Raw genomic sequence first — 57671 nt, 5'->3', positions numbered from 1 at the left:
ACTGCGTTGTGCCACCAGTGCCATACCGGTGATTTCCGGATGCCCGGACGCCAGCAGCTGATAGGGTGCCAGGGTAATATTCAGCGTCGCGAAAACGCCTGACTGCAGGCTGCCGGGATTTTTGATCCACAACGCCAGCGCCGGTTTATTGGGCTGCAACGGCGTGCCCGGCATCAGCTGCAGATCGATATCACGCGAAATATCACTCAGGGGCGCAATTACATTGAGCGGCAGATTAAAACTGCCGGTGGCCGAGGAGCAAAAAGCATTACCTTCTTTAACCAGCAGGATGGCACGAAGATTTCCGGCAAAGGCGGCGCGTGAGGTGAGTTCACGATTGATGGTATTGCAGGCAGTGTGGGTAAACGGAAGCAGGGGACTGAGAGTACTGTTAATCAGGCTGGAGAGCGTTTGCTGCAATGCCGTGCGGCTGTTCTCCAGCAGTTGCTGATGCTGTCGTTCGCGCTTCTGCCAGGTCTGGTGAAGCGAGAGTGCAGCAAATAACAGAAAGAATAAGCCGCCAGCCATCGCACTACTCCATGCGATACGGCGAGGATAGGTGGCATGGCGCCGTAGCGCCCCCGACAGTGGCATGAGGAGCTTCCCCTAATCAAATTATTATTATGTTATTGCGCACGACGGCTTCGGTTTAAGCGACCGAGAATATAACGAGACGGCGGGAAATGTCTTGCTATTAATCTGAATCAGAATGCTTTTGTCTTATATAACTGCTGGTAAAAATGATTAAAGGCGAAAAAAAACGCTGCATAAGCAGCGTTTCATGTTCTCTGGCTGAGAGAAGATCGAAAGTGGTTATCAGGTCGGGTTACGACTTAATACACGGCGTCCTTCACGGTAGCGCTTTTTCCAGTAATCATCATTCAGACTGGAGATCATCACGCCACTGCTGGTCGAGGCATGAACGAAGTTATCGTTGCCAAGATAGATGCCAACGTGACGGCCCGTAGAGCCTGCACGGAACATCACCAGATCGCCGGGACGCAGTTTACTGCGGGTAATCTCTTTACCGGTGTCCTGCTGCTGCGAGGTAGAACGCGGTAATTCTAAGCCAAACTGATCGCGGAAGGTGCGTTGTACAAAGGCGGAACAATCGATCCCGCGTTTGGTATCGCCACCGAGGCGATAGCGCACACCTTTCCAGACGGCGTATTGTTCCATGATGCGCGACTTAACGTCGACATTACGCACCATTTCTTCAAACTCATCCTGAGACGCCTGAAGTAAAAAACCATTGTGGTTGTTAACTTCATGATTCTCGTTATTCGCGTTTTGACTGCTATGGGTACTGCTACAAGCTGAGAGGAGTGTTGCCAGCGCCACTGCGGGCACGATCCGCAAGATATATCTCAGTATTGGTTGAGACTTGACCATTATTCGGGTTTTCCTTCGATTTCCTTACGACAAGATTGTCGCCAGCCAGATGACAAAACAGGGAGATTAATAAGCGAAACAGACTAAGACAAATCCTTAATTACTAAAATGTGTTAATGGACACATTTTAACGGTAAAAAATCCGAATTTTCTGCCGCTTTTGCCTCACTGCGACTGAGGTTAACTGATTACAGACGCCGTGGCGAGTGCTTTTAATCAATTTCATATAGGTTTTTTTGATGTGAAATCAAACCGTAACACACTGACTACTTTAGCTACAATTGTGGTCAAATGATGGTGAGAACAGGGAGTTAAAGGGGGGCTAATTCGGGGCATAGCCGCTATTTTTAGAGTTTTCTTTATTGACAGAGGATATTGGCGACTATTTAACCTGCCAGCTGGGTCATAACCTTTTCTTTTCGTGAATTTAATTAGCAGGCTAATAGTGATGGGGTGTTTTTTATAAGCGCGGGCGGTTCAAACCAGGGGTTTAAATCGCCCGCGCTTAACATTTACGTCACGGGCTTATATTTACCCGGCAATTTGCGATAAAACCAGTTAACCAATACGTCACTGGCTGGCGTTAATAGCCACCAGCTCAGACCCACTAATACCACCGACATTGAACCGACGGCAACATCGGTAAACCAGTGCGCACCGGCCATGATGCGTGGCAGTGAAAATATCACCACAATAGCCGTGGCAATTAAAAAGCGGCTGAAACCAAAATAACGCCAGATAAAGCAGGCGAAAATGATCAGCATCATACCGTGGTCGCCGGGGAAGCTATCTTTTGAAGCATCTTTAGCGGGAATACCGGTCAGTTCACTGACGCGATGCACGTTCTCGAAGAACAGTGTCGGACTGGAGTGTTTAACCGGCAATAAATGGCCCAGCTGATTGAGGACGACGGCGGTCAGCAGCATGGTGATGCCGATTGCCAGCATCCGGCGCTGCGCCTGTGGCGTTTTGCGCCGCCAGATCGACAGGTAAAGCAGACCCATCGCCAGCAATGACACCGCATCAAAACCACGGTAATTCGTGATAGCGACGATCAGCGCGAACAGCGGATGGGTCACCATCTGGCTATTGAAGCCAAAGAAAATAGATTTATCGACGCCGAACCAGAAGCCATGTTCCGGGGGCAGATACCATGACAGAAATAGCACCACGCCCAGTGCATTAAGCAGCAGGATAGTAATAAGGCGAGTTACGCGCATAGTTAAACTCATTATTATTAAAAATAACCGCCGACAATACCTCTGTCAGCGTAAACGGCACTTCAACAATGCCGATTGTAGTCGATTCCAGTCAGCCTGTTGAGAATGAATGATCTCAATGCGGCTATCGGATGGCGGTGAGGGGAGTGTTTCACTCTGCAGCTCATTTGCCTGGCGATTGATGCGCAGAGCGCCTTCTTTCGTGCGCATCACTCCTTTAACGCGATCTACCGGCGCCTGCCGAACCCATTCCAGCAGCGTGCCGCTGTCGAACAGCGTATCACCATCAAACAGCCAGCCGCAGGCGCTATAGCCCTGTCCGTGGTTCAGCGCCCGACGCCAGCGCGCCTCGCCATTCAGTCGCAACGCCGCCAGACCGCTGGTGGGACCCGACGAATGATGATGCTGCGGCACGGGAAGCTCGCGCGGCTGCCGGGGGGTATCCAGCAGAGAAAGGGGGATCTGACCAAATTCTGTCTCTATCAGAGGGCGCGCAGGCTGCATCTGCTGCTGCCAGCCAGCCAGGCGCTGACGATCCGCCTGATCCCAGCAGTCGCGCTTATTAGCGATAATAAGGTCGGCGGCAGCCAGCTGATCGCGGAAGTTTTCATTGGCAACGATACGAGGATTGGCCAGCTGACGCGCATCCAGCAGCGTCAGTGTGGCATTCAGTTGCAGCCACGACTGATAGACGGGCGCACTCAACATCTCCAGCACCTGACGAGGATGGCCCAGGCCGGTTGGCTCGATCAGCAGCCGATCGGGTTTACTCTTCAGCAGCATATTCAGCCCGACCTGCATCGGCAGGCCATTCACACAGCACAGGCAGCCGCCGGGGATCTCTTTCAGCGTGGCACCGCGATCGGCCAGCAGGGCGCCGTCGATCCCGATCTCGCCAAATTCATTAACCAGCACCGCCCAGTTTTCCCCGGACGGCCTGGCAGCCAGCAGATGGCAGAGCAGCGTGGTTTTGCCGCTGCCCAAAAAACCGGTAATCAGATTAACGCGTGTCATGGGAGTGACTCCTGCCGGGGAATAACGTGATAATGTAATAATATAACACTATCACGATCGGCAGCAGGCTTCTGATTTAGTCTGCACGGCCCATATAGCGGCGTTCAGCAATGTGGATGCGGATGCGGTCACCGTTGCTGAGGTATTCCGGTACCTGAATCGAGAGGCCTGTACTCATACCGGCGGGTTTGGTGCGAGCGCTGGCAGAAGCACCTTTAATGCCTGGTGAAGTATCCACGATCTCCATATCCACGGTTTGTGGCAGTTCCAGCGCCAGCACCTGACCTTCCATCGTCAGCACGTGAATGCCAGGGATACCGCCTTCAGGGATAAACAGCAGCTCTTCTTCAATCTGCTCCTGTTTAAAGGAGTAGGGGGTATAATCCTCATCATCCATAAAAATATATTCGTCACCATCTATATAAGAGAAGGTCACGCTGCGACGGCTGAGCGAAATTGCATCAATAATCTCGTCGCCTTTAAAGCGCTCTTCCACTTTTAAACCGGTGCGAACATCGGTAAAGCGCATTTTATACAGGGTGGCGGCACCGCGTGCGCTGGGGCTCTGGACATCAATATCTTTAACCAGCAGCAGTTTACCGTTGTGCGTGACGGCCATCCCTTTTTTGATTTCATTGGCTTTTGGCATTGCTGTTCTCGCTATCTTGAAAGTGAAGTGCGCGCAACGTTACTCGCGCCGATGAAAACTGGCAATATCACCGGCGTGAAATTTTGTCTCAGGCCGCGGCTTTCATGGCAATTGCCGCCCCGGACTGCTATTGTCGCCGCGACTTTCTCTGCCTGAGCACAGCATGCAATGCCGTAGCCAGGGCGGTGCCTGTGGTACAGCGCCCTCTATCTCTTCACCGATTTCTGGCATGGGTGACAGTGAACGATTTAAGCAGGAAGTTAAGAGCTGAAGGGTGTGGTGTCGCTCCCTCTGAGGTTCTGTTACTGTCTGTTGTATCCTGAAGGTCGCGTGTGAGGTGTTAATGCAGTGTCGTATTGATTGTGGAGCCTGCTGCATTGCGCCGTCAATCTCCAGCCCCATCCCCGGAATGCCGCAGGGTAAACCCGCGAATGTCCGATGCATTCAGTTATCGGATGAAAATTTGTGCATGATTTTCGGTTCAGCTTTAAGGCCGAAAGTATGCGGAAGTCTGCAACCTTCAGTTGATATGTGTCTTACAGACCGTACTTCAGCCATGACCTACCTGATTGAGCTTGAAGCCAGCACACGTGCCTGAGAACCCTCCCACCGCTTAGATTCAGCCCAGCGTCAGCGGTTAGCTGACCCACTCTTCCAGCTGCAATCCGGGTACCCTTTCAAACTCGCGTGTGTTATTGGTCACCAGAATAGCCCTGGCCGCAATGGCATGCCCGGCAATCGCGGTGTCGTTGGGACCAATGGGCGTTCCGGCAGCAGCCAGCGCCGCTTTAATTTCAGTGGTTGCATCTACCGCTGCGCGATCCCATGAAAGCACAGCATCAAGACGTGCGCAGAATGCATCCACCAATTGCAAACGTATCTGCTGTAAACCGAAGCGGATACCGCGCCATCAGGCGCTGACGCTGCTGAAGTTTTTCGGTCCACCCATTCTCACTTTACAGCAGCAGCGTCAGCCTGTTCGCCCGCTAATCACCTAAACCTGCCCGAAATGTGCGTAACGTCAAAAATCTGCTACGCCGTTTGCGCATTTTCTTGCCTGGCGAAAGCGGCTGTACCACAATCCCTGAAACGTTTCAGCGGTGACTGCGCCATCTGTTTTCCTCAGCATGGCGTAAAATCTTTCCCACTAGCTGAAACGATTCAATCTCAGCAAGCGAGGAGAATTATGTTCCAGCTCGAATTGCAGGCCATCCATACCGGAGCCAGCGCCCAGAATAAAGAAGAGGCCATTCGTCAGGTTGCTGCCGCGTTAACCGCGGCGGGCAATGTGACCGAAGGATACGTCAACGGCATGCTGGCGCGCGAACAGCAGACCTCAACCTTTCTTGGCAACGGCATCGCAATCCCTCATGGCACCACCGATACCCGCGATCTGGTGCTGAAAACCGGCGTTCAGGTTTTCCAGTTTCCGCAGGGCATTGCCTGGGGTGACGATCAGACAGCCTATGTTGCCATCGGGATTGCCGCTAAGTCGGATGAACATCTGGCGCTGCTGCGTCAGCTGACCCATGTGCTGAGCGATGACACCATTGCAGAACAGCTAAAAACCGCCTCTGCTGAAGATCTTCGTGCGTTGCTGATGGGCGAGAAACAAGCCGCTGAATTCAGCTTCGACACCTCATTAATCACGCTCAACGTGGCTGCCAGTGATCTGATCACCTTACAGGCGATGAACGCCGGTCGGCTGCAGTCCGCTGGTGTGGTGGATGCCAGTTACGTCGCAGACGTGGTTTCAACGCCTCCGCTGAATCTGGGTCAGGGCATCTGGCTCAGCGACAGCAGCCTCGGCAACCTGCGCAGCGGCGTGGCTATCAGCCGCGCTGAACATGCCTTCGACCATCAGGGCGAATCGGCTGCGATGTTAATCAGCGTTTCGGCGACCGATGAACGTCCGCTGGAAGTGCTGGGTTACCTCAGCGCATTGCTGCAGCAGGGCAAAGCGGATCGTCTGTTGAAAGCGGATGCTGCAGGCGTTTACGCACTGCTCACCAGCGAAGTCGATGAGCAGGCTGACGTGCTGACGGCTGAATTTACCATTCGCAACGAACACGGCCTGCACGCCCGTCCGGGCACGGCGCTGGTCAGCGTGATCAAGCAGTTCAACAGCGACATTACCGTGACCAATCTCGACGGCAGCGGCAAACCCGCTAATGGCCGTAGCCTGATGAAAGTGGTTGCGCTGGGCGTGAAGAAAGGCCATCGCCTGCGCTTCACCGCCAGCGGTGAAGATGCACAGCAGGCGCTGAACGCGATTGAAGAAGCGATCACCAGTGGTCTGGGTGAGGGGGCATCATGAGCAGACGCGTCGCCACCATTACGCTGAACCCGGCGTATGACCTGGTGGGTTATACCCCTGAAATTGAACGTGGCGAAGTTAACCTGGTGAAAACCACCGGGCTGCATGCTGCGGGCAAGGGCATCAACGTAGCCAAAGTACTTAAGGATCTGGGTATCGATGTCACCGTCGGTGGCTTCATGGGGAAAGAGAATCAGGACGGTTTCCAGCAGTTGTTCAGTGAGCTGGGCATAGCCAACCGTTTCCATGTCGTGCCTGGCCGTACCCGTATCAACGTTAAACTCACTGAACAGACCGGTGACGTCACCGATCTGAATTTCTCCGGTTTTCAGGTGACGGCGCAGGACTGGGATCGTTTTACTACCGATTCTCTGACCTGGCTGGGCCAGTTCGATATGGTCTGCGTCAGCGGTAGCCTGCCTGAGGGCGTCGACCACGATGCCTTTACCCGCTGGATGACCGAACTTCGCACCCACTGCCCATGCATCATCTTTGACAGCAGCCGCGAGGCGCTGGTGGCAGGACTGAAGGCGGCACCGTGGCTGGTTAAACCTAACCGACGTGAGCTGGAAATCTGGGCCGGTCGCAAACTGCCAACCCTGCAGGATGTGATTGGCGCTGCGCACGAACTGCGCGAGCAGGGCATCGCCCATGTGGTGATTTCGCTGGGCGCAGAAGGTGCTCTGTGGGTCAACGCTTCTGGCGAATGGATCGCTAAACCGCCGGTGTGCGAAGTGGTCAGCACCGTGGGTGCAGGCGACTCAATGGTTGGTGGCCTGATTTATGGCCTGCTGATGCGCGAATCCAGCGAACACACGCTGCGTCTTGCGACTGCCGTGGCGGCGATGGCCGTCAGCCAGAGCAATGTTGGCGTTTCCGATCGTACTCAGTTGGCCGCAATGATGGCGCGCGTCGACTTACAACCCGTTAACTGACAGCAGGAGAGCGATAATGAAAACGCTGCTGATTAAAGACCCTACACTGGGACTGGCTTCCGCATATATGGCACAACAGCGTCTGGCGGCTGCCGCCGCTGCGGCAGGCCTGACCCTGACTGATAATCCTGCCGACGCTGAGCTGGCGATTGTGCTGGGCAAAAACGTGCCGGACGATGCGGCGCTGAACGGCAAAGCGGTCTGGCTGGGCGATATCCAGCTGGCAGTACGTGAGCCAGAAACCTTCCTGAACCGCGCGAAAGCAGAAGCGAAAACCTGGCAGGCACCGGCTGCGGTAGCAACGCCTGCAGCAGGCGCACCTGCTGCACCGGCTCAGGCTGGCGCGCAGAAACGCGTCGTCGCGGTGACCGCCTGTCCGACCGGCGTGGCGCACACCTTTATGGCTGCCGAGGCCATTCAGGCTGAAGCGACCCGTCGCGGCTGGTGGGTGAAAGTTGAAACCCGTGGTTCAGTGGGTGCCGGTAACGCGATCACTCCGGAAGAAGTCGCTGCCGCCGATCTGGTGATCGTCGCAGCTGATATCGAAGTCGACCTGGCGAAATTTGCCGGTAAGCCGATGTACCGTACCTCAACCGGTCTGGCGCTGAAGAAAACCGCGCAGGAGCTGGATAAAGCGGTAGCAGAAGCGAAGCCGTATAAAGCGGCGGCTGGCGGACAGAGCACTTCCAGTGAAGAAGAGAAGAAAGGCGGAGCAGGGGCTTATCGTCACCTGCTGACCGGTGTTTCTTACATGCTGCCGATGGTGGTCGCAGGTGGTCTGAGCATCGCGCTGTCGTTTGCCTTTGGTATCACGGCGTTTAAAGAGCAGGGCACGCTGGCTGCGGCGCTGATGCAAATTGGTGGTGGCAGCGCCTTTGCCCTGATGGTGCCGGTGCTGGCGGGCTTTATCGCCTTCTCCATCGCTGATCGTCCGGGTCTGACGCCGGGTCTGATTGGCGGTATGATCGCCACCAGTATTAACGCAGGTTTCTTAGGCGGAATTATCGCGGGCTTTATTGCCGGTTATGCGGCGAAGCTGATCAGCGGCAAAGTTAAACTGCCGCAGAGTATGGAAGCGCTGAAACCGATACTGATTATTCCCCTGTTCGCCAGTCTGATCACCGGTCTGCTGATGATCTACGTAGTGGGTAAACCGGTTGCTGGCATCATGAACGGCCTGACGCACTGGCTGGCCAACATGGGAACGGCGAATGCGGTCCTGCTGGGTGCCATTCTGGGCGGCATGATGTGTACCGATATGGGCGGTCCGGTAAACAAAGTGGCTTACGCGTTTGGCGTCGGGTTACTGAGTTCGCAGACCTATGCGCCAATGGCAGCCATTATGGCAGCCGGTATGGTGCCACCGCTGGCGATGGGGCTGGCGACGCTGGTTGCCCGTCGTAAATTCAATAAAGGTCAGCAGGAAGGTGGTAAAGCGGCACTGGTTCTGGGTCTCTGCTTTATCTCTGAAGGCGCGATTCCGTTTGCCGCCCGTGACCCGATGCGCGTTCTGCCTTGCTGTATCGTTGGCGGTGCAACCACCGGCGCGATCTCCATGGCAATTGGCGCAAAACTGATGGCACCGCACGGTGGACTGTTCGTACTGCTGATCCCTGGCGCGATTACCCCGGTTATCGGCTATCTGATGGCGATTATCATCGGCACCGCGATTGCGGGTCTGAGCTATGCGGTACTGAAACGTCCGGAAGAGCAGCTGGTGAAAGCCTGATTTGCAGAAGTGCATAATCTGCTGAAGTGAAAATAACAGGGAGCCGGATGGCTCCCTGTTTGCTTTTACAGACGGTTCCCGAAGTCAAAGCGACGGGAGCATACGCCTGGAGTAAAGCATCGCGGGCCATGGACAAAAAGCCGGGAGCGTTTTTGAACAACGCAAAGCGTTGGCCCGGCTGCGGGCGCACCTCAGGGATGAGGTGCGTAATCGCCCGCGCTGCGCCTGCCAGGGATGGCGTTTTTTTGCGTCTTTACGGAAGGCGTATGCTCCCTGAGCCAGCGTTCTCTCTAAACGAAAAGGGAGCATGCCAGCCAGTTAAGCGACAGGTGATAACGCAGTCTGGTGCCGCTCAGGGGCTGGCGGTCCTCGCGCCGCTGCGCGGTTCCTTCACTTCATTCGCCTGCCTGACGGACCGCCGGGGATGGCACATCCTGTGCCGCCCCGCCTTTCGCCCGCGTCCTGCGGGCTCTCCTGGCAGACTCATTCTGTTCAGCGCTGCGGATTGCCTGCTCCTGATCGCCACCGTCCTGCTCTGAAGCTTCTGGTGCGTACTGTTAAAAAGGGCACGAGAGTGGAGGCCTGAGCGCCTCTGCTGCTGAAAGGGCTATCCGCAGCGCTGAGGCGTGACGGTGGGCCAGAAGTCCACGCCGGGAAGCGTGGACAGGTCGGGGCCGGCCAGGGAGGGCCGATCCCCGAACGGTTCGTCGGCACGACGTCAAAGCCGAAGGTACCGCGTGAGCGGCGCGAGGACGGCCCGGCAGCAGCAGAGGTGCACTGGCCCGCACTGCGGCTCGCTCGTCCAGAAAAAAGGCTGCCACGTCTGACCGTGACAGCCTTAACAAATCTAATCTTAACTGACCAGCATTAAGCCAGCTGGCTCCCTTTTACTATCCCTGCTGTTCGGCTTTCAGCCAGGCAATCTCATCTTTCCAGATATCGGGATTAATGGTTTCCAGAATCAACGGGATGCCATCAAACCGCGGATCTTTCATCAGCCAGCTAAACGCTGTTTTGCCGATATTGCCTTCACCCAGGCTGTGATGGCGGTCAACGCGACTGTCGAAGGCGCTTTTAGCATCGTTAAGGTGCATGCCGCGCAGATAGTTAAAGCCGACAATGCGCTCAAATTCGGCGAAGGTTGCTTCGCAATCCGCTTCGGTACGCAGATCATAGCCACCAGCAAACGCATGGCAGGTATCAATACAGACACCGACACGCGACTTATCTTCAACATGCTCAATAATGGTGGCGAGATGCTCGAAGCGGAAACCCAGATTACTGCCCTGACCGGCGGTATTCTCAATGACGGCGGTGACGTTCTGGCTCTGGTCGAGAGCGATGTTGATCGACTCCGCAATCCGCTTCAGACAGGCCTCCTCATCAATCTGATGCAGATGGCTGCCCGGATGGAAGTTCAGCAAAGTCAGGCCGAGCTGGTCGGCACGTCGCAGCTCATCAATAAAAGCGGCGCGGGATTTCTCCAGCGCCTCTTCAACCGGATGACCCAGGTTTATCAGGAAACTGTCGTGCGGCAGGATTTGCTGCGGACCGAATTTGTACGTCTCGCAGGCGGCGCGAAAAGCATCAATCACCTCAGTCGAGAGCGGGGCGGCCTTCCACTGACGTTGATTTTTAGTAAAGAGCGCGAAGGCGGTGGCTTCTATTTCATGGGCGCGGATCACTGCCTGATCCACGCCACCTGCCGCACTCACGTGTGCGCCAATATATTTCATGCCTTTCTCCTGGGGCTGTGCACGGATGAGACGGCATGATACCCGATGCCGCTAGCCCATGAAATGTTGCACCAGCAGATTGATTGCACCGCCGCCCGCGATTAACCAGACAAACACCAGCGCACCCAGCAGCAGCGGTTTAACGCCTGCCTCACGCAATGCCCCGAAACGGGTGGTCAATCCCAGCGCCGCCATCGCCATCGCCAGCAGCAGACCCGCCAGCTGATTCAGCGTCGCCACCACCATGGCAGGCAGCAGCTGCAGCGAGTTAAACAGTGCAACACCGATAAACAGCAGGGCGAACCAGGGAAATGTCACAGCCTGACGCGCGTTGCTTCCTTGACGTTTGCCGCGTATCACGGCGCTCAGGCAGAGCAAAAAGGGAGCCAGCATCATTACCCGCAGCATTTTGGCAATGACCGCGCTGTTCTCGGCTTCCGGGCTGATGCTGTGTCCGGCGGCCACCACCTGCGCCACTTCATGGATGGTTGAGCCGGTAAAAACCCCGAACTGCGCCGCACTCAGTCCCGGGAACAGCTCATGCGCCAGCGGCCACAGCAGCGGATAGATAAAGATCGCCAGCGTGCCGAACAGCACCACGGTCGCGATAGCCACCGCAACTTTCGACGGCGCGGCTTTCACTACCGGCTCGGTCGCCAGTACAGCCGCAGCACCGCAGATACTGCTGCCCGCACCAATCAGCCAGACGGTATCGCGATCCAGCTTCAGCAGCCGCATGCCCAGCAGGCAGGTTATCAGGAAGGTACTGGTCAGGGTCAGCGCATCAATCAGGATGCCGCTGAAACCGACGTCAGCAATTTGTTGTAAAGTGATGCGAAAGCCAAACAGGATGATCCCCAGCCGCAGCAGTTTCTGCTTAGCCAGCAGCACGCCGTTGTCGCAGCGTGACGCCAGCGGCGAATAGATGCTGTTACCGACCAGGATGCCCAGCATAATCGCCAGAGTCAGTGAACCCAGCCCCAGGGCGGCAATCATCGGCTGCTGCGCCAGCCAGCTGGCTGCCCCGGCAATCACGGCGGTCAGCAGCAGACCCGGGATCCAGAGCGGAACGGGATGATGCGGTTTAGCGATGCTCAGTTCAGTCATGGTGGTCACTCCTCCTGGTTGAGACCCGATCATGACGGCGACTGGCTTAAAAGTGAAATTGATAATATATTTATAATTAACCAGAATAAACGATAAGGCAGCAATCATGATAGTTTCGCGTCTGCGCCGCTGGGCGACGCTGATCAAAAGAGATGTGTTTGTGCTGGGGTTTGCCTTCCGCGATCCCCGCACACCCTGGTGGAACAAGCTGGGGATGCTGGGGCTGGTCGCCTATGGCATCAGCCCGATCGATATCATTCCTGATGTGATCCCCTTTGTCGGTCTGCTGGATGACGCGGTGATTATCCCGACGGGCGTCATGGTGCTGCTGCGTTTACTGCCGCGAGAGGTGCGCATCAGCAGCAGCGAGCGGGCGCAGTCTCAACGTTCGCGTGGCAAAAAGATTGCAGGCTGGCTGGTGGCGATAGGGCTGATCTGGCTGGCATTAATCATTTACCTGGTCAGGCAGTCACTGAGTTAAGAGGCAACGATGCACATTACGCTGCGGCAAATTGAAGTTTTCACCGAAGTGCTTAAGAGCGGTTCCACCACTCAGGCTTCGCAACTGCTGGCGCTGTCGCAGTCGGCGGTGAGTGCAGCGCTGGCCGATCTGGAGAGTCAGCTCGGCGTGCAACTGTTTGACCGCGTCGGCAAACGGCTGGTGCTGAATGAGCATGGACGGCTGCTCTATCCCCGTGCAGTAGGGCTGCTGGAGCAGGCGGGCGAAATCGAGCAGCTGTTTAAAGAGGATAACGGCGCGATCCGCATTTTTGCCAGTAGCACCATAGGGAACTATCTGCTGCCAGGCATGATGGCCGCTTATCGTCGCGATTTTCCCCGCCTGCCGCTGGAGCTGATTGTCGGCAACAGTCAGGATGTGATTCAGGCGGTTTCCGATTTCCGCGTCGATGTCGGATTGATTGAAGGGCCGTGCCATATGACCGAGCTGGTCAGTGAACCCTGGCTCGAAGATGAGCTGGTGGTGTTTGCCGCGCCAGATGCGGCGATTCTGCAACAGCCGGTGACGCTGCAAACCCTGGCTGACGCCCCGTGGATCCTGCGCGAACGCGGCTCCGGCACCCGTGAAATTGTCGATTATCTGCTGCTGTCGCATCTGCCGAGTTTTCAGCTGGGCATGGAGCTGGGCAATTCCGAGGCGATTAAACATGCGGTGCGGCACGGCATGGGCATCAGCTGTCTTTCGCGCCGGGTGATTGCCGATCTGCTGGAGGCGGGCACGCTGGTTGAACTGACGATTCCGCTGCCGCGTCTTATCCGCACGCTCTATCGCATCCACCACCGGCAGAAGCATATTTCCAAAGCACTGACGCGGTTTTTTTCCTATTGTCGCGAGTAATTACTAATAATTCCGGCGCGATCATGAAGTTAACTAATAACAGGTTGGCATTCGCTATACAGAGGCGATCTGGCTGCTACAATCGCGCCTCATTTTTACCCAGCGTAGCGTTAACACATGCATAATGACTCAAATACAACACAACAACCTGCATTACGACGTGCGTTAAAAGCCCGTCACCTGACGATGATCGCCATCGGCGGCTCCATTGGTACCGGCCTGTTTGTCGCCTCCGGTGCCACCATCGCTCAGGCTGGCCCCGGCGGAGCACTGCTCTCCTATATCCTCATCGGCCTGATGGTCTACTTCCTGATGACCAGCCTCGGCGAACTGGCTGCGTTCATGCCGGTATCGGGTTCCTTCGCCACCTACGGCGCAAAATATGTCGAAGAGGGCTTTGGTTTCGCACTCGGCTGGAACTACTGGTACAACTGGGCGGTGACCATCGCGGTTGACCTGGTGGCGTCCCAGCTGGTGATGAACTACTGGTTCCCCGACACGCCTGGCTGGATCTGGAGCGCGCTGTTCCTGGGGCTGATGTTCCTGCTCAACTACATTTCGGTCAAAGGCTTTGGCGAGGCGGAATACTGGTTCTCGCTGATTAAAGTGGCCACCGTGATTATCTTTATCATCGTTGGCGTGCTGATGATCACCGGCATTATGCGCGGTGCTGAACATGCGGGCTGGCAGAACTGGCAGGTGGGCGACGCGCCGTTTGCGGGCGGCTTTGCGGCCATGATCGGGGTGGCGATGATTGTGGGATTCTCCTTCCAGGGCACCGAGCTGATCGGTATCGCGGCGGGCGAATCTGAAGATCCGGCGAAGAATATTCCGCGCGCTGTGCGGCAGATTTTCTGGCGTATCCTGCTGTTCTATGTGTTCGCTATCCTGATTATCAGCCTGATCCTGCCATACACCGATCCGCAGTTGCTGCACAATGATATCGACGATATCAGCGTCAGCCCGTTCACCCTGGTGTTCCAGAATGCCGGTCTGCTCTCTGCCGCCGCCGTCATGAATGCGGTGATCCTGACGGCTGTGCTGTCAGCGGGTAACTCCGGGATGTATGCGTCAACGCGTATGCTTTACAACCTTGCCAGCGAAGGTAAAGCGCCACGGATTTTCGCGAAGCTCTCTAAAGGCGGCGTGCCGCGTAATGCCCTGTGGGCCACCACCGTGGTGGCCGGACTGTGCTTCCTGACCTCAAAATTTGGTAATCAGGAAGTCTATCTGTGGCTGCTTAATACCTCAGGCATGACCGGGTTTATCGCCTGGCTGGGTATTGCCATCAGTCACTATCGCTTTCGTCGGGGCTATGTCGCCCAGGGACGTGACCTGAACGATCTGCCTTACCGTTCCGGCTTCTTCCCGCTGGGTCCGATTTTCGCCTTTGTGCTCTGCCTGATCATCACGCTGGGTCAGAACTACCAGGCATTCCTCAACGACAGCATCGACTGGTACGGCGTGGCGGCAACCTACATCGGCATTCCGCTGTTCCTGATTATCTGGTTCGGCTACAAGCTGACGCGCGGCAGCCGTTTCGTTAAGTACAGCGAAATGGAGTTTCCGGTTCACAAAGATTAACTCTGCGTCATCGCCCGCACAAAACCCGCCAGGGATGGCGGGTTATGCGTCTTTGCGAAAGGCGCAGGCTCCCTGAGCCATTCTCCTGCCTGCAACACCGTTTTTTACTGTTTTTTCACGTCTCGCTTATGTTCTCGAATTGATAATTATTATCACCTGCACTATTGTGGCTGCGTTTTCTGACGTGATAGCCACACAGGGTTCAAACATGACTACCGAAACTTCGCTGCTGGCGGGGGAAGAGACGCTTCACCACACCATGCAGAACTATCATCAGGTGCTGCGCCGCCGCTTAATCTGGATTGGCGTGCTGCTGCTGGCGATACTCGCCTCGCTGATCCTCGACTTCACGCTGGGTCCGGCGGGACTCTCACTTGAAACGCTGTGGAATACGCTGCTCAGCCCCGAGAGCGTCGATGCCGGCACGCGCGTCATTGTCTGGGACATTCGTCTGCCCTATGCGCTGATGGCGCTGGTGGTGGGGCTGTCGCTGGGTCTGGCGGGCGCAGAAATGCAGACCATCCTGAATAACCCGCTGGCCAGTCCGTTTACCCTCGGTGTCTCATCGGCGGCGGCGTTTGGTGCCGCGCTGGCGATCATCCTCGGCGTGGGTATTCCCGGCATTCCCGATCAGTGGTTAATTTCTGCCAACGCCTTTGTCTTTGCTCTGTTTGCCGCGCTGATGCTGGATGCCGTGACCCGCTGGACTCAGGTCTCTTCGGCGGGCGTGGTGCTGTTCGGTATCGCGCTGGTCTTCACCTTTAACGCCCTGGTATCCATGATGCAGTTCATCGCCAGCGAAGATACCCTGCAGGGCCTGGTGTTCTGGACCATGGGTAGCCTGGCGCGCGCCTCCTGGGAGAAGCTGGGCGTGCTGAGCGTGGCGCTGGCCATTCTGGTACCGTTTTCAATGATGAGCAGCTGGAAGCTGACGGCGCTGCGTCTGGGCGAAGACCGCGCGGTAAGCTTTGGCATTGATGTGCGTCGTCTGCGCCTGACTACCTTACTGCGCATCAGTATCCTCTCTGCCCTGGCGGTCGCGTTTGTCGGCCCGATCGGTTTCATTGGGCTGGTCGCTCCTCATATCGCCCGCATGATGTTTGGTGAAGATCACCGTTTCTATCTGCCCGCCAGTGCGCTGGTCGGCGCGCTGGTGCTGTCGCTGGCGTCGGTCGCCTCGAAAAACCTGCTCCCTGGTGTAATCATCCCGGTTGGCATTGTCACCTCACTGATTGGCGTGCCGTTCTTCCTGAGTATTATTCTGCGTCATCGGGGGACGGTATGATGGAACAGGGTCTGACGTTACGCGGCTTCAGTGCCGGGTACCCAAAAAATAAAGTCATTGATAATCTTAATATCGCGCCGCTGCCGCGCGGCGAGATCACCGTGCTGTTGGGGCCGAATGGCTGTGGTAAATCGACGCTGCTGCGTGCACTGGCCGGTCTGAATAAAGGCCAGGGCGAGATGTGGCTCAACGGTGAGGATCTCATGACCCAGCCGTTTGCCCGGCGTGCGAAGAACGTGGTCTATCTGCCGCAGTCGCTGCCTGCGGGCGTGCATCTGCATGTGCTGGAGTCGATCATCGTGGCGCAGCGTGCCTCCGGTGGTCTGCACAGCGCCAGCAGCGAAGCGGAAATCATGCATCTGCTGGAGCAGCTGGGCATTGCCCATCTGGCGATGCGATATCTCGATCAGCTCTCCGGCGGACAGAAGCAGCTGGTCGGGCTGGCGCAGTCACTGATCCGTCGCCCTAAGCTGCTGCTGCTGGATGAACCGCTGAGCGCACTGGATCTCAACTACCAGTTTCACGTAATGGACCTGGTGCGGCGCGAAACCGCCCAGCGTAACATCGTGACGGTGGTAGTGGTGCATGACATCAATATTGCACTGCGTCATGCGCAACATGCGCTGATGCTGAAGCAGGGCGCGCTGGTGGCGGAAGGGCAGCCGGATAAGGTGATCACGCCTGCCACTCTGGCAAAGGTGTATGGCGTCGATGGTCGTATCGAACACTGCTCGCGTGGTATCCCGCAGGTGATGATCGACGGACTGACCGGCCCGGCACTGGTCTGATATTGAGGAGGCGTCCGGTAGGGCGCTGAGCATCACTGTTCTGAGAAAGGAATTTTTACAGGGCAGGCTGGCAGGACACTGGCTCTGTGACAGAGCGTTAGCCAGCAGAGCAGGCATAAAAGTTCAGGGCCGCGAATGCGGCCCTGATTGTTTACGCCAGCAGATGCTGCGCATGGAAGCGCAGATGATCTTCCACAAAGCTGGCTATAAAGAAGTAGCTATGGTCATAACCCGGCTGAATGCGCAGCGTCAGCGGGAAACCCACCTCATTCGCGACGTCTTCTAACCGCTCCGGTTGCAGCTGATCGGCCAGGAACTGATCGCTGTCGCCCTGATCGATCAGCATCGGCAGCCGATGCGACACCTCCGCCATCAGCTGGCAGCTGTCATATTCCCGCCACGTTGCACGATCGTCGCCCAGATAGGCCTGAAACGCTTTCTGGCCCCAGGGTACCTGCATCGGATTCACAATCGGAGCAAAAGCGGAAGCCGAGGCAAAGCGGTTACCCAGACGCAGCGCCAGCATCAGCGCGCCGTGTCCGCCCATGGAGTGACCCATAATCGACTGACGTTCACTGACCTTGAAGTTATCCGCAATCAGGGCGGGTAACTCGCTGCTCAGATAATCGAACATGCGGAAATGGCTGGCCCAGGGCTGTTGGGTGGCATTGAGATAAAATCCCGCGCCCTGACCCAGATCGTATCCTTCATCATTCGCAACCCCTTCGCCGCGCGGGCTGGTGTCCGGCATAATCAGCACCAGACCCAGTTCCGCTGCAACCCGCTGTGCGCCGGCTTTGCTGGTGAAGTTCTCATCGTTGCAGGTCAGCCCGGCCAGAAACCAGACCACCGGCGGCGGCGCATCACCGTGCGGGCCAGGCAGATAGATGCTGAAGGTCATCGGGCAGTTCAGCAGCAAAGACTGATGACGCCAGCGCTGCTGCCAGCCGCCAAAAATACGGTGTTCTTCCAGTAGCTCCAGAGTGGATGCCATAACGCCTCCTGATTACTTGTTAAAATGCACGACCGAGCGAATCGATTTTCCTTCGTGCATCAAATCAAAGGCGTCGTTGATCTCTTCCAGCGGCATGGTGTGAGTGATGAAGTCGTTGAGCGCAAATTTACCGTCGAGGTAATCCTGCACAATACCAGGCAGCTGCGAACGGCCTTTTACGCCGCCAAACGCAGAACCACGCCAGACGCGACCGGTGACCAGCTGGAAGGGACGGGTGGAGATCTCTTCACCGGCACCGGCGACGCCGATAATCACGGACTCGCCCCAGCCTTTGTGACAGCACTCCAGCGCGGAACGCATCACGTTGACGTTACCAATACATTCAAATGAGAAATCCACGCCGCCGTCGGTCAGCTCGACAATCACATCCTGAATCGGCTTGTCGTAATCTTTCGGGTTGATCAGATCGGTTGCACCCAGTTTGCGTGCCAGATCGAATTTGCTGGTGTTAAGGTCGATGGCAATGATGCGGCCCGCTTTCGCCATCTTCGCGCCGATGACCGCAGAGAGGCCAATGCCGCCGAGACCGAAAATCGCCACGGTATCGCCTTCTTTCACTTTGGCGGTGTTCATCACCGCGCCCATGCCAGTGGTCACGCCACAGCCCAGCAGACAAACCTCTTCCAGCGGGGCTTCTTTACTGATTTTCGCCAGCGAGATCTCCGGGATTACCGTGTACTCAGAGAAGGTTGAGGTGCCCATATAGTGGAAAATGGGTTTGCCATCTTTAAAGAAACGGGTGGTGCCATCCGGCATCAGGCCTTTGCCCTGAGTGGTACGGATCGCCTGGCAGAGGTTAGTTTTGCCTGAAAGACAATATTTACATTTGCCACACTCCGGCGTGTAGAGCGGAATGACGTGGTCACCCACTTCAACGCTGGTCACGCCTTCGCCTACGGCTTCGACGATACCGCCGCCTTCATGGCCAAGAATCGCCGGGAAAACGCCTTCCGGGTCGGTGCCGGACAGGGTGTAGGCGTCGGTATGACAGACGCCGGTCGCGACGATACGCACCAGTACTTCACCTTTCTGCGGTGGCATTAAATCAACTTCTTCGATTTTCAGCGGTTCGCCAGCAGCCCAGGCAACAGCGGCACGGGTTTTGATCATATTCATGCAATCCCTCTTCCAGTCAGATTGTGACGCGCAGTGGCGCCGGGTGGTCGTGATGATTCAAAGCCTGGTGGGTCAGGCTCTTAAACATAGCGTGGAACGCTTATTCCGCCGCCTGTAATGGGTAAATCAGCTCATCGTTGAGCGGACGATCGTCAAATTGTTCAATAATCAGGTACTTCAGTGCTTCAACATTCGGCGTAAAGGCGTCGCGTCGCCACATCAGCCAGGTGGCGGTGTCGCGATAAGCGGGAGGTAACGTATGCTCCTGCACCCGTGACCGATCCGCCATCTGCTTCAGCACCGAGGCCGGGATCATCGCTACGCCCGCACCGCCTGCCACGCAGGCCAGCATGGCGTGATAGGACTGAATCTCCATCACACTGTTGGGTGCAGTCTGGCTGTCCCGATACCAGCTCTCCAGCTTCACCCGGTAAGAGCAGCTGTTGCGAAAGGCAAACAGGGTATCGTCCTGCACGTCGCGCGCGGTGGCGATTGGCGCATGATCGAGGCCGGTGATCAGTATCATCTCTTCGCGAAAGGCGATGCAGCCATTGAGATCGTCATGGGAGACCGGGCCATCCACCAGCGCGGCCGCCAGGGTGCCTTCACGCACCCGATCGATGATTTCGCCCGAGGTGCCGGTAATCAGCGACAGCGCCACTTTGGGGAAGCGCTGGTGATAGGCGGCGAGCAGGCCGGGCAGACGCGTCGCCGCGGTGCTCTCCATTGAGCCCAGCGCAAAGTTGCCCGCCGGTTCACCGGTGCGGGTCATGCTCATCGCTTCTTCACTTAATGCCAGGATACGCTGCGCATAATTCAGAAAATTATGGCCCATTGGTGACAGGCGAATGCGCTGTTTCTCACGAATAAAGAGATCCACACCTAATTCTTCTTCCAGCTGGCGCAGCCGCGTGGTGAGATTAGAGGGGACGCGATGCAGCTGTTCTGCTGCGCGCGCCAGTGAACCCGTTTCGGCGACGGAACAGAACATACGCAGCTGAACTAAATCCATATCTTCTCTTCCTGTAAGCAAGTTGGTTAAAATTATTCACTTTCCGTGAGTTTAATCATCCTGCATGCTGTTAGCAAGTCAGAAGAGATCTCAGGGCAGAACAACAGGAGTTCAGCAATGGCGTTACGCGTCGCGCTCAGCGCGTTTTTAACCTTATTTGTCGCGATGGGCATTGGCCGGTTTGCCTTTACGCCCCAGGTGCCGTTGATGATTCAGGCACACCAGCTGACACTCACCAGTGCCAGCCTGGTCGCGGCACTTAACTATCTTGGCTATCTGTGTGGCTCATTTGATGCCATGCGCGCACACCGGCGGGTTGAGCTGCGATTGCAGGCGGGCGTATGGGGCGCGGTGATCCTGACCCTGCTCTCAGCATTCGCCAGCGGACCGTGGCTGCACGGCGCAATCCGCTTTCTGATTGGCTGGGCCAGCGGCTGGGCGATGGTGCTGGTGGCGGCCTGGAGCAATGAACAGCTGCATCGCCATGGTCGGGCAGGGCTGTCGGCGGCCGTTTTTGCCGGGCCAGGCTGCGGCATTTTTGTCAGCGGTCTGCTGGGGGTAGCGCTGCACACATTGCAGGTTTCTGCCGGTCTGGCCTGGGCCGCTTACGGTGCGCTGGCGCTGCTGCTGATTGCGCTGATTACCCGTAATCTGCCGCGTCGGGGCGAACTGCATCGCCCGGATCAGGCACCCGAGCCGCTGGTGCTGGATCGCAACCTTAAACGGCTGGTACTGAGTTACAGTCTGGCGGGCTTTGGCTACATTCTGCCCGCCACCTTTTTGTCGCAGATGGCCGCCACGCGGTTTCCGGACGGCATCTTCGCGCAGTTTGTCTGGCCGATTTTTGGCGGCGCGGCGATGATCGGCATCCTGCTGGGGATCCTGACGCGGCGCTGGGGGCACAGCCACGTCCGCCTGGCACTGGTGCTGTGGGCGCAGGCGCTGGGCGTATTTGCCGCGGCGCTGCTGCCAGGCTTTAGCGGTCTGCTGGCCGGTGCGCTGCTGGTTGGGGGCGGTTTCCTCAGCGTGGTGCAGCTGTCGCTGCTCTGCGCCCGTGAGCTGGCACCCAATCATCTGCGCTACATGGCTGGCCTGCTGACCACCGGCTATGCTATCGGGCAGCTGGTCGGCCCGCTGCTCTCTTTTCTCTCCACAGCCCTGTTACATCGGCTGGAGCCTGCCCTGTGGGTTGCCGGGGGTAGCCTGGTCTGGGCCGGCCTGCTGGTCTGGCGGCGAACCGGGTGAAAAGCTTTCATCACCAATCTGATTGATTGCTGGATTCCCCGCAAAGAAAGTTTCACAATACGCGCCTGATTACAGGGCCCGCTGGCAAAAGCTGGCGGGCGCAACACCAGCCGGAGAAGAGTAAGATGAGCACCCTAAGTCAGGAAGCTGCCCTGGTTCACGAAGCGCTGCTGGCGCGTGGACTGGAAACGCCGTTACGTGCACCGACGCGCGATATAGATGACAACACACGTAAAAGTCTGATTGCCGGGCACATGACCGAGATTATGCAGCTGCTGAATCTGGATCTTGAAGATGACAGCCTGATGGAAACGCCGCATCGCATCGCCAAAATGTATGTGGATGAAGTCTTTTCCGGTCTCAACTACGCCAACTTCCCGAAAATCACCGTCATTGAGAATAAAATGAAGGTTGATGAGATGGTGACCGTGCGTGATATCACGCTGACCAGCACCTGTGAACACCACTTTGTGATCATCGATGGCAAAGCGACCGTCGCCTACATTCCCAAAGAAAAGGTGATTGGCCTGTCGAAAATCAACCGTATCGTGCAGTTCTTCGCCCAGCGCCCGCAGGTGCAGGAGCGTCTGACGCAGCAGGTTCTGGTCGCACTGCAGACGCTGCTGGGCACCAACAATGTGGCTGTTTCTATTGATGCGGTGCATTACTGTGTGAAAGCGCGTGGCGTAAAAGATGCCACCAGCGCCACCACGACGACCTCTCTGGGCGGCCTGTTCAAGTCCAGCCAGAATACCCGCCAGGAATTTTTGCGCGCGGTGCGCCATAGTTGAGTCTACGGCGGGCGCATAACGTTGCCCGCCTCAATGGTGCAGGTGCCGCATGCAACGCTATCACGCGCTGGATTTCATTCGTGGATGTGCCATTCTCGGCATTCTGCTGCTCAATATTGTCGGCTTCGGCCTGCCTTCTGCCGCCTACCTTAATCCGGCATGGCAGGGCAGCGTCAGCCTGTCCGATGTCTGGACATGGGCGATCTCTGACGCCTTTGCCCAGCTCAAATTCCTCACCCTGTTTGCGCTGCTGTTTGGCGCAGGTCTGCAAATGCAGCTGCCACGCGGCAGTCGCTGGTTGACTGCCCGGCTCTCACTGCTGGTGCTGATCGGTTTTCTGCACGGCATCTTTCTCTGGGAGGGCGATATCCTGCTGGACTACGGCATTATCGGACTGGTGGTCTGGCGGGTAGTGCGCGATGTCCCTTCCACCCGCAGCCTGATGAATACCGGCATTCTGCTCTATCTGGTGGGCTGTGGCGTTCTGCTGGTATTTGGGTCAATCTCCGATCCTGAACCGACCCGATCCTGGCTGCCAGGTGCTGCCGATCTGCAATATGAACAGTACTGGAAACTGACCGGCGGCTGGGAAGCGATACAGAACCGGCTGGATCATCTCTCGTCAGGACTGATGGCGCTGGCGGCGCAGTATGGCTGGCAGCTGGCGGGCCTGATGATGATCGGTGGCGCACTGCTGCGCAGTGGCTGGCTGATTGGCGAGTTTTCAGCGCAACATTACCGTCAGGCGGCGGCGCTGCTGCTGACGATGGGGTTGTTGATTGCGGTGGCCGGTGTGGCAGCGCAATGGCTGTTACATTGGGAATTCCGCTGGACCGCTTTTTATCTGCAAACCCCGCGCGATCTCGCCAGCCCGCTGATTAGCCTGGGCTATGCCGCGCTCTGTCTGGCTTACTGGCCGCAGATAGCGCGCTGGCGCATCAGCTATGCCATTCAGTGCGTGGGCCGCATGGCGCTGACCAACTATCTGCTGCAGTCGCTGATCTGCACCACGCTATTCTATCGCTTCGGCTTCTATATGCACTTTACCCGGCTGGAGCTGGTGCTGATGGTGCCTGCGGTCTGGCTTATCAATATCCTGTTTTCACTCATCTGGTTACATTTCTTCGCACAGGGTCCGCTGGAGTGGCTGTGGCGGCGGCTCACGCTGATCTCAGCCGGTAAATCGCGCATCACTGACAACGCCAGATAATGACCGCCATCACAAAGGTTACAGAATTGTATGTAACCGTTTTCATTGATGTGACGCAATTCACGCTGTACGCCTCCTGCCCCTGACAAAATAGCGCCGGTGTTCAACCCGGCGTGATGCCTTATTTTTCCTCTGTGGAACTGCTGCATGATAACAATTCGTGATGTTGCCCGTCAGGCTGGCGTGTCGGTGGCGACCGTGTCGCGCGTCCTCAATCAGAGCAGCGCCGTCACCTCTGACACCCGCGACGCCGTGTTACAGGCGGTGGAAGCGCTGGGCTATCGCCCCAACGCCAATGCGCAGGCGCTGGCGACGCAGGTCAGTGACACCATTGGCGTGGTGGTGATGGATGTTTCGGATCCCTTCTTCGGTGCACTGGTTAAAGCGGTGGATACCGTGGCGCAGCGCGTGCACAAACATGTGTTAATCAGCAACTCCTGGCATCAGGAAGAGAAAGAGCGTCATGCCATTGAAGTGCTGATTCGTCAGCGTTGCAGCGCCCTGGTGGTGCACGCGAAAACGCTGCCTGACGCTGAGCTGGCGGATTTTATGCGCCACGTTCCGGGCATGGTGGTGATTAACCGCATCGTGCCCGGATTTGAACACCGCAGTGTCAGTCTGGATAACGTCACGGGTGCATTGATGGCTTCACGAACCCTGCTACAGCAGGGGCATAGCCGGATTGGCTACCTTTGTTCAAGCCATCCCATCGAAGATGTGGCGCAGCGCCGTGAAGGGTGGATTCAGGCGATGGCAGAGCAGGGCATCCGGCCCCAGGAGAGCTGGATAGCCAGCGCAGAGCCCGATATGCAGGGCGGCGAAGCGGCGATGGTGGAGCTGCTGGGACGCAATCTCAACCTCAGTGCGGTGTTTGCCTATAACGACGGCATGGCGGCTGGTGCACTCACTGCGCTGAAAGACAACGGCATCCAGGTGCCACAGCATTTTTCTGTCATTGGCTTTGATGACATCCCCATTTCCCGTTACACCGATCCGCAGTTAACCACTGTGCGCTATCCCATTGTATCTATGGCAAAAATCGCCACTGAACTGGCGCTGCAGGGCGCAGCCGGACTGCTGGATGACACGGCAACGCACATCTTTATGCCAACGCTGGTGCGGCGTCATTCGGTGGCGCAGCGGCAAAATGTGGAGTCCGTCACTAATTCAGGCGATTCAGCCATGTAACCGTTTTCAATCTGTGATTACATTCACAGTTAATTAACATTGCTCTCACTATGATGGCAGCGTCTTACCGGACTGAAACATTATGTAACGCCAGTGTAACGGCATCAGTTGTGGTCTCAGTAGCCGGTTAAAGGGTTTATACCCTCTTCATGGAAGCATTCTGTCACAGGGAAGTCAGGTTTTAGACGGTGTTCAATGGCTTAACATCCTCATTACGTTAACCGACGCGCCGATCTGTTTTACCGATTGCTCTCCCGCCTGTATGGCGCGGTAGCGCTAAAAAGACCCTGCATAATAAAACCGGAGATACCATGAATAAGAAGGTTTTCACGCTTACAGCACTGGTTGCCAGCATGATGTTTGGTGCAACCGCTCACGCAGCTGACACCCGTATCGGCGTGACCATTTACAAATATGATGACAACTTCATGTCAATGGTGCGCAAAGACATCGAGAAAGAAGCGAAAGCGATCGGTGGCGTGCAGTTGCTGATGAATGATTCACAGAACGACCAGTCCAAACAGAACGATCAGATTGACGTGCTGATGGCAAAAGGCGTGAAAGCGCTGGCGATTAACCTGGTTGACCCGGCTGCGGCTGCGGTGGTAGTAGACAAAGCGCGTGCCAACGACGTGCCGGTGGTCTTCTTCAACAAAGAACCTAACGCCAAAGTGCTGGCCGGTTATGACAAAGCTTACTATGTCGGTACCGACTCTAAAGAGTCAGGCATCATTCAGGGTCAGCTGATTGAGAAACACTGGAAAGCCACACCCGCGTGGGATCTGAACAAAGATGGTCAGATTCAGTTCGTGCTGCTGAAAGGCGAGCCGGGCCATCCTGATGCAGAAGCCCGTACCAAATATGTGATCGATACCCTGAACAAAGATGGTCTGAAAACCCAGCAGTTAGCGATGGATACTGCAATGTGGGATACCGCGCAGGCCAAAGATAAGATGGATGCGTGGCTGTCAGGCCCGAATGCCAAAAAAATCGAAGTGGTGATTGCCAACAACGATGCGATGGCGATGGGTGCGGTTGAAGCGCTGAAAGCGCACAACATGACCTCAATCCCGGTCTTCGGCGTCGATGCACTGCCAGAAGCGCTGGCGCTGGTGAAATCCGGTGCGCTGGCCGGTACCGTGCTGAACGATGCGGAAAACCAGGCGAAAGCAACGCTGGATATTGCCAACAATCTGGCTAACGGCAAAGCTGCCACCGACGGAACAAACTTCAAGATGGTTGATAAGATCGTCCGCGTTCCTTACGTGCCGGTTGATAAAGAAAATCTGTCTCAGTTCGTGAAATAAGATCGATTACGGGCGCGACCGCTGTCGCGCCTTTTTTATGTCACCACCGTTTTTTAGCCAGGTAAAATATGGCCAGTGATAATACGACCGCGCAGCGAGAATATCTGCTGGAAATGACGGATGTCTCAAAATCATTTCCCGGCGTTAAAGCGTTAGATAATGTGAATTTAAAAGTGCGGCCTCACTCTGTTCATGCATTAATGGGCGAGAACGGTGCCGGGAAATCCACCTTATTAAAATGCCTGTTTGGTATTTATAAAAAAGATACCGGCAGTATCCTGTTTCAGGGTAAAGAGATCGACTATAAAAGTTCCAAAGAGGCGCTGGAAAATGGCGTGTCGATGGTGCATCAGGAATTAAACCTGGTCCTGCAGCGTACCGTGATGGACAATATGTGGCTTGGGCGTTATCCGCGCAAAGGCTTCTTTGTCGATCAGGATAAAATGTACCGGGATACTAAAGCGATTTTTGACGAGCTGGATATCGATATCGATCCGCGCGACAAAGTTGCCAATCTTTCTGTATCGCAGATGCAGATGATTGAAATTGCCAAAGCGTTCTCCTACGACGCGAAAATTGTGATTATGGATGAGCCGACCTCCTCGTTAACCGAGAAAGAGGTTAATCACCTGTTCACGATTATTCGTAAGCTGAAAGATCGCGGCTGTGGCATTGTTTATATTTCGCACAAAATGGAAGAGATTTTCCAGCTGTGTGATGAGATCACTATCCTGCGTGATGGTCAGTGGATCACCTCTCAGCCGCTGGAAGGGCTGGATATGGATAAGATCATCTCCATGATGGTTGGCCGTTCACTGAACCAGCGTTTCCCTGACCGTACCAACGTGCCAGGCGAGACGATTCTTGAGGTGCGTCATCTGACGTCACTGCGTCAGCCATCGATTCGCGACATCTCATTTGATTTGCGTAAAGGGGAGATACTCGGCATTGCCGGGCTGGTGGGCGCCAAACGTACCGATATCGTCGAAACGCTTTTTGGCATTCGCGAAAAATCGGGCGGCACCATTAAACTGCATGGCAAACCGATTAATAATCACAGCGCCAATGAAGCCATTAACCACGGTTTTGCGCTGGTGACTGAAGAGCGTCGCTCAACCGGTATTTATGCTTTCCTCGACATTGGTTTTAACTCGCTTATTTCCAATATTAAAAAATATAAAAACAGTATGGGACTGCTGGATAATAAACGCATGAAGAGTGATACCCAATGGGTGATCGATTCTATGCGTGTAAAAACGCCAGGCCACCATACTCAGATTGGTTCGCTTTCGGGCGGTAACCAGCAAAAAGTGATTATTGGCCGCTGGTTATTGACCCAGCCTGAAATCCTGATGCTTGATGAACCCACTCGCGGTATTGATGTTGGTGCAAAATTCGAAATTTACCAGTTAATTGCTGAGCTGGCGAAAAGAGAAAAGGGCATCATTATTATCTCATCCGAAATGCCGGAGCTGTTAGGCATTACCGATCGTATTCTGGTAATGAGTAATGGTCTGGTAGCAGGCATAGTTGATACCAAAACGACCACGCAGAACGAAATATTGCGTTTAGCGTCATTACACCTTTAATGAAGCAAGGGCTGTTAACATGAAAGCGACTACAAAAAAGAATGCGCTAACCTGGTTAAAAGAGGGCGGCATTTATGTCGTGCTGCTGGTATTGCTGGCTATTATTATTTTCCAGGACCCCTCATTTTTAAGTTTAATGAACCTGAGTAATATTCTGACCCAATCTTCGGTGCGCATTATTATTGCACTGGGTGTGGCGGGTTTGATTGTGACGCAGGGTACTGACCTGTCAGCCGGACGTCAGGTCGGTCTGGCGGCGGTTGTCGCCGCGACGCTGCTGCAGGCGATGGATAACGCGAACAAGGTCTTCCCGACGCTGGATACGGTGCCGATTCCACTGGTTATTCTGACCGTGTGCATCATCGGCGGCGTGATTGGTCTGGTCAACGGTGTGATTATTGCTTACCTCAAGGTAACGCCATTTATCACCACGCTGGGCACCATGATCATCGTTTACGGTATCAACTCACTTTATTACGACTTTGTTGGCGCATCACCGATTGCCGGTTTTGATACAGGGTTCTCGAAATTTACCCAGGGCTTCTTACGCTTTGGTGATTTCAAGCTTTCGTTCATCACCTTCTACGCCGTGATTGCCATTATTTTCGTGTGGGTGCTGTGGAACAAAACCCGCTTCGGCAAGAACATTTTTGCTATCGGCGGTAACCCGGAAGCGGCGAAAGTCTCAGGCGTTAACGTCAACCTGAACCTGATCATGATTTATGCCCTGTCAGGTGTGTTCTACGCCTTCGGCGGGATGCTGGAAGCGGGTCGTATCGGTTCGGCCACCAACAACCTCGGCTTTATGTATGAGCTGGATGCGATTGCGGCCTGTGTGGTCGGCGGTGTCTCCTTCGCCGGTGGTGTGGGTAGCGTGGCGGGCGTAGTGACCGGTGTGTTGATCTTCACCGTCATCAACTATGGTCTGACCTATATCGGCGTCAACCCTTACTGGCAGTACATCATTAAAGGCGGCATCATCATCTTCGCCGTGGCGCTGGATTCCCTGAAATATTCACGTAAGAAGTAAGTCTTCTTCAGTGCTCACAAAGCGACCTTCGGGTCGCTTTTTTATTATGTGGAAGTGGTGGGTGTTGCTGTGAGATCGAGTATGCGAAGGGAACACGGTCAGATCGGAAAGACGCTAAGGCCAGTAAATGATCTGCCCGTGTCATTCCTCCGCAGAACGCTTTTTATAGCGGAGAGTGCTGGGGTCGTTGCTGTGAGATCGAGTATGCGTAGGGAACACGGTCAGATCGGAAAGTCGCAAAAGCCGTCATCCATGACATGCTCGGCCCACGCGATTACGCACCTCAGGGATGAGGTGCGTAATCGCCCACGCTGAGCCCGCCAGGTATAGAGGTCCTGCGTCTTTGCAGAAGGCGTATGCTCCCTGAGCCAGCATATTACCGTCAGCTCCCTGAACCCTGCACGTTACTGCCAGACTTCGGCACAGCAGTAACCAGCATAAAGAAGCCGCAGCGCGTGAGCTATTTCCGCAGCTTCTGTTCCAGCTCCAGCAGCTGCTCCGGCGTCACTGCCGGGTAACTCTGCGCATCTTCAGGGACATCGCGTACGGCGGGGATCGGCACCAGTGGGCCCAGGAAGCGGGGTTCGCGCTTTAGCAGGAAGAGATCCACCAGCGCGCCCAGCCGGGCACCTACCTCACGGAAGCGTACGCTAAGCATGTTCTTCGGTGAGGGCACCGCATAACACTGCGCCTGAATACCCAGTTGTAAGGCGATAAACAGGGCACGCTCACAATGGAAACGCTGCGTGATAATAATGAAGTCGTTGGTATCAAACACTTTGCGGGTGCGCACAATCGAATCCAGCGTGCGGAAACCGGCATAGTCCAGCACGATATCAGCCGGATCGACACCGGCTTTGATGAGATCGCGGCGCATCGTCATCGGCTCGTTATAGCTTTGCAGCGCGTTATCACCGCTTAACAGCAGATAATTGACCTTGCCGCTGTTATAGGCATTCAGCGCGCCCTGCATACGATAGAGGTAATACTGATTGATGACGCCGGTGCGATAATATTTCGCCGTACCCAGTACCACACCGACCTGACGATGTGGCAAAGAGGCGACATTTTCGTAGATAAAGGGCGCAGTTTTCCAGCTGATCCAGCGATCAAGGCCGAGCGCCGTTGCCATCATCAGTAAGATGATGAAAAGCAGACCAATGAAAACGCGTTTCAGCATGCGCCTGGAGACTCGATGTCAGAATAGTGAGATGGGACAAGGCTACTTGAGCTGTCACTGTGAAGCAAGTTACTGCCGGCTGGCTGTGCTTTTTTTGAACACTGCCGGATCGGATGCAATCCGGCAGTCTGAAGATTAAATCGAGGTACGACGATAATGACGGTACTGCGGCAGCCAGAAGTTGTTGGCGATAGCCTGTGACAACACATCTTCAGAGGTCACCACGGCGACACCCGCCAGCTGAGCAGCTTTACCGACTTCCATCGCAATGATTTTCGATACACCCTGGATATCTTTAATCTCAGGCAGCACCGGGCCTTCACCTTCATTCACCAGCGGAGAGCAGTCAGCGAGCGCGCGGCTGGCGGTCATCAGCATGGTATCAGTAACGCGGCTGGCACCCGAAGCAATCACACCCAGACCAATGCCCGGGAAGATGTAGGAGTTGTTGCACTGCGCAATCGGATAGGTTTTACCGTTCCAGCTCACTGGCGAGAACGGACTGCCGGTTGCGACCAGCGCGGCACCGTCAGTCCAGGCGATGATATCGGCTGGCGTCGCTTCCACGCGTGATGTCGGGTTCGACAGTGGCATCACAATAGGGCGCTTACAGTGCTTGTGCATCTCGCGGATGATCTCTTCGGTGAACAGGCCCGGCTGGCCAGAGACACCAATCAGAATATCGGGCCTGGCATTGCGCACCACGTCCAGCAGCGAGATGGAATCATTGGTAACATCCCACTGCTGCAGGTTTTCACTCTTCTGCACCAGCTTACTCTGGAAATCGAGCAGGTTAGGCAGCTTGTCAGTGAGCAGACCAAAGCGATCCACCATCATTACCCGGCCACGCGCTTCCTCGTCACTCAGACCTTCGGATTTCATCTGTGCGATGATCTGTTCAGCGATACCACAACCTGCGGAACCGGCGCCCAGGAACACCACTTTCTGCTCGCACAGGCGGCTGCCGGCGGCGCGGCTGGCGGCAATCAGCGTACCCACGGTTACGGCGGCAGTGCCCTGAATATCATCATTAAAGCAGCAGACTTCATCGCGATAGCGGTTCAGCAGCGGCATGGCATTCTTCTGGGCGAAATCTTCAAACTGCAACAGCACTTTCGGCCAGCGGCGTTTAACGGCCTGAATAAAATCGTTCACGAACGCATCATACTCTTCACCGGTGATGCGCGGATGACGCCAGCCCATATAGAGCGGATCGTTCAGCAACTGCTGGTTGTTGGTACCAACATCCAGCACCACCGGCAGGGTGTAAGCCGGACTGATGCCGCCACAGGCGGTATAGAGTGAAAGCTTACCAATCGGGATACCCATACCACCGATGCCCTGATCGCCGAGGCCCAGAATACGCTCGCCATCAGTCACCACGATCACCTTCACATTCTGCTTAGTGGCGTTTTGCAGCATATCTTCGATATGGTCGCGGTTAGGGTAGGAGATGAACACGCCACGCGCACGACGGTAGATTTCAGAGAAGTGTTCGCAGGCTGCGCCGACGGTCGGGGTGTAGATGATGGGCATCATCTCTTCGAGATGGTTATCCAGCAGGCGGTAGAACAGCGTTTCGTTGGTGTCCTGAATGTTACGCAGGTAGACATGCTTATCGTTATTGTTTTTGAAGTCCTGGAACTGACGCCAGGCACGCTGCGCCTGCTCTTCAATCGATTCCACTGCTTCTGGCAGCAGACCGTTGAGGTTGAATTCGTTACGTTCTTCGATACTAAAGGCGCTGCCTTTGTTCAGCAGGGGAAATTCCAGCAAAATCGGGCCAGCATAAGGGATATACAGCGGGCGTTTACTTTCGTAGTCGAGTTCCATGCGGTAATGCTCCGGTTGCAGTGTTGTCTGGCGTCACGCCGGAAAGGTAGCGCCAGTTTTCTTACCCGTTATAGCTCAGACTGCAGGCCTGGCAGCGGCAGGGTAACCGCTGCAGAAACATTCACGACCGTGCTGCCATCCTGCAACCTGAATTATTCAGAGTAATTTGTAATGACGTGAATTCTGGCGCCAGATCCTATGAAATTTCCCGCAGAAGTACAGCGTTTGTTCATAAAAGCTCACAAAACTGTGGCCTCTCTGACAGCGGGTTATGCTTTGTTCAGCGTCACCTGCAGCAGCTCACCGCAACCAAAGGTCTCTAGTGTCGCCTGTGTGGCGGCGAACTGGCTTAGCGTGGCATTTTCCACTTCGGCTAATACCGCTTTTTTTATCTGACGAACATCGCCACCCTGCATGTTCAGCAGGACCAGCGCCGCCTGAAGGGGCGGGAAACTCGGGTTAAAGGCGGCATTTTCCGCATAGCGCCCGGTGACAATCGAGCCGGTTGCGGTCAGCAGCGCAACACCGGCGTGTGACTGGCTGTAAGGCGCGTGGCTGGCATTGGCAGCGGCAACCGCGGCCTGCACCAGTTCATCGCCTTCGGCTACATAGCCGTGATCCACGCTGTCCATCAGAAAGGTCGTGATGTCCAGATCGCGCGGTCCAAAGGCATCCGGCAGATAATCGGCCAGGGTGCTGATCGCGCGTTGTGGCAGGCTGATGCGAATGTTCGTGCCGCTGTTCAGCTCGTTCATAAACTGACGGCAGTGACCGCACGGTGTGTAGTTAACGGTGATCGTCTCAAGCTGACTTTCGCCACGCAGCCACGCATGGGTAATGGCGCTCTGCTCGGCGTGAACCGTCTGCTGCATCGGCGTACCGGTAAATTCCATGTTGGCCCCGAAGTACCAGTTGCCGCTGACGCCACGGGCGATAGCCCCGACGTTAAAATGCGACACGGTAGCAACGGCACAGGCCGCCGCCAGGGGCAGCAGCGCCAGCGCCAGAGTATCGGCATCCATCTGTGTCTGTTGCTGCAGTGAGGCGACCTGGTCGGCGCTCAGCACCGCCTGAAAGCCAGGATCGTCCAGCAGCGGAGCGAGTGCGGTTTGCAGCGTTGACGGCAATGCCTCAAAGGCAGAGAGGAAACGGGATTGCATGTGAGCCTCATTAGATTCAGCAGGGCGATGTGCCAGTCACCGGTTTATATGTGATCCACATCGCTCTGACAATGTAACCTGTGTTGCATGTTTCAACTTTGCGAGATCTCTCGCAAACTTTCAGCCAAACCAGTGCAGCAGCAGCGGAAAAATAAACGGCGCCAGGAGTGAGGTGATGATGCCGCAGATCACCAGCGCCAGTGAGCTGAATGCCCCTTCCTGATAGTCGAGTTCAGCGGCGCGTGCTGTGCCGAGGGCGTGCGACGCGTTACCTATCGCCAGCCCGCGCGCTGCCTTAGATTTCACGCCAAGCAGATTCAGTACGGTATGTCCGAACACCGCACCCAGTACTCCGGCAATCAGCACGCAGATGGCGCTGATGGCGGGAATGCCGTGCAGTGAACCGGAGACGGCCATCGCAATGGGCGTGGTAACGGATTTAGGAATGATGGTAGCGGCGATTTCAGGCGTGGCACCCATCCACAGAGCAATAGCGGTGCCAGAGGTCATGGCGGTCACACTGCCGATAAAGCAGACGCCAATAATCGATTTCCAGCGGGCACGGATCTGATGCATCTGCTCATACAGCGGCAGTGCCAGCGCGACAACAGCCGGTTGCAGCAGCTGATTAAGAATCTGACTGCCCGCGAAATAGCGCGAATAGGGCAGCTGCAACAGCAGCAGAATCGGGATAATAATCGCCATCGCCACCAGCAGCGGATTGAGCAGCGAGATTTTCAGCCGTATCGCCAGTTTGCGTGCCAGAAAAAATGCCGCCAGCGTCAGTGGCAGTGACCACCATATTTCACTCATCGCCTGACTCCCCGGCCGGACGGCGACTATGAAGCTGGTGGGCGCTTACGCCGACAATAGAGAGAACCAGGAAAGTGCTGACGACGCAGGAGATCACGATAGGGCCAAACTGCGCGGTCAGAATATCGGTGTAGCTCATCACCCCGACGCTGATCGGCACAAACAGCAGCGCCATATAGCGAATCAGCAGATGGCAGCCCGGTTTAACCCAGCTGACCGGCAGGATCTGCGAGGCGAGCAGGGCAAACAGAATTAACATCCCAAGGATGCTGCCAGGCAGTTTGATGGGCAGCAGCGAGGCGATGCCGATTCCGGCGTATAAGCAGAGATAAATGATGATAAAGGCGCGAAGATAGCGCCCGCAGACAGACAGCACGGTGAGCATGGCAGGCTCCTGTTTTCACTGAGCTTCATCATACGCATTAACCGCTTAGCGTGCTAGCGATCACATTTATGCAGCGGTGTGGCCGTAGCAGATACAGATTTTCAGGGGCGGGAGTGGAATGGAAGCGGTGCACATTCAGAGCGAGGAGTGATAACCCTTCGCGCCCGTGATGAGGCACGAAGGGTTTGAGAACGACACTGCGCTAAGCGGTTAAAGCCGCAGAATGCAGAGTGTTACTTAACGGGCATTCCCGGTACAGCACCGCTGTCGACGGACAGCACAAACAGATCTTTGCCGCCAGGACCCGCTGACAGCACCATGCCTTCAGAAATACCAAAGCGCATTTTACGCGGCGCGAGGTTGGCCACGATAATGGTCATTTTACCGACCAGCACAGAGGGATCGGGATAGGCGGCGCGGATACCCGAGAAGATCTGACGCTTTTCACCGCCAATGTCGAGCTGCAGGCGCAGCAGCTTGTCCGAACCCTCAACCAGTTCCGCCTGCTCAATCAGCGCCACGCGCATATCAACTTTGGCGAAATCGTCGATGGTGATGGTGTCACCTACCGGCGAATCTGCCAGCGGGCCGCTTGCGGCCGGTGCACTGGCGGCCGCGGCATCCTCTTTCGAGGCCTCAATCAGTCCTTCAACCTTTGCCATCTCAATGCGGCTGTAAAGCGCTTTGAATGGCGCAACCTGGTGGTCCAGCAGCGGTTGCGCGATAGCATCCCAGCTCAGTTCGCAGTTCAGGAAGCCTTCTGCACGGGCGCTCAGTGACGGCAGCACCGGCTTCAGCCAGGTCATCAGAATGCGGAACAGGTTGATGCCCATTGAGCAGATCGCCTGCAGATCGGCATCACGGCCTTCCTGTTTCGCTACCACCCACGGAGCCTGCTCATCGACATAGCGGTTCGCCAGGTCGGCCAGCGCCATGATCTCACGAATAGCCCGGCTGTATTCACGACCGGCCCAGGCTTCACCAATCTTCTCTGACGCGTCCACAAAGGTCTGATAGAGCGCCGGATCGGCCAGCTCAGCCGCCAGTTTGCCGTCAAAGCGTTTAGTGATAAAGCCCGCGTTACGTGACGCCAGGTTAACCACTTTGTTGACGATGTCGGCGTTTACGCGCTGGACGAAATCTTCCAGATTCAGGTCGATATCGTCGATACGTGAAGAGAGTTTCGCCGCGTAGTAGTAACGCAGGCTGTCCGCATCAAGATGCTGCAGCCAGGTGCTGGCTTTAATAAAGGTGCCGCGCGACTTCGACATCTTGGCACCGTTGACGGTGACATAGCCGTGCACAAACAGGTTGTTCGGCTTGCGGAAGTTGCTGCCTTCCAGCATCGCTGGCCAGAACAGGCTGTGGAAGTAGACGATATCTTTACCGATGAAGTGATAGAGCTCGGTAGTAGAGTCTTTACGCCAGAATTCATCGAAGTCGATGTCGCCGCGCTTGTCGCACAGGTTCCTGAACGAGCCCATGTAGCCGATAGGCGCATCCAGCCAGACATAAAAATATTTGCCTGGCGCATCCGGAATTTCAAAGCCGAAGTAGGGCGCGTCGCGGGAGATATCCCACTGCTGCAGGCCCGATTCGAACCACTCCTGCATTTTGTTCGCCACCTGATCCTGCAGCGCACCCGAGCGGGTCCAGGCCTGCAGCATGGCGCTGAACGAGGGCAGATCAAAGAAGAAGTGTTCAGAGTCGCGCAGAACCGGCGTCGCGCCAGAGACCACCGATTTTGGCTCGATCAGCTCGGTCGGGCTGTAGGTCGCGCCACACACTTCGCAGTTATCGCCATACTGATCGGCAGATTTACATTTCGGGCAGGTGCCTTTTACAAAACGGTCCGGCAGGAACATCCCTTTTTCCGGATCGTAAAGCTGGGAGATGGTGCGGTTTTTAATAAAACCGTTCTCTTTCAGACGGCCATAAATCAGCGCAGAAAGCTCACGGTTTTCGTCGCCGTGGGTCGAGTGATAGTTGTCATAGCTGACGTTGAAACCGGCAAAGTCGGCTTCATGCTCGCTTTTCATTTCTGCAATCATCTGCTCCGGTGCAATCCCTAACTGCTGAGCTTTCAGCATGATAGGCGTACCGTGCGCATCATCGGCGCAGATGAAATAAACCTGATTGCCACGCATTCGCTGATAACGCACCCAAATGTCGGCCTGGATATGCTCGAGCATATGGCCGAGATGGATTGATCCGTTCGCGTAAGGCAGTGCGCACGTTACCAGAATTTTTTTAGCGACTTGAGTCATAGTTTGCGTAGCTTTCTGTTGATTGAAAAAACGGGCTTAGATGGTAACTGAAGGCTTCTCCTGCGTAAACACAAGGGATTCACCCCCTACGGTCACCGCAGATCCACGGGCATCTGATATCATTGACAATACATCGCTGAAACACAGCGTAAGCACAGCAGAAATAAGGAGTAGGGGATGACAGCACAATCCCGGGAACCGCAGACGCCAGAAGGCCTGCGCGCCATCGTAGCTGGCGTATTGAGAAGCTTTGAGCATCCGACCCTTAAGCAGAATCTCACCGCCCTGAAGGCGTTACATCACGTGGCACAGCTTGACGGTACGCTGCATGTGGAGCTGCTGATGCCGTTTGCCTGGGCCAGCGGGTTCGACGTCCTGAAAGAGCAGGTCAGCGCCGAACTGCTGCGTCAGACCGGCGCGGGTGCCATCGACTGGCGACTCAGCCATGATATTGCCACCCTGAAACGGGTGAAAAACCAGCCGGGCGTCAACGGCGTGAAAAATATTATTGCGGTCAGCTCTGGCAAAGGCGGCGTGGGTAAATCCAGCACCGCCGTGAACATGGCGCTGGCGCTGGCAGCAGAGGGGGCGCGGGTCGGCATTCTTGACGCCGACATTTATGGCCCGTCAGTGCCGAACATGCTTGGCACCCAGGATCAACGGCCTACCTCGCCGGATGGCACCCACATGGCGCCGATCATGGCGCACGGGCTGGCAACCAACTCTATTGGTTATCTGGTCACGGACGACAATGCCATGGTGTGGCGCGGGCCGATGGCCAGCAAAGCGCTGATGCAGCTGCTGAACGAGACGCTGTGGCCTGAGCTGGATTATCTGGTGCTGGATATGCCACCCGGTACCGGCGACATTCAGCTGACACTGGCGCAGAACGTACCGGTCACCGGCGCGCTGGTGGTGACTACGCCGCAGGATATCGCCCTGATTGATGCCCGCAAAGGGCTGGTGATGTTTGAAAAGGTTAATGTGCCGGTACTTGGTGTGGTGGAAAACATGAGCCTGCATGTCTGCAGTCAGTGTGGCTTCCATGAGCCGATTTTCGGCACCGGCGGCGCACAGAAACTGGTAGAGGATTACCAGACGCAGCTGCTGGCCCAGCTGCCGCTGCACATTGACCTGCGCGAAGATCTCGATGAAGGTCAGCCGACAGTGATTCGCCGGCCCGATAGCGAGTTTACCGCGCTTTATCGCCAGCTGGCCGGACGCGTTGCTGCCCAGCTTTACTGGCAGGGCGAAGTCATCCCCGGCGACATCGCCTTCCGCGCGCTCTAAGCACGACCCGACCCGCTGGCATATTGCGAAGCCAGCGGGTAGTGCATTAACACGTAACCACCATGTTCGCCTTCGCCTTGTGAAATCATCTTCCAGCCATGTTTCAGGTAAAAGGCCTGCGCCGCTTTATTCTTCTGCAGGCACTTCAGCGCGCCGGTTGAGGTAAAGCGCGCCTCTGCCGCCTTAAGCAAAGCGCTGCCCACACCGCGACCCTGCCAGTCAGGATCGACATAGAGGCTGTGCAGGAAGTTATCGTTCTCCAGCAGGCCGGCAAATCCGACCCGCTGTCCGTCAACTTCCGCGACCAGCACGGTTTCACCCAGGATTACCCCATCAAAATCTTCCAGCTGCCACTCGCTGCCGTCCAGCCAGCGCCAGTTATGCCGACGCGCCGCCAGAAACAGCGTACGCAGAAAAGGACGATCGGCTTCAGTAAACGGACGAATCTCCACAAGTCAGCTCCCTTTTAATCCGGTCTTACAAAACTAGCAGCGATTTGCGGAGAGGGGCGGAAAAGATAAAGCGGGTTAAATGTCACGTAAATCGCTGTACACTGCCTGCCGGGCCAGAGAGCATCAGGCTCTTAGCGTTTGATAGCTTTCGTTAATCAAATTGATAACGACTGCATATTAGATGTTGGCCCGGAAATTATGTAACCTGCATCACATATTTTAACGGAGGCCACCAGATGTCTATTATCAATACCAAAATCAAGCCGTTCAAAAACGCAGCATTCAAAAACGGCGAATTCATCGACGTAACCGAGAAAGACGTTGAAGGTAAATGGAGTGTGTTCTTCTTCTATCCAGCTGACTTCACCTTCGTCTGCCCGACCGAGCTGGGCGACGTGGCTGATCACTACGAAGAGTTCCAGAAACTGGGCGTAGATATCTACTCCGTTTCTACCGATACCCACTTTACCCACAAAGCCTGGCACGGTTCTTCTGACACCATCGCGAAAATCCAGTACACGATGATCGGTGACCCGACTGGCGCGCTGACCCGTAACTTCGAAATCATGCGTGAAGACGAAGGTCTGGCTGACCGCGGTACCTTTATCGTTGACCCGGAAGGCGTTATCCAGGCAATCGAAATCACTGCTGAAGGCATTGGCCGTGACGCCTCTGACCTGCTGCGCAAAGTGAAAGCGGCTCAGTACGTGGCTTCTCACCCAGGTGAAGTGTGCCCGGCTAAATGGAAAGAAGGTGATGCAACACTGGCTCCGTCTCTGGACCTGGTTGGCAAAATCTAATTCCGCTTCGGCCTTTCGACCATTCTCCAATCGGGTGCTGCGGCACCCGATTTTTTGACCAGGATATCACTATGCTCGACACAAATCTGAAAACCCAGCTCAAGGCTTACCTTGAGAAATTAACCAAACCTGTTGAGTTGATTGCCACGCTGGACGAAGGTGCAAAATCAACCGAGATCCGTGAACTGTTGGTTGATATCGCCGGTTTGTCTGACAAAGTCAGCTTCCGCGAAGAGAACGATCGTCAGGTGCGTAAGCCCTCATTTCTGATCACCAACCCAGGTTCGAACAGTGGCCCACGTTTTGCCGGTTCACCTCTGGGTCACGAATTTACCTCACTGGTGCTGGCACTGTTACAGACCGGTGGGCATCCGTCGAAAGAAGCACAAAGCCTGCTGGATCAGATTGCCGCGCTGGACAGCGACTTCCATTTCGAAACCTACTATTCACTCTCATGCCATAACTGCCCTGACGTCGTACAGGCGCTGAACCTGATGGCGGTGATTAACCCGCGCATCAGCCACACCGCTATCGACGGTGGCCTGTTCCAGAACGAGATTCAGGAACGTAACGTGATGGGCGTGCCAGCGGTTTACCTCAATGGTAAAGAGTTTGGTCAGGGTCGCATGAGCCTGGCGGAAATCGTCAGCAAAGTGGATACCAATGCCGACAAACGTGCAGCGGAAGAGCTGAACAAGCGTGACGCGTATGAAGTCCTGATTATCGGCAGCGGCCCGGCGGGCGCAGCGGCAGCCATCTACTCAGCACGTAAAGGTATCCGTACCGGCCTGCTGGGTGAGCGTTTTGGCGGCCAGGTGCTGGACACGGTCGATATCGAAAACTATATCTCCGTACCGAAAACCGAAGGGGCAAAACTGGCCGGTTCACTGCGCGCACACGTGGATGATTACAACGTGGACGTCATTGAAAGCCAGAGCGCCATCAAACTGATCCCGGCAGCGAAAGAGGGCGGAATGCACGCCATCGAAACCGCCTCCGGCGCAGTATTGAAATCACGCAGCATCATCCTGGCGACCGGCGCACGCTGGCGTAACATGGGCGTGCCGGGTGAAGAAGAGTATCGCACCAAAGGCGTAACTTACTGCCCACACTGCGATGGCCCGCTGTTTAAAGGCAAACGCACGGCGGTGATCGGCGGCGGTAACTCCGGCGTGGAAGCGGCCATTGACCTGGCCGGTATCGTTGAACACGTTACGCTGCTGGAGTTTGCCGGTGAGATGCGCGCCGATCAGGTGCTGCAGGATAAGCTGCGCAGCCTGAAGAACGTGGATGTGATCCTGAACGCGCAGACCACCGAAGTGAAAGGCGACGGCACCAAAGTCACCGGCCTGCACTATATCGACCGTACGACGCAGACCACTCATGAGCTGCCGCTCTCCGGTATCTTCGTTCAGATCGGTCTGCTGCCGAATACCCCATGGCTGGAAGGTGCGGTTGAGCGCAACAAAATGGGTGAGATCATCATCGATGGTAAATGTGAAACCAGCCTGAAAGGCGTGTTCGCCGCGGGCGACTGCACCACCGTACCGTACAAGCAGATCATCATCGCCAGCGGCGAAGGTGCTAAAGCCTCACTGAGCGCTTTTGACTATCTGATTCGTACCAAATCGGCTGAGTAACATTTAGTTAGCCAGACAATAGCCCTTCAGCACGCCTGCTGAGGGGCTTTTTTGTTAATAGCCCGCCAGCGTCATCAGCATCATCCAGATTGGCGTCGTCACCGCCGCAAACACGGTAGAAAAGAGCATGCTCGCCGCCGCCGGGCCGGTAATGACATTGAACTTCTGCGACATCAGATAGACGTTAACCCCGACTGCCATCGATCCCAGCAGCACCACCACTTTACTCTCCAGCGGCGGCAGATCGGTCAGCCACGCGATAGCCCATACCGTCATCGGTTGCAGCACCAGCTTCAGCAGGCAGATGGTATAGCTCTCTTTTAAGCCATCCCGCACCCGATAGTGTGCCAGGCTCATGCCCAGCGTCACCAGCGACAGAGGTGCGGCCAGTGAGGCCAGCATCTTTAGCGGTTCAGCGGCCAGCAGCGGCAAGGGACGTTGCAGAAAGCTCCAGGCTGTACCGCTGAGAATACCGATGATCAGCGGATTCTTCAGCACGCCGAGCAGGGTGCGCCAGAGTCCTTCCAGCGAGAAGCTGCCCTGTTTTGCCCACTCGACCGAAACGGTCAGTAAGGTCCAGAGGATCAGGCTGTTAAACACCAGCACCAGCGCCGCCGGGGGCAGGGCTTCTGGCCCCAGCAGTACCGTGGCCACTGGGATCCCCAGCATGACGTTGTTGGAAAAGATGCCGCCCAGCGCAAAAACCGACGCCGCTACGCCATCCAGATTAAACAGCCTTGTTGCCAGCAGTCGCCCCACGATAAACACCAGCAGGCAACTGCCGAAAAAGGCCAGCAACAGGCGCGCATCCACCGGCGGACTTTGCGAGAAGGTGCTCATTACCCGAAACAGCATGCAGGGCAGAGCAACGTTAAACACAAAGCGGTTCATCCCTTCACTGATGCTGGCGGGCCATTTCCCCAGGCGCGTCAGGCAGTACCCCAGCAGGATCAGGATAAACAGCGGGGCTGACAGGTAAATTTGATGGCTTAAGCTTTCAAACAGCAGTGGCATAGAGAGAGTCTGGTCAGACGATGATTAGTTACCAGACTAACAAATTGCTAACTAACTGTTAACCTGAACTGTGTCCGGAATGACCGTTGCCGGGACGTTAACCTAACCAGCGGCGCGCCTGCCGATCGCTGATGTCGCGATAATAGACACGGTGAATAATTTCGCCACAGCCTGTGCAACGGGCGGAGATATAGGTGGAGAGGTACTGTCTGCCATTGGGTGCCACGGCACCCTTGCGTTCAATATTAATATCCTGCCATCGATGGCGGTGTGGAATAAGCGCTAAAAATCGCATCATACATCCTGAATAGTATGAAGTTCCGCTTCAGGAGTTTTCTGACTCCATGAAATAAAGTGTTTTTTACGATGATGCTGCGAGCAGGTTAATTATTATGGGGTAACCAGAGTCACTGCAGGAAATATTACCCATCCGGGTAATAAGCGGGGCTACCTATAAAGAGGTATCTCGTTAACCCGCAGCATTAAGCCTTTTTTTGCACCCTCAGGCGTTGATCGGGATCATGTGAATTGTTTCAGCTCTGATTATTTCCCAGGCGGGAGTCGCTTGCTTTCGCTGCGCGGCTTGCCTATGCTGCAAGCCGTAATACGACTCGGGGTGCCGCTTTCCACACGGAAAGGGCTGAGAAAAACCCGCTGACCTGAACTGGATAATGCCAGCGTAGGGGTGTTAATACCTTCAAATTTCATATAGATAGCACTTATTCCATCTTGTATTTATTAGCCACTGGCACAAGATGAGGAACACCAATTGCTGTCTAAACGCATCCGCTACACGTTCAAACGCCATTCAATTTATTACGTCCAATTCTGCCTCCCTGCTGGGAAGATGTATCGACGTTCTCTTGAGACTGATAGCTACAGAGAAGCCAATGCATTGATGCTTGCTGAAGCATGGGAGAAATACAAAGCAGAACGTGGGATGAAATGGACTATAGCTATAGCCTCAGCTAATGAGCGTTACATTAAGCCATTGATAGCCCTAATTGGACCTCAGAGCGATGTAGAGAAGATAACAACACGTGACATACGTCAGGTTATGGAGGCTGTAGAAAACCTCCCTAAGCGCGTTATACAGCCCTATAGGTCTATGACAATTCAGCAGCTATTAGCCTGTGATAATGTGCCAGAGAAAGATGTGATAGGCTCTGAAGCTATACATAAACACCTGAAGATTTATAAATCCCTGTTCAAAACTTTCCTGACAGATGAGAAGGGGATATTAACCAAATCTCCTACGGACGGAATAACGGCCCCTCCATCAGCAAAACGCTTTGGAGCCTATACGCCTAATGAAATGCGCTCATTCGTTTCATACGCCATCAATGAGGCTGAGGGCTGGCTGAAATGGGTTGTCCTGCTGCTTGCTTATACAGGAGCCAGACGCAGTGAGATAGCAACGCTCACTAAAGGGCAGGTGTATTTTGATGATGATAGCAATCGACACCACTTGCTAATCAGGGATGGTAAGACAGACAACGCTACAAGGCAGATTCCCATTCATCAGCATCTGATTGATTTGGGATTTCTTCAGTTTGTTGAAGTAAGTAATGATGCGCTATTCCCTGAAGTGTCAGGAACCAACATGGCTAAGATTGGCAAGGAGCTAACCACCATCAGGGAGACGCTAGCTATCCCGTATCTGGACATACACAATCAAAGACGTATTGTGCATAGCTTCAGGCATAGCGTTGTAACTGCTGCTTCTGGATGGATGAATAACGTTGCTCATTTACAGCAGGTAGTTGGGCATGAGAAAACAGGAACGGGAATCACGAGAAGATACATGCACGACTTCCCGCTATCTGTTGTTTGTCATATCATTGATAATCTGAATTGGCTCTAAGCCATTACACGGCGCACACTCAGCATAGAAAGCAGGGGCAAAAATGGCTAGACGATTCTCCCAACGATATGGATATGTGAAAGTTGAAGACGTAATCCAAATTGAAAGCCTGAACAATGATTCGAGAATAGGTATCTGGAATTGCATTCATAGAAACTTAGGGTTAGGGGGAGTTACAATCGCAGCAGATACCCAGTATTGTCTGAGGGGAATATGGACTGACTACTTAAACCGGCCAATCGATGATATACCATCTTTGGTGAGAGGTAATATCTACTCTCCTTCTATGGCTGATATGCTAAAGAACTCAATATCCAATGATGATTGGTACAGCGTATTGGATGTAATTGAGTTTATAATTCAAAGTGTTAATGAGACAAATAAAAAAGCCCTTTTAAGGGATATGAATCAAACTTTTAGAAAATTTGGTGTTGCTTATACTATCATCAACTATCTTGTCACTCCCATATCAAGTGAGGTTGAAGTACAGAGCATACAAGAGGCCATTGCTAATAGTCCCGAATCTTCAGGTTTGCACTTTGAAAGGGCGCTTGAATTAATGGCTGATAGGGAGCAACCTGATTATCGAAATTCCATCAAAGAATCTATATCAGCTATTGAATCACTATGTAAAAAGATCACTGAGGATGATAAAGGTACGCTAGGAAAGTGTCTTACTTTAATTGAGAAGCAAGGGTATATCCACCCTGCAATGAAACAAGCCTTCACTCAGTTGTATGGTTACACTAGTGACCAGCCAGGAATACGCCATGCATTAGGCAATGATTCCCCTGAACCTAGCTTAGAGGATGCGCGATTTATGCTGATTGCTTGTAGCGCATTTAATAACTATCTACTTGCGAAGACAGGCTCATAACAATACATGTTGACGCTAGGCAATATCTCGCTTCAGCGTCAGCAGTAATAAACGTGCTTTAGCACAGAGGATGAGAAAACACCTATATCGATACCCGCTTCGCTCCTATGTATCGTGGGGTGTCCTATCAACCCCATCTAATATAACGCAGCAAAGCTGCGAGAATAGTCACTATGTTCATTCTCCATTCCCTCATTCACCAGCTATTCGCTGGCTCATTCAGGGTGACATACGTCACGGAGAATACGCCTTAATACAACCTGTCTCGCCGTAGGCGTTATAGAATGACAAACAATAGGATATACAGGGGGAATGATTTTCAGGAGGGAGGAATAACATAAATGGAATGTGTATGAAAGGAGAGGGGAGAGTAGGGTCAATGGCTTATTTTACTCTGACTAACAAATGCTATTATAGGGCACGCAGCAGAGCTGCAAAGGTCAACAGAAACGCACCAATCTCCCTCACAGCTGGGGCTGTTCGTTAGCTTGTACATTCCGGAGGGTAGTTGTTATTCACTGTTCCTGACTAACGCTCCGTTTCCCCCTGAGAAGCCTTTAAATACTATTGCGGTAATTAATTTAATACTTTGTGCACGGTAGTGCGTGAGATAGAAAGCTCCTTACTAATAGCCAACTTATTCATTCCCCCTCATATAGCTCACGTATACGTGTATGAAGAGCTTCATCAGGCTTAGGGCCAAAAACTACGCCTCTCTCCTTAGCAGCCTTCTTACCCTCATTGGTACGCTCTAATATACGCTTACGCTCAAACTCTCCCACAGCTGCAATCACTGTGTAGATAACACGTCCAATGTCAGAGTTAATATCTGTTTGCCCTAAGTCCATACACACTAAGCCTACTCCCTTAGCCTTCAGCTCATCAGCAATAGACAGAGCATCACGTGTATTACGTGCTAAGCGGTCTAGCTTCATCACAACAACAGTGTAGCCTTCCTGCACATCAGCAAGCAGGCGTACCAGCTCAGGCCTCTGAGCATTCTTACCAGAAATGTTCTCATGATACACACGCTCACAGCCCAGCTCTGTGAGAGCAGTTACCTGTATGCCTGTGTTCTGCTCCTGTGTACTAACACGTGCATACCCATATTTCATTTCGCTCACTCCAGCCTGTTATTAATGTGTATAGAGTGATTGAGTGTCCATAGTTTTACTCAGGATTTCACCTGTAACTTTATCAATGGCAAACATCATGCCATCTACTTTAATCCATTCAATTTTCATTATTATTGTTATCCTTGAAAGGGTAGTTTATTTCGGCGGTAGTTATTAAGGGCTAATAGCGAGGTAGTTATTAAAGGATTCTATACCCTCTTATCTATCTGCATACATGATACATATCATGGGCATTTCCTGCGGAGCCTGCCCATGCGGGGAATGTCAACAGAATGCCTACGGCGTTACGCTGAGAACTCATTCAGCTAGCAATAGGCTAGCCTCACTTCGTTCAGAAAGAATAAAGGCTGTTGCTGGGAGCGTGGCGAGCACGAGAGTGCGAGATAGCTTCAGGCGTTTCTTTTAGCCTGCCCGGCTAGGGCGTTAGGATGTTATTCATTTCTATTAGGATTAATAGATAATAATTAATAGTACCTATACTATGTATTACCGGGTGAACAGGTAAAAAGTAACGAATTTTCTTCATAAGGACAATAAAAAATAATGTCTCTATATAGTAATATCGAATTTTTAAGAAAAATACTGCAAACTATTTTAATTATCTCGCCTGAATCCTCTAACTTATTGATAGGTAAAGAAGGGAAAATTCAGGACAAACAGCTTCCTAACTATTCATTATAGCATTTAATTGTTAGCCACTGTTCAGCCAGTCTATGGCAACAGGTATGCGTGCCATTTAAACGCCCTGTAACGCATTAGGAGGAGAGGTAATATAAAGGGCAGGGGTATGTGTTATTTTAAGCGAGATACTGCCAGAATGCCTCTGAGAGCGTTAGAGGGTAAATGTCTTTTCTTCTTCTAATTTTACTACACTTAGTAGTTCACACACCATACAGATTCATCCTATGATGCCAGCTTACATTGTACACAAAAACAAGGGATCATCAATGTCAGCCTCCTCCGATAACTCTCCTGTCCTGCCTTCTTCAGAGGATTTTTACCTTAAATACGCTCTTTATGATAGCGTTGATATCCGCAACGTAAATAAAAACTTGTTTGAATTATTAATTTCAGCACCGGACACTATTGATTCATATTGCCATGGGTGTAAGTCACATAGCGTTTTTAGCAGAGAGTCTCGCAGAAGCAGTTCTATACTCGAGGGGTTCGACATTAGCTATGGCTATAAACAGCAACAGTTTTATTGCGCAAGGGAACAGAGTCACAAATTAGTATTTTTCTTGTATGTGTCAGAAGTAGATTTTACGCTTCAGAAAGTTGGTCAAAACCCAAGTGTAGCTGATTTGAATATGCATGATGTGAAAAAATACTCATCTGTGCTTAGCAGGCAATATTTTAATGAATTAAAGAAAGCTATTGGTCTTGCGGCTCATGGTGTAGGCGTAGGTTCATTTGTTTATCTGCGTAGAATTTTTGAAAGCCTGATTGAAGAGGCTAAAGCAGAAGCATTAAAAGATGATAGCTTTGATGAGCAAGCATTTAAAACGGCCAGGATGAATGACAAGATAAAAATGCTTAGCGGACATCTTCCCCCCTTCCTTGTTGAGAACCATCAGCTTTATGGAATCCTTAGCAAAGGGGTGCATGAGCTAAGCGAGCAAGAATGTTTAGACGCCTTCCCTGTGGTTAAAGTCGGCATTGAGTTAATTCTTGATGAGCACATTGTTGAGAAGCAACGCAGGGCTAAAATTGAAGCCAGTAGAAAAGCGCTAGCTGCATTGGCTATTAAGAAATAAATATTCTTGACTTTTAAACCTTAACAGCATTAACATTAACACAAGTGCGTTTAGCAAGTGTATGCGTAGGTTCGAGTCCTACCTCAATGCTTGCTCTTCTGGCCCTTCTCTTAATCTTAAACCTAATACGCTATATCAGCGTTTTGTTAAATGATTATGCTAATAAGGGGGTGCCTATGAATAAACTTTTGCGTCACATCGTGTTGTTTGTCGCTTTATTTTTTGAAACGTTGTGGGCTGGAATAGTGAGCGTTGCCGCTGGCGGAATCACAGGCGGAGTCCAGAATGTCTGGACACTAGCTAAGCGCATTTGATTATGGCTAATCCCTTAGCCTTCTCTTCATCATCCCATCAAATCAGCCACACTACTCGCCTTAATGTGGCTGTATCTGACTGATTAATTTCTGAAATTTTAACATTTCCCTCATGCTTATATATCACTCTATCTTTATCTTAAGTTAATCCTTAGTAGAGGGATGATATATAGCTGTTAATAGGTACTGATAACAAATCCTGAGGATGGTCACCGCCCCAGGTTGCAATCTTACTTGAACCATTAATTACCGAAGAGCTTAGCAAAGATAAATCTGATGATTTATAAATAGCTAATTTTATCTCGATTTTATCAGGCTTCATTGACCATTCAGTAGCCCTGTCTTCCCAATGTAGAATCTGAGGTACTACCAAGTATGTATAATCATTAGAGTTATTCTTTAGGCATTGAATATCTGAGCACTGCTGAGAAATGCTGACATTATCTGAATGCCGTGTAAACGCGGCCTGTATAGCACTGGCTGTTTCCTGCCCGGAACTACGATAAACTGTTGTGTCATAGAAGCCATCTTTAGGCATGGCAATGAGTACAGAACCTTTCCTATCTAAAAGTTCAGTAGTTTGCTTTACGTCAATTTGATTATATTTAGCAGAGCAGCCAGCTAACATAATAGCCGCTAACGACAGGGCAGTTCCTTTCATGATCTTCCCAAATAAGATTGTAATATTGCATTGCTCTAAGAGTTTTCCTAAGTATCCAATTTTTAAAGCATCAAAAGCAAGCAATTGATTGTTTTGAAATGGGTAGGTGAGTTCGATGCATGTCACAAACACTGTGATAAAATTGGCACAAAACTGTGACATTCCCTTTCGGCGTAATCAATGCGGTCAGGCATCAGGACACAGGCTTGTGCAAACAAGCCCCTTCCCGTAAGCTGCTAATAGATGGAGTAATATCTATATGACTCGGGGTGCCGCTTTCCACACGGAAAGGGCTGAGAAAAACCCGCTGACCTGAACTGGATAATGCCAGCGTAGGGAAGTCTGATGCCTGACCGCATTCGCCTTCTTGTTCGCCGGTTGGGAGCTACGATGACACATCAATCTCAACACCTTTCTGCCGCGCACTTCGCGCCCATTCTGCACGCTTTCCGGCGCCAGTCACCGCTGGTGCACTGTATGACCAATGACGTGGTCCAGAACTTCACCGCCAACGTGTTGCTGGCACTCCATGCCTCACCGGCGATGGTGATCGATGCCGCTGAGGCTGCCCAGTTCAGTAGCATGGCCGATGCACTGCTGATTAACGTGGGCACCTTAACCCGCGATCGCCAGCAGGCGATGCAGGCTGCCGTCACCGCGGCTAATCAGGCGGGCACGCCCTGGACACTCGATCCGGTTGCCGTCGGCGCGCTGACGCTGCGCAGTGACTTCTGCCAGCAGTTGTTAAACCAGCAACCGGCGGTGATTCGGGGGAATGCGTCAGAGATTCTGGCGCTGGCACAACAGGCCAGCGGCGGGCGCGGTGTCGACACGCTGCATCAGGCGGATGCAGCACTCGATGCGGCCCAACAGCTCGCGGAAACCTGGAGCACGCTGGTGGTCGTCACCGGTGAAGTGGACTACGCCACCGATGGTCAGCGACTCCTTGCTGTACACGGTGGAAGCCCCTTAATGACACAGGTAGTCGGGACCGGCTGCGCCCTCTCGGCAGTGGTGGCGGGTTTCAGCTCTCTGCCTGGCGATCGGCTGATGAATGTCGCGGCCGCCTGTCAGGTGATGGCGCTGGCGGGTGAAAAGGCGGCGGCGCAGGCTGCCGGACCCGGCAGCTTTGCCACGGCGTTTATTGATGCACTCTGGACGCTGGAGGGTAATCATGAAACGTATTAACGCTCTGACGATTGCGGGTACCGATCCCAGCGGCGGCGCAGGGATTCAGGCCGATCTCAAGACCTTCTCCGCTCTGGGAGCCTATGGCACCAGCGTCATCACCGCGCTGGTGGCACAGAACACCTGCGGCGTGCAGTCGGTTTATCGCATTACGCCTGACTTTGTGGCCGCCCAGCTCGATTCGGTGCTCAGTGATGTGCGCATCGACAGCGCAAAAATTGGCATGCTGTCAGAAACGGCTATCGTGGAGCAGGTTGCGGCCCGGCTGAGCAATGCGGCAATCCCGTTTATCGTGCTGGACACGGTCATGGTTGCGAAAAGTGGTGATGCGCTGCTCTCGCCAGACGCCGTAGCCAGTGTACGAGAGCTGTTATTGCCGCAGGTCTCGCTGATCACGCCTAATCTGCCGGAAGCGGCGGCGTTGCTGGATTGCGCCATTGCGGCAGATGAAGAGGAAATGCGCGAGCAGGGACGGGCATTGCTGGCACTGGGCTGTCAGGCCGTGCTGATGAAGGGCGGTCACCTTACGGCGGCGGAGAGCCCGGACTGGCTGATCACGCACTCAGCAGAGCAGCGATTCAGTACGCCGCGCGTGAATACCCGTCATACGCACGGCACCGGCTGTACGCTGTCGGCAGCCTTAGCCGCGTTGCGACCACGTCATGCTGACTGGGCAGAGACGATCGGGGAAGCCAAAAACTGGTTACAGCAGGCGCTGCTGCAGGCGGATTCGCTGGAGGTCGGGAAGGGTATCGGGCCGGTTCACCATTTTCATCAATGGTGGTAACGACGAAGGCCCGCATCGACCTGGTAATCAGGTGGTGCGGGCGGTTTCAGGTTCAGGGTGCTTCAAACCAGGCGCTGTTACGCTCGGCAATCGGGGTGATAGAGAAGATCATCTCCTGCAGATGACGACGCATTGCCGCTTCGGCTGCATCGGCGTCATGACGCTTCAGCGCCGCAAAAATCTCTTCATGCTGCTCAATCAGCTTGTCCGGTGGAGAGACTTCACTCAGCGTCAGAAACCGCACCCGGTCCATGGCCGCTTTGATGTTCTCCACCGTTTCCCAGGCCAGCTTACAGTCAATGCTTTCAGCAATCAGGCGATGAAACTCATCGTCCAGAGTGAGAAAAGCCTGGCTGTCATGCCGTTCAGCGGCCATGCGCTGCAGCTGCAGGTTATGCTCCAGCGCCATCAGGGCCGGATCATCAATCTCCAGTGCCGCACGGCGAACCACCGACACCTCGACTGCCTCCCGGATAAAACGGCCATCCGCCACCCGCTTAGCGGAGATTTTGCGCACGAAAGTGCCACGCTGCGGCAATACCTGTACCAGTCCGGCTTCGGCCAGCTTGATGAACGCTTCACGCACCGGCTGGCGTGAAACGTTGAAGCGCGCGGACACCTCTTTTTCCGAGAGCAGCGAGCCCGGCTGAATTGCGCAGGTGACGATATCTTTGCGCAGATACCGGTAAATCTGCTGATTTACCGGTTCGCTGGTAGTAATGGTATAGGCGATCGACATGCAGCAATATCCATATTACGGCTGGCAGGGGCCAGCGCGATGGGAAAGTGTCAGTCTAATCAGCGCGCTGCATCTGCGCCAGCGCTTTGTCACCAGGCTGTTATGCCTGGCTCATACACTGCTGCACCGTCGCCCGCGCGCCCTGAGTCGTCAGCTGCTGGTAATACGTCGTCAGTCGGGCCACCAGATCGGCGTTCTGCGCCAGATCGTCGCCAAAGATGTCGCGCAGACCCAATAGCGCACGGACACGCGCTTCGCCTTCTTCGCTACCGGCAACCGTCTCTGCCAGCGTGGCTTTCAGCGGATCGCGGATCTCAATCGGTTGACCCTGTTCATCGACGCCGCCGACATAGCGCATCCAGCCCGCCACGCCCAGCAGCAGCAGGTCGCAGCGGCTACCGCGCTGCAGATGCCAGCGCAGACTATCGAGCATGCGTTGTGGCAATTTTTGCGATCCGTCAGTGGCGATTTGATATGTGCGATGTTTAATGGCACGGTTTTCGTAACGGGCGATCAGCGAATCGGCATAGGCGTTGAGATCCACGCCCTGGGTACGCAGCGTCGGCGCCTGCTCATCAATCATCAGTGAACGGGCGGCGGCGCGGAAATGGGGATCGGCCACGCAGTCGCTGATGTATTCATAACCGGCCAGGAAGCCGAGATAGGCCAGAAAAGAGTGGCTGCCATTCAGCATGCGCAGTTTCATCTCTTCATAGGGCAGAACGTCACTGACCAGTTCTGCGCCCGCTTTTTCCCACGCCGGACGGCCATTGACGAAGTTATCTTCAATCACCCACTGAAAGAAGGGCTCCGCTTCAACCGCAACCGGGTCGTCGGAACCCAGACGCGCGCCTAGTGCCGCAAACGCTGCATCGGTCATGGCCGGAACGATACGATCCACCATGGTGGAGGGGAAGGTAATGTGTTGCTGAATATAGTCTGCCAGTGCCGGATCCTGATGCTGTGCCAGTTGCACAACAACGTTGCGGGTCACGTGACCGTTTTCCGGCATGTTGTCACAGGACATCACGCTAAAGGCGGGTAAGCCCTGATCCCGTCGGCGGCGAATCGCGGCCAGAATCAGACCGGGCAGCGAACGCGGCGAATGCGGATTCTGCAGGTCATGCACGATATCAGGGTGATCGGGATTTAAATTTCCACTGGCAGGCTGGTGGCAATAGCCTTTTTCGGTGACGGTCATGGAGACAATGGCCACCTCAGGCTGGCTCATGGCATTGATCACCGCCTCAATACCGTCACTTTTGCCGTGCAGTGCCTGAGTAATGACGCCAACCACCCGGGTATGCAATGAATCATCGGCCATCTCGGTGAGGGTATAAAGCAGCTGCTGCTCTCGCAGGGCCTCAATCAACGCGCCGCTGTTGAGGTTCACTTCACAATAACCCCAGTCGCTGCCCTGTTCAGCCAGCTTATCGCTGCAGAGCGCCTGATGGGCGCGGTGAAATGCACCAAAACCGATATGTACCATACGGGTTTTTAACTGGCTGCGGTCGTAAGCGGGGCGCTTGACCTCAGCGGGCAGGCGATCAATCTGTAACATAGTCCATCCTTATGGCACACGGGGCGCAAAGCGCCCCGAAATCATACATCTGTTAGCGAAACAACACTCAGACCGAAACCGGTTTATCCTGGGTTTTCGGACTGCGAATCACAAATAACACCAGGAAGGCACCCAGCGCGGCGACACAGCCCGCAAGGATAAAGGCGCTATCGAATTTACCGGTGTGATGAACAATAAACCCGGTGACGATGGGCCCGATGATGCCGGAGAGGCTACCCACCAGATGGATAAAGCCGCTAATGCTGCCGATACGGCTCTTGTGCACCACATCCTGAATAATCGCCCAGTAGATTGCGCCGGTGATATAGAGAAAGAAAATCGACACCGACATCATAATTACCGCAGGCACCACATCTTTTATCGTACCCGCCAGCGCCACACAAATTGCGGCGGCCAGCAGTGAGACCACCAGCACAATTTTACGGGACAACAACAGCTTGCCGGTGATGTTAAAGATCTTATCGGAGATCCAGCCACCCAGCGCCAGGCCAACGAAACCGACGATCCACGGGATCATAGTGGTGATGCTCATCGATTTGATATCCAGGCCGTGCGCCTGCACCAGGTAGGCCGGGAACCAGCTCAGGAAGAAGAACAGAATGTAGTTGTAGCAGAAGAAGGCAAAAGCGGTGACCAGGATAATCGGCTGGCGCAGGTAGTAGCCAAACGGATGTGACGTTTCCGACAGATCAACTTCATCATTCGGGTTCGTTGCTTTCAGGCGATCAATCAGCAGACGTTCCTCTTCGCTGACACGCTTGCTCTTCGCCGGATTGTCAGCGGCGAAGAAGAGCCAGAATGCCATCCACACCAGTCCGATACAGCAGACAATTACGAACGCCGGACGCCAGCCATAGGCGAGCGCCAGATAACCAATGATTGGGCCAGCGACCGCACCACCCAAAGGTGATCCGGCACTCAGTAAGCCCATGGCCGTCGCGGCCTGTTTTTTCGGGAACCAGCCGTTAATCGCTTTGTTGGCCGAGGAGCAGATCGGGCCTTCAGCCATGCCGAACAGCACACGCAGGATCAGCAGTGACCAGAAGCCGGTGGCCAGTGCGGTCATGCCGCAGAAAATGGACCAGGCTCCTACCGCCACGGCCAGCACGATTTTAGGGCCATAGCGGTCAGTGGCAAGGCCGCCAAGGAAGTTAAACAGGGCATAGCCAAAGAAAAAGCTGCCGAAGATCATGCCAAACTGCTCAGCATTGATCGCCAGATCTTTTTCCACCAGCGGCACCGTCAGCGACAGGGCGACACGATCGAGGTAGTTAATCATGTAAACCAGGAACAGCAGCAAAACGAGGGTCCAGCGCAGATTCTTGAACATACAAACTCCGTGATCTGTTTTATCTTTATAGTCATGCCGGCGGGTACGCACCGGCTGAGGAGACCTGGTGTTCAGCGGATAATTAACCCATCTGAAGTATGACTTTGCAGCAGGTGCGCGGATCTTTTTCAAACAGGGTCATCGCACGCTCAATCTCCTGCAGCGGGAAGTAGTGCGTGACCAGTTTCTCTGGCTGGATTAACCCTTTTTCCATCCATTCGATCACCTGGGGGAAACGATTGCTGTTAAGACGTGAGGTAAACAGCGACAGCTCCTTGCTGGTCAGGCTCTGCTGAGTAATGCTGCACGGCTCGCCGGAGAAACCCAGCAGGCCAATGCGCGCGGCCGGTGAGGCGAGGGCAGCTGCTTCAGCCAGAATGGTGGGATGGCAGGCCGCGTCGATAATCAGCGTAGGCTGCACGCCCTCAAGCTGTGCCGCCAGCGGGATTTCGCTGTTATCGAACAGTTGATCCGCACCGCTCTGCTCTGCAAGTGCCAGCCTTTCCGGCAGGCGATCCACCACCATCACCTTTTTAACCTTATAGACGCCCTTCAGCACCTGAATCGCAGTGAGCCCCATCGGACCGGCACCGTAAATCAGCGCCACATCGTCTGGCTGCGGTTTGAGAAACGCGGTGATATTGGCGGCGATAGTGAAAGGCTCAACCAGACTGGCGAGCCGATCGGGGATGCTGTCCGGCAGGGAAAAGGCATTTTTTGCCGGAGCCAGCGCAAACTCGCTGAAGCCGCCATCACGGTGCACGCCAATCACCTGCAGTGTGGTGCAGACATTGGGACGGCCTACCGAGCAGGGATAGCAGCTGCCGCAGCTCACCACCGGATCCACCGCCACGCGGTCGCCCAGCCGGGCCGGATCAACACCGTCACCCACCGCGTCAATGACGCCGAAAAATTCGTGACCAATTACCCGTGGATATTTCGCGAACGGGTTATGACCGTGCCAGATATGCACATCAGAGCCGCAGATACTGGCATAAGCCACTTTGACCCGGACTTCGCCCGCCGCAGGTTGTGGCAGCGGACGTTCAGCCACTACCAGTTCACCCGGCTGTTCAATAACAACGCTTTTCATCAGCTTCTCCTTACCAGTTCCACAGGGTGCCGTCTTCAAGACGGGCGACCGGGAGATAGGCAGGTTCATAGGGATATTTCGACGCCAGTTTCTCGTTGAATTCAATGCCGAGACCGGGTTTGTCGCCTGGATGCATATAGCCCTGGTCAAAGGTCCAGTTTGCATCAAACAGCTCCATCATCTGTTCAGAGAAGCCCATGTACTCCTGCACACCGAAGTTCGGCACCCAGAGGTCAAAGTGCAGTGCAGCTGCCATGCAGACAGGGGAGAGATCAGAAGGACCGTGCGAGCCGGTGCGCACCTGATAGAGCGAGGCAAAATCAGCGATACGCCGCATACCGGTAATGCCGCCCGCATGCGTAATGGTGGTGCGGATGTAGTCGATCAGCTGTTCTTCAATCAGCTGCTTACAATCCCAGATGCTGTTGAACACTTCACCCACGGCAATCGGCGTAACGGTATGCTGGCGGATCAGGCGGAAGCACTCCTGATTCTCAGCAGGCGTCGGATCTTCCATCCAGAACAGGCGATAATCTTCCACGCTCTTGCCAAAACGCGCCGCTTCAATCGGCGTCAGGCGATGATGCATGTCATGCAGCAAGTGCTCGTCGAAACCAAACTTGTCACGGATGGCGGCGAACAGTTTCGGGGTGAAATCGAGGTATTTCTCGGTTGACCAGAGCTGCTCTTCCGGCCAGTTGCCTTTGGTTGCAGGCTCATAGGCCAGACCTTTACCTTTCGCCATGCCGTAAGTGGTTTTCATGCCCGGAACGCCGCACTGCGCGCGAATCGCTTTGAAGCCCAGCTCTTTGTGCTTCGCGTAGTCATCCATCACTTCATCAATGGAGTGACCGGTGGTGTGGCAATAGACCATCACGCCGGTACGGGATGCACCACCCAGCAGCTGATACACCGGCATATTGGCGGCTTTGCCTTTGATATCCCACAGTGCCATATCGACTGCCGAGATAGCGGACATGGTGACCGGGCCACGACGCCAGTAAGCGCCCTTGTAGAAATATTGCCAGATGTCTTCGATCTGATGCGCATCGCGGCCAATCAGCTGCGGGCAGACGTGATCTTTCAGGTAGGAGGCGACCGGTAATTCACGGCCATTCAGCGTTGCGTCGCCAATGCCGGTCAGACCCTGATCGGTGGTGATCTTTACGGTGACAAAGTTTCTGCCTGCGCAGGTTACAAATACTTCTGCCTTAACAATTTTCATCCTGGTTGCCTTAAGTCAGCGTTCAATGATGAAAAAGTACGCTCTTTAATACTACCATACAAGTTAGGGTGGCAGAGTTGTGAACGGAATCACAGAGTGTTTACATTGCCTGAAAACGCCCGTTAAGGCGTGATAAAGCGAGGCAGCAGGAGGGATGTTACGGAGAAAATGGGCGCTAATGGCAGCAGAAGAAAAAGGGGCTTTCGCCCCTGATGTCGGTTCAGGCAAGCAGCGCGCACTGCGGCGGCAGGCGGCAGCTCAGCGCGCCCGCCATCACCTCAATCACGAATTCGCGCCCGGAAAGCGGCTCGCCATCGAGGTTAAAGGTCATCTCATGCGGAGAACGGATCGTCAGTGACTCCAGTTGCGTGGTGACGATGCCGGGATTGTCATCGTCGCCGGTCAGCGAGTGCAGCAGGGTAGGCAGCAACTCCTGCGCGGTGACAACACTGACGTCAAGTCGGCCATCGTTGATCAGGGCAGAAGGGCATAACCGCTGACCGCCGCCCGCCTGACGACCATTACCGATACCGATCACCAGCGCATCACCCTGCCAGGCAAAATCGGGGCCGCTGATCTCGCAGGTATCCGGTTTCAGCGTATCCATGCGCATCAGGCCGTGAATAAAGTAGGAGACGCCACCCAGCGCCGACTTCAGCTTTTCCGGGGTTTCAGTCGTGATACGGGTGCCAAACCCGCCGGTCGCCATATTGATGAAGTAGTGGCTCTGGTTTACCCTGGCCAGATCGATGGCACTGGCTTTGCCCTGAATCGCCAGTCGCAGTGCTGGTTCCATCTCTTCCGGGATGCCGACGCTGGTGGCAAAATCGTTGGCGGTACCCAGCGGCAGGATGCCCAGCACCGGGCGATGATCCGCTTCAGAAGAAGCCAGCGCAGTCGCAATTTCATTGATGGTGCCATCGCCACCACCGGCCACCACGGTCGCGGCCTGCAGCGCAATGGCCTCTTTGACGTACCGATCGCCGTCACCTTTTTCAAATGTGACACGCACCGCAATGTCGAAGCCTTCTTCACGCAGGGTCGAGATAGCTTCGCGCAGATCATCATTACCCGCGCCTTTCCCATTCAGGATGAGCAGCGTAAGCGGTTTATTATCCATTTTGCGTTCCTTGAAGATCTACAGAGTAAGAAGGGATTTATAACACAGCTGCCAGCAGTAAATTATTGGCGAAAGAGAGAAAAGAAAACCCGCACGGGGGAGCCGGGCGGGTAAATGAGGTGGTTCCTGGTAAATCTGCCGTTTGTTGTTACTCGTTAGCAGCAGGCGGGACTATAAAGCAGCGCTGCGCAGGGGTCTGTGATCCTGTTCTGATTTCCTCAAAATGTTTCCGTTGGTAAACGATTATGAGGGTCCCGGGTATCTTCACCATGATCGAAGTTGCGCAGCAGCAGTGCAAAACGCAGATCCACCTCCTCTGGCACCCGCAGCCAGACGCGATGGCCATCGCCCGGCGCAACTTCAGTGGGTTCGCCGCGCGCATTCTGCAGCGCGTCCAGCTGGCAATTCAGGTTCCCCTGAGGCGTCATGATCTCCACGCTGTCGTGCAGCATAAACTTATTCTTCACCGCCACTTCAGCCCATTCGCCCCGGCGTTCGCCGGTGAATTCGCCGACAAACTGCTGGCGGTCGGACACCGAAAAGCCCTG

54 protein-coding genes and 2 riboswitches (2 of these 56 cut by a window edge) are annotated in these 57671 nt (G+C 54.5%); of the genes, 25 read left to right on the top strand and 29 right to left on the bottom strand.

The window, feature by feature from the left end; all coding sequences use genetic code 11:
* The 5 genes from pdeN to yeiP all read right to left on the bottom strand — a co-directional run.
* Window positions 1-594 carry the 5' portion of a cyclic di-3',5'-guanosine monophosphate phosphodiesterase PdeN gene (gene pdeN / locus ACMGGP_RS11700; protein ID WP_346554605.1) on the bottom strand. It extends 969 nt beyond the left edge of the window, so 594 of the gene's 1563 nt are visible here — the first part of the coding sequence; its start codon is at window positions 592-594; its stop codon lies off the left edge, out of view.
* A 222-nt stretch (window positions 595-816) separates the two neighbouring features.
* A complete protein-coding gene (gene mepS / locus ACMGGP_RS11695) occupies window positions 817-1392 on the bottom strand; it encodes a bifunctional murein DD-endopeptidase/murein LD-carboxypeptidase (protein ID WP_010248316.1) in 576 nt (191 codons plus the stop codon).
* 512 nt (window positions 1393-1904) lie between these two features.
* On the bottom strand, window positions 1905-2612 hold the full coding sequence (locus tag ACMGGP_RS11690) for a phosphatase PAP2 family protein (protein ID WP_064690235.1): 708 nt from the start codon (window positions 2610-2612) through the stop codon (window positions 1905-1907).
* A gap of 45 nt (window positions 2613-2657) precedes the next feature.
* Window positions 2658-3626, bottom strand: coding sequence for a CobW family GTP-binding protein (locus ACMGGP_RS11685; RefSeq protein WP_061901264.1), 969 nt, complete (start codon window positions 3624-3626; stop codon window positions 2658-2660).
* A gap of 76 nt (window positions 3627-3702) precedes the next feature.
* A complete protein-coding gene (gene yeiP, locus ACMGGP_RS11680) occupies window positions 3703-4275 on the bottom strand; it encodes an elongation factor P-like protein YeiP (RefSeq protein WP_003854146.1) in 573 nt (190 codons plus the stop codon).
* Window positions 4276-4618: 343 nt separating this feature from the next.
* On the opposite strand from yeiP, the gene ACMGGP_RS11675 reads away from it, so the two are divergent.
* On the top strand, window positions 4619-4873 hold the full coding sequence (locus ACMGGP_RS11675) for a YkgJ family cysteine cluster protein (RefSeq protein WP_010248308.1): 255 nt from the start codon (window positions 4619-4621) through the stop codon (window positions 4871-4873).
* Window positions 4874-4912: 39 nt separating this feature from the next.
* Here the strand turns inward: ACMGGP_RS11675 and ACMGGP_RS11670 are convergent, their stop codons facing one another.
* On the bottom strand, window positions 4913-5140 hold the full coding sequence (locus tag ACMGGP_RS11670; protein WP_498798718.1) for a PIN domain-containing protein: 228 nt from the start codon (window positions 5138-5140) through the stop codon (window positions 4913-4915).
* Window positions 5141-5461: 321 nt separating this feature from the next.
* Here ACMGGP_RS11670 and fruB point away from each other — a divergent pair, with 321 nt between their 5' ends.
* From fruB to fruA, 3 genes are read left to right on the top strand one after another with little or no spacing between them, the layout of a single operon-like run.
* The gene (gene fruB, locus ACMGGP_RS11665; protein ID WP_010248303.1) at window positions 5462-6592 is read left to right on the top strand and encodes a fused PTS fructose transporter subunit IIA/HPr protein; all 1131 of its coding nucleotides are present in this window, start codon (window positions 5462-5464) and stop codon (window positions 6590-6592) included.
* Window positions 6589-7527 carry a 1-phosphofructokinase gene (gene fruK, locus ACMGGP_RS11660; protein ID WP_010248301.1) on the top strand — a complete coding sequence of 313 codons (939 nt, stop codon included), beginning with the start codon at window positions 6589-6591 and terminating at the stop codon, window positions 7525-7527. The genes fruB and fruK overlap by 4 nt, the downstream gene beginning before the upstream one ends.
* Before the next feature lie 16 nt (window positions 7528-7543).
* Window positions 7544-9256, top strand: coding sequence for a PTS fructose transporter subunit IIBC (gene fruA / locus ACMGGP_RS11655; RefSeq protein WP_033772259.1), 1713 nt, complete (start codon window positions 7544-7546; stop codon window positions 9254-9256).
* Between the two features lie 890 nt (window positions 9257-10146).
* Here the strand turns inward: fruA and nfo are convergent.
* Window positions 10147-10992, bottom strand: a complete 846-nt coding sequence (gene nfo / locus ACMGGP_RS11650) for a deoxyribonuclease IV (RefSeq protein ID WP_010671008.1) — start codon at window positions 10990-10992, stop codon at window positions 10147-10149.
* Between the two features lie 51 nt (window positions 10993-11043).
* A complete protein-coding gene (locus tag ACMGGP_RS11645; protein ID WP_256844383.1) occupies window positions 11044-12099 on the bottom strand; it encodes a YeiH family protein in 1056 nt (351 codons plus the stop codon).
* Window positions 12100-12205: 106 nt separating this feature from the next.
* Between ACMGGP_RS11645 and ACMGGP_RS11640 the strand changes: the two genes are divergently transcribed.
* The 5 genes from ACMGGP_RS11640 to ACMGGP_RS11620 all read left to right on the top strand — a co-directional run bounded on the left by ACMGGP_RS11640 (window position 12206) and on the right by ACMGGP_RS11620 (window position 17113).
* Complete coding sequence (locus ACMGGP_RS11640; RefSeq protein WP_010248287.1) at window positions 12206-12580, top strand: YkvA family protein; 375 nt, start codon at window positions 12206-12208, stop codon at window positions 12578-12580.
* A gap of 9 nt (window positions 12581-12589) precedes the next feature.
* The gene (yieE, locus tag ACMGGP_RS11635) at window positions 12590-13456 is read left to right on the top strand and encodes a DNA-binding transcriptional regulator YeiE (RefSeq protein ID WP_371005627.1); all 867 of its coding nucleotides are present in this window, start codon (window positions 12590-12592) and stop codon (window positions 13454-13456) included.
* Window positions 13457-13573: 117 nt separating this feature from the next.
* Window positions 13574-15040: an amino acid permease gene (locus ACMGGP_RS11630; RefSeq protein WP_022625044.1), complete on the top strand. Its 1467-nt coding sequence runs from the start codon at window positions 13574-13576 to the stop codon at window positions 15038-15040.
* Between the two features lie 208 nt (window positions 15041-15248).
* A complete protein-coding gene (locus tag ACMGGP_RS11625) occupies window positions 15249-16325 on the top strand; it encodes a FecCD family ABC transporter permease (protein WP_010248280.1) in 1077 nt (358 codons plus the stop codon).
* On the top strand, window positions 16322-17113 hold the full coding sequence (locus ACMGGP_RS11620; RefSeq protein WP_022625043.1) for an ABC transporter ATP-binding protein: 792 nt from the start codon (window positions 16322-16324) through the stop codon (window positions 17111-17113). The genes ACMGGP_RS11625 and ACMGGP_RS11620 overlap by 4 nt, the downstream gene beginning before the upstream one ends.
* Window positions 17114-17264: 151 nt before the next feature.
* On the opposite strand, the gene fghA is transcribed toward ACMGGP_RS11620, so the two are convergent.
* From fghA to ptrR, 3 genes are all read right to left on the bottom strand, one after another.
* Window positions 17265-18107: an S-formylglutathione hydrolase gene (gene fghA, locus ACMGGP_RS11615; protein ID WP_033758435.1), complete on the bottom strand. Its 843-nt coding sequence runs from the start codon at window positions 18105-18107 to the stop codon at window positions 17265-17267.
* Between the two features lie 12 nt (window positions 18108-18119).
* Window positions 18120-19244: an S-(hydroxymethyl)glutathione dehydrogenase/class III alcohol dehydrogenase gene (locus ACMGGP_RS11610; RefSeq protein ID WP_010248270.1), complete on the bottom strand. Its 1125-nt coding sequence runs from the start codon at window positions 19242-19244 to the stop codon at window positions 18120-18122.
* A 100-nt stretch (window positions 19245-19344) separates the two neighbouring features.
* A complete protein-coding gene (gene ptrR / locus ACMGGP_RS11605) occupies window positions 19345-20256 on the bottom strand; it encodes a putrescine utilization regulator PtrR (protein WP_406548965.1) in 912 nt (303 codons plus the stop codon).
* Window positions 20257-20373: 117 nt separating this feature from the next.
* Here ptrR and ACMGGP_RS11600 point away from each other — a divergent pair, with 117 nt between their 5' ends.
* The 7 genes from ACMGGP_RS11600 (at window position 20374) to mglC (ending at window position 28616) form a co-directional block, all read left to right on the top strand.
* Entirely contained in the window at window positions 20374-21501 is a 1128-nt protein-coding gene (locus ACMGGP_RS11600) for a YbfB/YjiJ family MFS transporter (RefSeq protein WP_191923631.1), read from the top strand.
* Between the two features lie 125 nt (window positions 21502-21626).
* On the top strand, window positions 21627-22292 hold the full coding sequence (gene folE / locus ACMGGP_RS11595; protein ID WP_498798461.1) for a GTP cyclohydrolase I FolE: 666 nt from the start codon (window positions 21627-21629) through the stop codon (window positions 22290-22292).
* A 49-nt stretch (window positions 22293-22341) separates the two neighbouring features.
* Window positions 22342-23502 carry a DUF418 domain-containing protein YeiB gene (gene yeiB, locus ACMGGP_RS11590; protein ID WP_187495752.1) on the top strand — a complete coding sequence of 387 codons (1161 nt, stop codon included), beginning with the start codon at window positions 22342-22344 and terminating at the stop codon, window positions 23500-23502.
* A 147-nt stretch (window positions 23503-23649) separates the two neighbouring features.
* The gene (gene galS / locus ACMGGP_RS11585) at window positions 23650-24690 is read left to right on the top strand and encodes an HTH-type transcriptional regulator GalS (RefSeq protein ID WP_022625039.1); all 1041 of its coding nucleotides are present in this window, start codon (window positions 23650-23652) and stop codon (window positions 24688-24690) included.
* 311 nt (window positions 24691-25001) lie between these two features.
* On the top strand, window positions 25002-25997 hold the full coding sequence (mglB, locus tag ACMGGP_RS11580) for a galactose/glucose ABC transporter substrate-binding protein MglB (RefSeq protein WP_010248252.1): 996 nt from the start codon (window positions 25002-25004) through the stop codon (window positions 25995-25997).
* A gap of 68 nt (window positions 25998-26065) precedes the next feature.
* Entirely contained in the window at window positions 26066-27586 is a 1521-nt protein-coding gene (gene mglA / locus ACMGGP_RS11575) for a galactose/methyl galactoside ABC transporter ATP-binding protein MglA (RefSeq protein ID WP_010248250.1), read from the top strand.
* 19 nt (window positions 27587-27605) lie between these two features.
* Window positions 27606-28616 carry a galactose/methyl galactoside ABC transporter permease MglC gene (mglC, locus tag ACMGGP_RS11570; RefSeq protein ID WP_010248248.1) on the top strand — a complete coding sequence of 337 codons (1011 nt, stop codon included), beginning with the start codon at window positions 27606-27608 and terminating at the stop codon, window positions 28614-28616.
* 460 nt (window positions 28617-29076) lie between these two features.
* Here mglC and sanA read toward each other — a convergent pair whose 3' ends face one another.
* The 6 genes from sanA to metG form a co-directional block, all read right to left on the bottom strand.
* A complete protein-coding gene (gene sanA / locus ACMGGP_RS11565; protein WP_010248246.1) occupies window positions 29077-29796 on the bottom strand; it encodes an outer membrane permeability protein SanA in 720 nt (239 codons plus the stop codon).
* 135 nt (window positions 29797-29931) lie between these two features.
* A complete protein-coding gene (locus tag ACMGGP_RS11560; protein ID WP_031592077.1) occupies window positions 29932-31629 on the bottom strand; it encodes an NAD-dependent malic enzyme in 1698 nt (565 codons plus the stop codon).
* A 269-nt stretch (window positions 31630-31898) separates the two neighbouring features.
* Entirely contained in the window at window positions 31899-32789 is an 891-nt protein-coding gene (cdd, locus tag ACMGGP_RS11555) for a cytidine deaminase (RefSeq protein ID WP_498798460.1), read from the bottom strand.
* A 120-nt stretch (window positions 32790-32909) separates the two neighbouring features.
* Window positions 32910-33602, bottom strand: coding sequence for a CidB/LrgB family autolysis modulator (locus ACMGGP_RS11550; protein WP_022625036.1), 693 nt, complete (start codon window positions 33600-33602; stop codon window positions 32910-32912).
* Window positions 33595-33987, bottom strand: coding sequence for a CidA/LrgA family protein (locus tag ACMGGP_RS11545; protein ID WP_010248237.1), 393 nt, complete (start codon window positions 33985-33987; stop codon window positions 33595-33597). Before ACMGGP_RS11545 ends, ACMGGP_RS11550 begins: the two co-directional genes overlap by 8 nt.
* A 233-nt stretch (window positions 33988-34220) precedes the next feature.
* Complete coding sequence (metG, locus tag ACMGGP_RS11540; RefSeq protein WP_498798459.1) at window positions 34221-36254, bottom strand: methionine--tRNA ligase; 2034 nt, start codon at window positions 36252-36254, stop codon at window positions 34221-34223.
* Between the two features lie 177 nt (window positions 36255-36431).
* On the opposite strand from metG, the gene apbC reads away from it, so the two are divergent.
* Window positions 36432-37544: an iron-sulfur cluster carrier protein ApbC gene (gene apbC / locus ACMGGP_RS11535; protein ID WP_010248231.1), complete on the top strand. Its 1113-nt coding sequence runs from the start codon at window positions 36432-36434 to the stop codon at window positions 37542-37544.
* Here the strand turns inward: apbC and ACMGGP_RS11530 are convergent.
* Complete coding sequence (locus tag ACMGGP_RS11530) at window positions 37541-37996, bottom strand: GNAT family N-acetyltransferase (RefSeq protein ID WP_033788246.1); 456 nt, start codon at window positions 37994-37996, stop codon at window positions 37541-37543. The genes apbC and ACMGGP_RS11530 overlap by 4 nt on opposite strands.
* Window positions 37997-38232: 236 nt before the next feature.
* On the opposite strand from ACMGGP_RS11530, the gene ahpC reads away from it, so the two are divergent.
* Both ahpC and ahpF read left to right on the top strand, forming a co-directional pair.
* Window positions 38233-38796: an alkyl hydroperoxide reductase subunit C gene (ahpC, locus tag ACMGGP_RS11525; RefSeq protein ID WP_010248225.1), complete on the top strand. Its 564-nt coding sequence runs from the start codon at window positions 38233-38235 to the stop codon at window positions 38794-38796.
* Between the two features lie 71 nt (window positions 38797-38867).
* Complete coding sequence (gene ahpF, locus ACMGGP_RS11520; protein WP_010248223.1) at window positions 38868-40436, top strand: alkyl hydroperoxide reductase subunit F; 1569 nt, start codon at window positions 38868-38870, stop codon at window positions 40434-40436.
* Window positions 40437-40490: 54 nt separating this feature from the next.
* On the opposite strand, the gene ACMGGP_RS11515 is transcribed toward ahpF, so the two are convergent.
* Window positions 40491-41450: an AEC family transporter gene (locus ACMGGP_RS11515; protein ID WP_498798458.1), complete on the bottom strand. Its 960-nt coding sequence runs from the start codon at window positions 41448-41450 to the stop codon at window positions 40491-40493.
* 97 nt (window positions 41451-41547) lie between these two features.
* Window positions 41548-41748 (bottom strand): hypothetical protein, encoded by a 201-nt coding sequence (locus ACMGGP_RS11510; RefSeq protein WP_498798457.1) that lies wholly within the window; start codon window positions 41746-41748, stop codon window positions 41548-41550.
* A gap of 304 nt (window positions 41749-42052) precedes the next feature.
* Window positions 42053-42153, top strand: a riboswitch (TPP riboswitch).
* Between the two features lie 66 nt (window positions 42154-42219).
* Here ACMGGP_RS11510 and ACMGGP_RS11505 point away from each other — a divergent pair.
* The gene (locus ACMGGP_RS11505) at window positions 42220-43314 is read left to right on the top strand and encodes a tyrosine-type recombinase/integrase (protein ID WP_498798456.1); all 1095 of its coding nucleotides are present in this window, start codon (window positions 42220-42222) and stop codon (window positions 43312-43314) included.
* Window positions 43315-43357: 43 nt separating this feature from the next.
* Window positions 43358-44191, top strand: a complete 834-nt coding sequence (locus ACMGGP_RS11500) for an AbiJ-NTD4 domain-containing protein (protein WP_167430681.1) — start codon at window positions 43358-43360, stop codon at window positions 44189-44191.
* A 641-nt stretch (window positions 44192-44832) separates the two neighbouring features.
* Here ACMGGP_RS11500 and ACMGGP_RS11495 read toward each other — a convergent pair.
* Entirely contained in the window at window positions 44833-45306 is a 474-nt protein-coding gene (locus ACMGGP_RS11495; RefSeq protein ID WP_207713353.1) for a recombinase family protein, read from the bottom strand.
* A 968-nt stretch (window positions 45307-46274) separates the two neighbouring features.
* Between ACMGGP_RS11495 and ACMGGP_RS11490 the strand changes: the two genes are divergently transcribed.
* Window positions 46275-47084: a short-chain dehydrogenase gene (locus ACMGGP_RS11490; protein WP_167430682.1), complete on the top strand. Its 810-nt coding sequence runs from the start codon at window positions 46275-46277 to the stop codon at window positions 47082-47084.
* A 176-nt stretch (window positions 47085-47260) separates the two neighbouring features.
* Window positions 47261-47398, top strand: coding sequence for a hypothetical protein (locus ACMGGP_RS11485; protein ID WP_167430683.1), 138 nt, complete (start codon window positions 47261-47263; stop codon window positions 47396-47398).
* A 151-nt stretch (window positions 47399-47549) separates the two neighbouring features.
* Here the strand turns inward: ACMGGP_RS11485 and ACMGGP_RS11480 are convergent, their stop codons facing one another.
* Window positions 47550-48221, bottom strand: coding sequence for a DUF4823 domain-containing protein (locus tag ACMGGP_RS11480; RefSeq protein ID WP_243208644.1), 672 nt, complete (start codon window positions 48219-48221; stop codon window positions 47550-47552).
* A gap of 93 nt (window positions 48222-48314) precedes the next feature.
* A riboswitch (TPP riboswitch) is annotated at window positions 48315-48415 on the top strand.
* A gap of 34 nt (window positions 48416-48449) precedes the next feature.
* Between ACMGGP_RS11480 and thiM the strand changes: the two genes are divergently transcribed.
* Window positions 48450-49247 (top strand): hydroxyethylthiazole kinase, encoded by a 798-nt coding sequence (gene thiM / locus ACMGGP_RS11475; protein ID WP_089413997.1) that lies wholly within the window; start codon window positions 48450-48452, stop codon window positions 49245-49247.
* Complete coding sequence (thiD, locus tag ACMGGP_RS11470) at window positions 49234-50034, top strand: bifunctional hydroxymethylpyrimidine kinase/phosphomethylpyrimidine kinase (RefSeq protein ID WP_033778762.1); 801 nt, start codon at window positions 49234-49236, stop codon at window positions 50032-50034. The genes thiM and thiD overlap by 14 nt, the downstream gene beginning before the upstream one ends.
* Before the next feature lie 52 nt (window positions 50035-50086).
* On the opposite strand, the gene ACMGGP_RS11465 is transcribed toward thiD, so the two are convergent.
* The 7 genes from ACMGGP_RS11465 to trhP form a co-directional block, all read right to left on the bottom strand.
* Window positions 50087-50773, bottom strand: coding sequence for a GntR family transcriptional regulator (locus tag ACMGGP_RS11465; RefSeq protein WP_010248206.1), 687 nt, complete (start codon window positions 50771-50773; stop codon window positions 50087-50089).
* Between the two features lie 100 nt (window positions 50774-50873).
* Window positions 50874-52334 (bottom strand): mannitol dehydrogenase family protein, encoded by a 1461-nt coding sequence (locus ACMGGP_RS11460; RefSeq protein WP_498798455.1) that lies wholly within the window; start codon window positions 52332-52334, stop codon window positions 50874-50876.
* A 67-nt stretch (window positions 52335-52401) separates the two neighbouring features.
* Window positions 52402-53685: an MFS transporter gene (locus ACMGGP_RS11455; RefSeq protein WP_010248200.1), complete on the bottom strand. Its 1284-nt coding sequence runs from the start codon at window positions 53683-53685 to the stop codon at window positions 52402-52404.
* Window positions 53686-53767: 82 nt separating this feature from the next.
* The gene (locus tag ACMGGP_RS11450) at window positions 53768-54778 is read right to left on the bottom strand and encodes a Zn-dependent oxidoreductase (protein WP_033788256.1); all 1011 of its coding nucleotides are present in this window, start codon (window positions 54776-54778) and stop codon (window positions 53768-53770) included.
* A 10-nt stretch (window positions 54779-54788) separates the two neighbouring features.
* A complete protein-coding gene (manD, locus tag ACMGGP_RS11445) occupies window positions 54789-56003 on the bottom strand; it encodes a D-mannonate dehydratase ManD (protein ID WP_010670990.1) in 1215 nt (404 codons plus the stop codon).
* A 220-nt stretch (window positions 56004-56223) separates the two neighbouring features.
* A complete protein-coding gene (gene yegS, locus ACMGGP_RS11440; RefSeq protein ID WP_010248192.1) occupies window positions 56224-57123 on the bottom strand; it encodes a lipid kinase YegS in 900 nt (299 codons plus the stop codon).
* A gap of 218 nt (window positions 57124-57341) precedes the next feature.
* Window positions 57342-57671, bottom strand: partial view of a prephenate-dependent tRNA uridine(34) hydroxylase TrhP gene (gene trhP, locus ACMGGP_RS11435; RefSeq protein WP_154210360.1) — the 3' portion only. The gene runs 1050 nt beyond the window's last position; only the last 330 of its 1380 coding nucleotides appear in the window; its start codon lies beyond the right edge, outside the window; its stop codon occupies window positions 57342-57344.

Source organism: Curtobacterium sp. BNK-1, from assembly GCF_048685235.1.
GTDB classification, from domain to species: Bacteria; Pseudomonadota; Gammaproteobacteria; order Enterobacterales; family Enterobacteriaceae; genus Pantoea; species Pantoea agglomerans.
The sequence above is the reverse complement of the archived record's forward strand: the minus strand, read 5'-3'. Positions and strand labels throughout refer to the sequence as shown.

Excerpts from the sequence above, each read along its gene's own strand:
- mepS (WP_010248316.1), bottom strand. The coding sequence starts at position 1,392 with ATGGTCAAGTCTCAACCAATACTGAGATATATCTTGCGGATCGTGCCC.
- ACMGGP_RS11690 (WP_064690235.1), bottom strand. The coding sequence starts at position 2,612 with ATGCGCGTAACTCGCCTTATTACTATCCTGCTGCTTAATGCACTGGGC.
- ACMGGP_RS11685 (WP_061901264.1), bottom strand. The coding sequence starts at position 3,626 with ATGACACGCGTTAATCTGATTACCGGTTTTTTGGGCAGCGGCAAAACC.
- yeiP (WP_003854146.1), bottom strand. The coding sequence starts at position 4,275 with ATGCCAAAAGCCAATGAAATCAAAAAAGGGATGGCCGTCACGCACAAC.
- ACMGGP_RS11675 (WP_010248308.1), top strand. The coding sequence starts at position 4,619 with ATGCAGTGTCGTATTGATTGTGGAGCCTGCTGCATTGCGCCGTCAATC.
- fruB (WP_010248303.1), top strand. The coding sequence starts at position 5,462 with ATGTTCCAGCTCGAATTGCAGGCCATCCATACCGGAGCCAGCGCCCAG.
- fruK (WP_010248301.1), top strand. The coding sequence starts at position 6,589 with ATGAGCAGACGCGTCGCCACCATTACGCTGAACCCGGCGTATGACCTG.
- fruA (WP_033772259.1), top strand. The coding sequence starts at position 7,544 with ATGAAAACGCTGCTGATTAAAGACCCTACACTGGGACTGGCTTCCGCA.
- nfo (WP_010671008.1), bottom strand. The coding sequence starts at position 10,992 with ATGAAATATATTGGCGCACACGTGAGTGCGGCAGGTGGCGTGGATCAG.
- ACMGGP_RS11645 (WP_256844383.1), bottom strand. The coding sequence starts at position 12,099 with ATGACTGAACTGAGCATCGCTAAACCGCATCATCCCGTTCCGCTCTGG.
- ACMGGP_RS11640 (WP_010248287.1), top strand. The coding sequence starts at position 12,206 with ATGATAGTTTCGCGTCTGCGCCGCTGGGCGACGCTGATCAAAAGAGAT.
- yieE (WP_371005627.1), top strand. The coding sequence starts at position 12,590 with ATGCACATTACGCTGCGGCAAATTGAAGTTTTCACCGAAGTGCTTAAG.
- ACMGGP_RS11630 (WP_022625044.1), top strand. The coding sequence starts at position 13,574 with ATGCATAATGACTCAAATACAACACAACAACCTGCATTACGACGTGCG.
- ACMGGP_RS11625 (WP_010248280.1), top strand. The coding sequence starts at position 15,249 with ATGACTACCGAAACTTCGCTGCTGGCGGGGGAAGAGACGCTTCACCAC.
- ACMGGP_RS11620 (WP_022625043.1), top strand. The coding sequence starts at position 16,322 with ATGATGGAACAGGGTCTGACGTTACGCGGCTTCAGTGCCGGGTACCCA.
- fghA (WP_033758435.1), bottom strand. The coding sequence starts at position 18,107 with ATGGCATCCACTCTGGAGCTACTGGAAGAACACCGTATTTTTGGCGGC.
- ACMGGP_RS11610 (WP_010248270.1), bottom strand. The coding sequence starts at position 19,244 with ATGAATATGATCAAAACCCGTGCCGCTGTTGCCTGGGCTGCTGGCGAA.
- ptrR (WP_406548965.1), bottom strand. The coding sequence starts at position 20,256 with ATGGATTTAGTTCAGCTGCGTATGTTCTGTTCCGTCGCCGAAACGGGT.
- ACMGGP_RS11600 (WP_191923631.1), top strand. The coding sequence starts at position 20,374 with ATGGCGTTACGCGTCGCGCTCAGCGCGTTTTTAACCTTATTTGTCGCG.
- folE (WP_498798461.1), top strand. The coding sequence starts at position 21,627 with ATGAGCACCCTAAGTCAGGAAGCTGCCCTGGTTCACGAAGCGCTGCTG.
- yeiB (WP_187495752.1), top strand. The coding sequence starts at position 22,342 with ATGCAACGCTATCACGCGCTGGATTTCATTCGTGGATGTGCCATTCTC.
- galS (WP_022625039.1), top strand. The coding sequence starts at position 23,650 with ATGATAACAATTCGTGATGTTGCCCGTCAGGCTGGCGTGTCGGTGGCG.
- mglB (WP_010248252.1), top strand. The coding sequence starts at position 25,002 with ATGAATAAGAAGGTTTTCACGCTTACAGCACTGGTTGCCAGCATGATG.
- mglA (WP_010248250.1), top strand. The coding sequence starts at position 26,066 with ATGGCCAGTGATAATACGACCGCGCAGCGAGAATATCTGCTGGAAATG.
- mglC (WP_010248248.1), top strand. The coding sequence starts at position 27,606 with ATGAAAGCGACTACAAAAAAGAATGCGCTAACCTGGTTAAAAGAGGGC.
- sanA (WP_010248246.1), bottom strand. The coding sequence starts at position 29,796 with ATGCTGAAACGCGTTTTCATTGGTCTGCTTTTCATCATCTTACTGATG.
- ACMGGP_RS11560 (WP_031592077.1), bottom strand. The coding sequence starts at position 31,629 with ATGGAACTCGACTACGAAAGTAAACGCCCGCTGTATATCCCTTATGCT.
- cdd (WP_498798460.1), bottom strand. The coding sequence starts at position 32,789 with ATGCAATCCCGTTTCCTCTCTGCCTTTGAGGCATTGCCGTCAACGCTG.
- ACMGGP_RS11550 (WP_022625036.1), bottom strand. The coding sequence starts at position 33,602 with ATGAGTGAAATATGGTGGTCACTGCCACTGACGCTGGCGGCATTTTTT.
- ACMGGP_RS11545 (WP_010248237.1), bottom strand. The coding sequence starts at position 33,987 with ATGCTCACCGTGCTGTCTGTCTGCGGGCGCTATCTTCGCGCCTTTATC.
- metG (WP_498798459.1), bottom strand. The coding sequence starts at position 36,254 with ATGACTCAAGTCGCTAAAAAAATTCTGGTAACGTGCGCACTGCCTTAC.
- apbC (WP_010248231.1), top strand. The coding sequence starts at position 36,432 with ATGACAGCACAATCCCGGGAACCGCAGACGCCAGAAGGCCTGCGCGCC.
- ahpC (WP_010248225.1), top strand. The coding sequence starts at position 38,233 with ATGTCTATTATCAATACCAAAATCAAGCCGTTCAAAAACGCAGCATTC.
- ahpF (WP_010248223.1), top strand. The coding sequence starts at position 38,868 with ATGCTCGACACAAATCTGAAAACCCAGCTCAAGGCTTACCTTGAGAAA.
- ACMGGP_RS11515 (WP_498798458.1), bottom strand. The coding sequence starts at position 41,450 with ATGCCACTGCTGTTTGAAAGCTTAAGCCATCAAATTTACCTGTCAGCC.
- ACMGGP_RS11510 (WP_498798457.1), bottom strand. The coding sequence starts at position 41,748 with ATGATGCGATTTTTAGCGCTTATTCCACACCGCCATCGATGGCAGGAT.
- ACMGGP_RS11500 (WP_167430681.1), top strand. The coding sequence starts at position 43,358 with ATGGCTAGACGATTCTCCCAACGATATGGATATGTGAAAGTTGAAGAC.
- ACMGGP_RS11495 (WP_207713353.1), bottom strand. The coding sequence starts at position 45,306 with ATGAAATATGGGTATGCACGTGTTAGTACACAGGAGCAGAACACAGGC.
- ACMGGP_RS11490 (WP_167430682.1), top strand. The coding sequence starts at position 46,275 with ATGTCAGCCTCCTCCGATAACTCTCCTGTCCTGCCTTCTTCAGAGGAT.
- ACMGGP_RS11485 (WP_167430683.1), top strand. The coding sequence starts at position 47,261 with ATGAATAAACTTTTGCGTCACATCGTGTTGTTTGTCGCTTTATTTTTT.
- ACMGGP_RS11480 (WP_243208644.1), bottom strand. The coding sequence starts at position 48,221 with ATGTCACAGTTTTGTGCCAATTTTATCACAGTGTTTGTGACATGCATC.
- thiM (WP_089413997.1), top strand. The coding sequence starts at position 48,450 with ATGACACATCAATCTCAACACCTTTCTGCCGCGCACTTCGCGCCCATT.
- thiD (WP_033778762.1), top strand. The coding sequence starts at position 49,234 with ATGAAACGTATTAACGCTCTGACGATTGCGGGTACCGATCCCAGCGGC.
- ACMGGP_RS11465 (WP_010248206.1), bottom strand. The coding sequence starts at position 50,773 with ATGTCGATCGCCTATACCATTACTACCAGCGAACCGGTAAATCAGCAG.
- ACMGGP_RS11460 (WP_498798455.1), bottom strand. The coding sequence starts at position 52,334 with ATGTTACAGATTGATCGCCTGCCCGCTGAGGTCAAGCGCCCCGCTTAC.
- ACMGGP_RS11455 (WP_010248200.1), bottom strand. The coding sequence starts at position 53,685 with ATGTTCAAGAATCTGCGCTGGACCCTCGTTTTGCTGCTGTTCCTGGTT.
- ACMGGP_RS11450 (WP_033788256.1), bottom strand. The coding sequence starts at position 54,778 with ATGAAAAGCGTTGTTATTGAACAGCCGGGTGAACTGGTAGTGGCTGAA.
- manD (WP_010670990.1), bottom strand. The coding sequence starts at position 56,003 with ATGAAAATTGTTAAGGCAGAAGTATTTGTAACCTGCGCAGGCAGAAAC.
- yegS (WP_010248192.1), bottom strand. The coding sequence starts at position 57,123 with ATGGATAATAAACCGCTTACGCTGCTCATCCTGAATGGGAAAGGCGCG.